General features: G+C 65.2%; 46 protein-coding genes. 23 read left to right on the top strand and 23 right to left on the bottom strand.

Translation table 11 applies throughout. The features are described 5' to 3' along the window. Window positions 1–74: 74 nt before the first annotated feature. Window positions 75–755, top strand: a complete 681-nt coding sequence (locus KBW95_RS21680; RefSeq protein WP_211523424.1) for a Fe2+-dependent dioxygenase — start codon at window positions 75–77, stop codon at window positions 753–755. Window positions 756–765: 10 nt separating this feature from the next. Here KBW95_RS21680 and KBW95_RS21675 read toward each other — a convergent pair whose 3' ends face one another. Continuing rightward, the gene (locus KBW95_RS21675) at window positions 766–1,506 is read right to left on the bottom strand and encodes an SDR family oxidoreductase (protein WP_211529315.1); all 741 of its coding nucleotides are present in this window, start codon (window positions 1,504–1,506) and stop codon (window positions 766–768) included. A gap of 110 nt (window positions 1,507–1,616) precedes the next feature. Here KBW95_RS21675 and KBW95_RS21670 point away from each other — a divergent pair, with 110 nt between their 5' ends. Then, a complete protein-coding gene (locus KBW95_RS21670; RefSeq protein ID WP_211523426.1) occupies window positions 1,617–2,561 on the top strand; it encodes a LysR family transcriptional regulator in 945 nt (314 codons plus the stop codon). On the opposite strand, the gene KBW95_RS21665 is transcribed toward KBW95_RS21670, so the two are convergent. Then, window positions 2,533–3,321 carry a carbon-nitrogen hydrolase family protein gene (locus tag KBW95_RS21665; protein WP_211523427.1) on the bottom strand — a complete coding sequence of 263 codons (789 nt, stop codon included), beginning with the start codon at window positions 3,319–3,321 and terminating at the stop codon, window positions 2,533–2,535. The two genes, KBW95_RS21670 and KBW95_RS21665, sit on opposite strands and share 29 nt — an antisense overlap. A gap of 215 nt (window positions 3,322–3,536) precedes the next feature. Between KBW95_RS21665 and KBW95_RS21660 the strand changes: the two genes are divergently transcribed. Further along, window positions 3,537–3,989, top strand: coding sequence for a hypothetical protein (locus tag KBW95_RS21660; protein ID WP_211523428.1), 453 nt, complete (start codon window positions 3,537–3,539; stop codon window positions 3,987–3,989). Window positions 3,990–4,072: 83 nt separating this feature from the next. On the opposite strand, the gene KBW95_RS21655 is transcribed toward KBW95_RS21660, so the two are convergent. From KBW95_RS21655 to KBW95_RS21630, 6 genes are all read right to left on the bottom strand, one after another. After that, window positions 4,073–4,576 carry a GNAT family N-acetyltransferase gene (locus KBW95_RS21655; protein ID WP_211523429.1) on the bottom strand — a complete coding sequence of 168 codons (504 nt, stop codon included), beginning with the start codon at window positions 4,574–4,576 and terminating at the stop codon, window positions 4,073–4,075. 46 nt (window positions 4,577–4,622) lie between these two features. Further along, window positions 4,623–5,876, bottom strand: a complete 1,254-nt coding sequence (locus KBW95_RS21650; RefSeq protein ID WP_211523430.1) for a DUF2863 family protein — start codon at window positions 5,874–5,876, stop codon at window positions 4,623–4,625. Between the two features lie 411 nt (window positions 5,877–6,287). Further along, a complete protein-coding gene (gene acnA, locus KBW95_RS21645) occupies window positions 6,288–8,996 on the bottom strand; it encodes an aconitate hydratase AcnA (protein ID WP_211523431.1) in 2,709 nt (902 codons plus the stop codon). Between the two features lie 76 nt (window positions 8,997–9,072). Beyond that, entirely contained in the window at window positions 9,073–9,633 is a 561-nt protein-coding gene (locus tag KBW95_RS21640) for a hypothetical protein (RefSeq protein WP_211523432.1), read from the bottom strand. Then, window positions 9,633–10,622: a CoA ester lyase gene (locus tag KBW95_RS21635; protein ID WP_211523433.1), complete on the bottom strand. Its 990-nt coding sequence runs from the start codon at window positions 10,620–10,622 to the stop codon at window positions 9,633–9,635. The genes KBW95_RS21640 and KBW95_RS21635 overlap by 1 nt, the downstream gene beginning before the upstream one ends. Before the next feature lie 102 nt (window positions 10,623–10,724). After that, window positions 10,725–11,714: a malate dehydrogenase gene (locus KBW95_RS21630; protein ID WP_211523434.1), complete on the bottom strand. Its 990-nt coding sequence runs from the start codon at window positions 11,712–11,714 to the stop codon at window positions 10,725–10,727. Between the two features lie 285 nt (window positions 11,715–11,999). On the opposite strand from KBW95_RS21630, the gene KBW95_RS21625 reads away from it, so the two are divergent. The 9 genes from KBW95_RS21625 (at window position 12,000) to rnk (ending at window position 19,895) form a co-directional block, all read left to right on the top strand. Beyond that, a complete protein-coding gene (locus KBW95_RS21625) occupies window positions 12,000–12,764 on the top strand; it encodes a GntR family transcriptional regulator (RefSeq protein ID WP_211523435.1) in 765 nt (254 codons plus the stop codon). A gap of 254 nt (window positions 12,765–13,018) precedes the next feature. After that, entirely contained in the window at window positions 13,019–13,444 is a 426-nt protein-coding gene (gene sdhC / locus KBW95_RS21620) for a succinate dehydrogenase, cytochrome b556 subunit (protein WP_211523436.1), read from the top strand. Window positions 13,445–13,447: 3 nt separating this feature from the next. Continuing rightward, entirely contained in the window at window positions 13,448–13,816 is a 369-nt protein-coding gene (gene sdhD, locus KBW95_RS21615; protein ID WP_211523437.1) for a succinate dehydrogenase, hydrophobic membrane anchor protein, read from the top strand. Between the two features lie 2 nt (window positions 13,817–13,818). Then, complete coding sequence (gene sdhA / locus KBW95_RS21610; protein WP_211523438.1) at window positions 13,819–15,597, top strand: succinate dehydrogenase flavoprotein subunit; 1,779 nt, start codon at window positions 13,819–13,821, stop codon at window positions 15,595–15,597. 49 nt (window positions 15,598–15,646) lie between these two features. Then, complete coding sequence (locus KBW95_RS21605; RefSeq protein ID WP_211519177.1) at window positions 15,647–16,357, top strand: succinate dehydrogenase iron-sulfur subunit; 711 nt, start codon at window positions 15,647–15,649, stop codon at window positions 16,355–16,357. Between the two features lie 243 nt (window positions 16,358–16,600). Then, window positions 16,601–16,867: a succinate dehydrogenase assembly factor 2 gene (locus KBW95_RS21600; protein WP_211523439.1), complete on the top strand. Its 267-nt coding sequence runs from the start codon at window positions 16,601–16,603 to the stop codon at window positions 16,865–16,867. Between the two features lie 71 nt (window positions 16,868–16,938). Next, a complete protein-coding gene (gene gltA, locus KBW95_RS21595) occupies window positions 16,939–18,240 on the top strand; it encodes a citrate synthase (RefSeq protein ID WP_211523440.1) in 1,302 nt (433 codons plus the stop codon). Between the two features lie 193 nt (window positions 18,241–18,433). Further along, window positions 18,434–19,015 (top strand): SRPBCC family protein, encoded by a 582-nt coding sequence (locus tag KBW95_RS21590; protein ID WP_211529314.1) that lies wholly within the window; start codon window positions 18,434–18,436, stop codon window positions 19,013–19,015. A 472-nt stretch (window positions 19,016–19,487) separates the two neighbouring features. Continuing rightward, window positions 19,488–19,895: a nucleoside diphosphate kinase regulator gene (rnk, locus tag KBW95_RS21585; RefSeq protein ID WP_211523442.1), complete on the top strand. Its 408-nt coding sequence runs from the start codon at window positions 19,488–19,490 to the stop codon at window positions 19,893–19,895. On the opposite strand, the gene KBW95_RS21580 is transcribed toward rnk, so the two are convergent. Further along, a complete protein-coding gene (locus KBW95_RS21580; protein ID WP_211523443.1) occupies window positions 19,892–20,266 on the bottom strand; it encodes a hypothetical protein in 375 nt (124 codons plus the stop codon). The two genes, rnk and KBW95_RS21580, sit on opposite strands and share 4 nt — an antisense overlap. 261 nt (window positions 20,267–20,527) lie before the next feature. Between KBW95_RS21580 and KBW95_RS21575 the strand changes: the two genes are divergently transcribed. Together KBW95_RS21575 and gluQRS are read left to right on the top strand one after the other, a co-directional pair. Next, on the top strand, window positions 20,528–21,019 hold the full coding sequence (locus KBW95_RS21575; protein ID WP_211523444.1) for a nuclear transport factor 2 family protein: 492 nt from the start codon (window positions 20,528–20,530) through the stop codon (window positions 21,017–21,019). A gap of 50 nt (window positions 21,020–21,069) precedes the next feature. Further along, entirely contained in the window at window positions 21,070–21,972 is a 903-nt protein-coding gene (gene gluQRS, locus KBW95_RS21570; protein ID WP_211529313.1) for a tRNA glutamyl-Q(34) synthetase GluQRS, read from the top strand. A 48-nt stretch (window positions 21,973–22,020) separates the two neighbouring features. Here the strand turns inward: gluQRS and KBW95_RS21565 are convergent, their stop codons facing one another. The 8 genes from KBW95_RS21565 to KBW95_RS24885 all read right to left on the bottom strand — a co-directional run bounded on the left by KBW95_RS21565 (window position 22,021) and on the right by KBW95_RS24885 (window position 27,310). Beyond that, a complete protein-coding gene (locus KBW95_RS21565) occupies window positions 22,021–22,611 on the bottom strand; it encodes a CHRD domain-containing protein (RefSeq protein WP_211529312.1) in 591 nt (196 codons plus the stop codon). 172 nt (window positions 22,612–22,783) lie between these two features. Further along, window positions 22,784–23,248: a DUF421 domain-containing protein gene (locus tag KBW95_RS21560; protein ID WP_211523446.1), complete on the bottom strand. Its 465-nt coding sequence runs from the start codon at window positions 23,246–23,248 to the stop codon at window positions 22,784–22,786. A gap of 163 nt (window positions 23,249–23,411) precedes the next feature. Beyond that, window positions 23,412–23,609 carry an oxidoreductase-like domain-containing protein gene (locus tag KBW95_RS21555; protein ID WP_211529311.1) on the bottom strand — a complete coding sequence of 66 codons (198 nt, stop codon included), beginning with the start codon at window positions 23,607–23,609 and terminating at the stop codon, window positions 23,412–23,414. Next, window positions 23,606–23,986, bottom strand: coding sequence for a BlaI/MecI/CopY family transcriptional regulator (locus KBW95_RS21550; protein WP_211523448.1), 381 nt, complete (start codon window positions 23,984–23,986; stop codon window positions 23,606–23,608). Before KBW95_RS21550 ends, KBW95_RS21555 begins: the two co-directional genes overlap by 4 nt. A 52-nt stretch (window positions 23,987–24,038) precedes the next feature. Continuing rightward, complete coding sequence (locus tag KBW95_RS21545; protein WP_211523449.1) at window positions 24,039–24,479, bottom strand: hypothetical protein; 441 nt, start codon at window positions 24,477–24,479, stop codon at window positions 24,039–24,041. Between the two features lie 149 nt (window positions 24,480–24,628). Beyond that, window positions 24,629–25,129 (bottom strand): hypothetical protein, encoded by a 501-nt coding sequence (locus KBW95_RS21540; RefSeq protein WP_211523450.1) that lies wholly within the window; start codon window positions 25,127–25,129, stop codon window positions 24,629–24,631. Further along, on the bottom strand, window positions 25,101–25,760 hold the full coding sequence (locus tag KBW95_RS21535; RefSeq protein WP_211523451.1) for a response regulator: 660 nt from the start codon (window positions 25,758–25,760) through the stop codon (window positions 25,101–25,103). Before KBW95_RS21535 ends, KBW95_RS21540 begins: the two co-directional genes overlap by 29 nt. Continuing rightward, on the bottom strand, window positions 25,757–27,310 hold the full coding sequence (locus KBW95_RS24885; protein WP_211529310.1) for an ATP-binding protein: 1,554 nt from the start codon (window positions 27,308–27,310) through the stop codon (window positions 25,757–25,759). The genes KBW95_RS21535 and KBW95_RS24885 overlap by 4 nt, the downstream gene beginning before the upstream one ends. Window positions 27,311–27,580: 270 nt before the next feature. Between KBW95_RS24885 and KBW95_RS21525 the strand changes: the two genes are divergently transcribed. Continuing rightward, window positions 27,581–27,970, top strand: a complete 390-nt coding sequence (locus KBW95_RS21525) for a KGG domain-containing protein (RefSeq protein WP_211529309.1) — start codon at window positions 27,581–27,583, stop codon at window positions 27,968–27,970. 52 nt (window positions 27,971–28,022) lie between these two features. Here the strand turns inward: KBW95_RS21525 and KBW95_RS21520 are convergent, their stop codons facing one another. Genes KBW95_RS21520 through KBW95_RS21500 form a run of 5 tightly spaced genes read right to left on the bottom strand, consistent with a single transcriptional unit; the run spans window position 28,023 to window position 32,426 of the window. Further along, complete coding sequence (locus KBW95_RS21520; RefSeq protein ID WP_211529308.1) at window positions 28,023–29,369, bottom strand: sulfite reductase subunit alpha; 1,347 nt, start codon at window positions 29,367–29,369, stop codon at window positions 28,023–28,025. Continuing rightward, window positions 29,366–30,376 carry an FAD:protein FMN transferase gene (locus tag KBW95_RS21515; RefSeq protein ID WP_211529307.1) on the bottom strand — a complete coding sequence of 337 codons (1,011 nt, stop codon included), beginning with the start codon at window positions 30,374–30,376 and terminating at the stop codon, window positions 29,366–29,368. The genes KBW95_RS21520 and KBW95_RS21515 overlap by 4 nt, the downstream gene beginning before the upstream one ends. 2 nt (window positions 30,377–30,378) lie before the next feature. After that, window positions 30,379–31,203, bottom strand: a complete 825-nt coding sequence (locus KBW95_RS21510; RefSeq protein ID WP_211523456.1) for a DUF4198 domain-containing protein — start codon at window positions 31,201–31,203, stop codon at window positions 30,379–30,381. 10 nt (window positions 31,204–31,213) lie between these two features. Beyond that, a complete protein-coding gene (locus KBW95_RS21505; protein WP_211523457.1) occupies window positions 31,214–31,726 on the bottom strand; it encodes a DUF2271 domain-containing protein in 513 nt (170 codons plus the stop codon). A gap of 31 nt (window positions 31,727–31,757) precedes the next feature. Then, entirely contained in the window at window positions 31,758–32,426 is a 669-nt protein-coding gene (locus tag KBW95_RS21500) for a PepSY-associated TM helix domain-containing protein (protein WP_211523458.1), read from the bottom strand. 305 nt (window positions 32,427–32,731) lie between these two features. Between KBW95_RS21500 and KBW95_RS21495 the strand changes: the two genes are divergently transcribed. The 6 genes from KBW95_RS21495 (at window position 32,732) to KBW95_RS21470 (ending at window position 40,763) form a co-directional block, all read left to right on the top strand. Continuing rightward, complete coding sequence (locus KBW95_RS21495; RefSeq protein WP_211523459.1) at window positions 32,732–35,587, top strand: 2-oxoglutarate dehydrogenase E1 component; 2,856 nt, start codon at window positions 32,732–32,734, stop codon at window positions 35,585–35,587. Window positions 35,588–35,653: 66 nt separating this feature from the next. Then, complete coding sequence (odhB, locus tag KBW95_RS21490) at window positions 35,654–36,898, top strand: 2-oxoglutarate dehydrogenase complex dihydrolipoyllysine-residue succinyltransferase (RefSeq protein WP_211529306.1); 1,245 nt, start codon at window positions 35,654–35,656, stop codon at window positions 36,896–36,898. Window positions 36,899–36,938: 40 nt separating this feature from the next. Continuing rightward, window positions 36,939–37,268 (top strand): PspC domain-containing protein, encoded by a 330-nt coding sequence (locus KBW95_RS21485; RefSeq protein ID WP_211523461.1) that lies wholly within the window; start codon window positions 36,939–36,941, stop codon window positions 37,266–37,268. Between the two features lie 196 nt (window positions 37,269–37,464). Beyond that, window positions 37,465–38,895 carry a dihydrolipoyl dehydrogenase gene (gene lpdA / locus KBW95_RS21480; protein WP_211523462.1) on the top strand — a complete coding sequence of 477 codons (1,431 nt, stop codon included), beginning with the start codon at window positions 37,465–37,467 and terminating at the stop codon, window positions 38,893–38,895. Window positions 38,896–38,979: 84 nt separating this feature from the next. After that, the gene (gene zapE, locus KBW95_RS21475) at window positions 38,980–40,080 is read left to right on the top strand and encodes a cell division protein ZapE (RefSeq protein ID WP_211523463.1); all 1,101 of its coding nucleotides are present in this window, start codon (window positions 38,980–38,982) and stop codon (window positions 40,078–40,080) included. Window positions 40,081–40,094: 14 nt separating this feature from the next. Next, on the top strand, window positions 40,095–40,763 hold the full coding sequence (locus KBW95_RS21470; protein ID WP_211529305.1) for a hypothetical protein: 669 nt from the start codon (window positions 40,095–40,097) through the stop codon (window positions 40,761–40,763). Window positions 40,764–40,927: 164 nt separating this feature from the next. Here the strand turns inward: KBW95_RS21470 and KBW95_RS21465 are convergent, their stop codons facing one another. Further along, window positions 40,928–41,716 carry a PP2C family serine/threonine-protein phosphatase gene (locus KBW95_RS21465; protein ID WP_211529304.1) on the bottom strand — a complete coding sequence of 263 codons (789 nt, stop codon included), beginning with the start codon at window positions 41,714–41,716 and terminating at the stop codon, window positions 40,928–40,930. Window positions 41,717–41,897: 181 nt separating this feature from the next. On the opposite strand from KBW95_RS21465, the gene KBW95_RS21460 reads away from it, so the two are divergent. Together KBW95_RS21460 and KBW95_RS21455 are read left to right on the top strand one after the other, a co-directional pair. Beyond that, window positions 41,898–42,098: a YdcH family protein gene (locus tag KBW95_RS21460; RefSeq protein WP_211523466.1), complete on the top strand. Its 201-nt coding sequence runs from the start codon at window positions 41,898–41,900 to the stop codon at window positions 42,096–42,098. 35 nt (window positions 42,099–42,133) lie between these two features. Beyond that, entirely contained in the window at window positions 42,134–44,215 is a 2,082-nt protein-coding gene (locus KBW95_RS21455; RefSeq protein ID WP_373888840.1) for an ATP-dependent DNA helicase, read from the top strand. The last annotated feature ends 64 nt before the right edge of the window (window positions 44,216–44,279 follow it).

Raw genomic sequence — 44,279 nt, 5'->3', positions numbered from 1 at the left:
TTTCCCCCGGCCCCACCCTTGGGGCCGGGGGGGGGGGGCCCCCGGCCGGCCACGCTTTTGTTGAAAGGATTCCCATGCTCCTGCATATCCCGAACGTGCTCACCCAGGACGAACTGCGCGGCATCCGCGCCAGGCTGGATCGCAGCGACTGGCAGGACGGCCGTGCCACCGTGGGTGCGCAGGGTGGCCAGGTCAAGCGCAACCGGCAGCTGCCGGAAGCCTCGCCGGAGGCGCGCGAGCTGTCCGCCATCGTGCAGGCGGCGCTGGCGCGCAACGCCATGTTCTTCGCCGCCGTCCTGCCGGTGCGTTCGATGCCGCCGCTGTTCAACCGCTATGGCGTGGGCGAGCACTATGGGAACCATGTCGACGGCGCGGTGCGCGTGGTGCCGGGCGCAAGCGGCATGCTGCGCACCGACGTCTCCGGCACCCTGTTCCTGTCGGCACCGGAAGAATACGAGGGCGGGGAACTCGTGGTGCAGGACACCTACGGCGAACACGAGGTCAAGCTCGACGCGGGCGACCTGATCGTCTATCCCTCGACCAGCGTGCACCGGGTGGAACCCGTCACGCAGGGCGAGCGCATCTGCAGCTTTTTCTGGACCCAGAGCATGATCCGCGACGACACCCGGCGCAGCATGCTGTACGAGCTGGACCGCACCATCGAATCCCTGCGCGCCCGCCTGGGCGATTGCCAGGAGACGGTGGCGCTGACGGCCCACTATCACAACCTGCTGCGCCAGTGGGCCGAGACCTGAGCTCGGCGGTTCAGGCGCCGAAACCGCCATCGACTGCCAGATCCGCGCCGGTCACGAAGGCGGATTCGGGGCCGGCCAGGTAGGCCACCATCGAGGCGATTTCTTCCGGGCGTCCGTGGCGCGGCAGGGCCATCAAACCGTGCAGCGAGGCGCCGAAATCCGTGTTCTCCGGGTTCATGTCGGTGTCCACCGGCCCCGGCAGGACGTTGTTGATAGTGATGCCGCGCGGACCCAGGTCGCGCGCCAGTCCCTTGACGAGTCCGCTCAGCGCGGACTTGCTCATCGCGTACACGGCAGCGCCGGCGAAGGGCACGCGGAATGCGTTGACGCTGCCGATGTTGACGATGCGTCCGCCTTCGCCCATGTGCCGCAGCGCGGCCTTGAGGCCGACGAACACCGCGCGCACGTTGACGGCGATCGTGTTGTCGAAGTTCTCGAGTGCGAACTCGTCCACCGGGCCCAGGTGCAGCACGCCCGCATTGTTGACCAGGATGTTGATGCGGCCGAAGCGGTCCGCCGCCTGGTCGATGGCTTCCTGGAGTGCGGCCGGGTCGCCGGCGTCGCTGCGGATGGCGAGCGCGCGGCCGCCGCCGGCTTCGATCTCGCTCACCAGGGCTTGCGCCGCGTCGGCCGAGCTCTGGTAGGTGAGGGCGACGGTGGCGCCCTCGAGCGCCAGGCGGCGCACGATGGCGGCGCCGATGCCGCGCGAACCGCCGGTGACGAAGGCGACTTTGTTCTGAAGGTTTTGCATGATGTTCTCCTGGTGGGATGGTTGGTGAACATCAGTATTGCCCTGACCGGGAGTTGAAACTAGCCGGGCGATTGTCGAAATACTTTCAACTCCAGGTATAAAATGGAGGCATGCTCGAATCGATCAGCCACTTGGTTTCCTTCATCTACAGCGCCGAGGAGCGCGGCTTTTCCGCCGCCGCCCGCCGGCTCGGCATGACGCCGGCCGCAGTCAGCAAAAACGTCGCCGCGCTCGAGCGCCAGCTTGGCGTGCGCCTGTTCCAGCGCACCACGCGCCAGCTGCGCCTGACCGAGGAGGGCGAGCAGTTCCTGCGTGAAGTGGCGGAACCGTGGCGCCAGATCGAAGGAGCGGTGCTGGCCGCGCGGGAGGCAGCGGCCCATCCTGCGGGCACGCTCAAGGTGAGCATGGCGCCGGCCGTCGGCCGCACCTATTTCGTGCCGATGCTGGAAGCTTTCCGCGAGCGCTATCCGGCGATCGTGCCCGACCTGTATCTGGAGAACCGCCAGGTCGACCTGGTGGGCGAAGGTTTCGACGTGGCCATCGGCGGCGGGATCGAGCTGAGCGAAGGCGTAATCGCGCGCGAGCTGACCCAGGTGCCGATCATCGTGACCGCAGCGCCGGCTTATCTCGCCCGGCGCGGCACGCCGCACACGCCGCACGAGCTGGCGGCCCACGACGGGATCGCGCGGCGCGCCATCCGCACCGGCAGGCTGTACAGCTGGACCCTGCGCACCGAGGCGGGCGACGAACAAGTGCCCGTAGAGTTCCGCGCGGCGGCGGTCTGCGACGATCCTGAAGCGATGGCGGCCGCCGCCGCTGCGGGCATGGGCGTGGCGCTGCTGCCGGCGCCGCACGCGCTGCCCTTCCTGCGCAGCGGCGAGTTGGTGCACCTGATGCCGGACTGGCACGCACAAGCGCGTCCATTGTGCATCTACTACTCGAGCCGGCGGCTGCTGCCCGCGAAGACGCGGGCATTCGTGGAGTTCGTGGTGGAGCGTTTCCGCGCGCAGGGCTTGGCGGAGCAGTTCAGGGCGCCAGCCCAGCCTCTTCGCTAGGGACGCCTACCTCTACGGAAACGGTCGATCCGACCCATCCCATGTTGCCGCGCGAAACAAGAAGCAATTGATCGCCTGCCCCCGACGCGGCGGCGACCAGCGCGCCGCGTTCATCCCAGAACGCGCTGCGCCCGGCCGAGGTCCAGCCTCCAGTCGGCCCGCCGTGGTTCGCCAGCAGCACCGCCATGCGATGCTGTTCCGCGTAGCCGCGCAGGATCGTGCTGTCGGTCGGATAGCCTCCCTCGCCGATCAGGACGCTCGCCGCATACACTTGCGCGCCCGCGGCGGCGGCCGCTTCCGCGTGCGACGGCTGGCCGAAGTCCGCGCAGATCGACAGGGCGGTCGGGATGCCGCTCACCTCGAGCATGGGCCCGCCGTCGCCGGGGCTGAAATACATCTCTTCGCCGGTGTGCAGGTGCTGCTTGACATGCACCGTCATGTTGCCGTCGGCATGCAGGATGAAGGCGGCGACGAGCGGCTTGTCATGGGCGGCGGAGCGCAGCGGCAGCCCGACCACGGTCGTCATCGCGGCGTCCTGCGCCAGGCTGCGCAAGGGCTCCAGGAGCGCCGTGTCCTCCTGCTGGGCGAGCGCGTCGGCCAGGGCGGGCTCGTAGCCGGTCAGCGACAGCTCGGGGAAGACGAGGAAGCGTACGCCATGCCGGCGTGCGGCGTGCATGAAGACGAGATGGCGCTGGATATTCTCGGCAAGGTCGCCGGCGCGCACACTGCATTGCGCGGCGGCGAAAACGGGCTTGGTCATCGTAGGCATGTATGGTCTGGGAAAGGCTAGATACAGGCTGTCATGCAGCCGTGCGTTCAGCAATGCATGATTTTACGCTGGAGCCCTTGTCACCGGATGAGTTGAATGCGAGGATGAGCCCGACAGGACTCGCACCAGACATCGGCATTGAGGTACGCTGCGCATCGCTATCCCCAAGTCTGGGGTGCGGGCGCAAGACAAGCGAGGAGCTGATCATGTCGAAATGGACCACTATCCGCCTGGCATTGATTGCTGCGACGCTCGTTGCATCGGCGTTTCCTTCCACCCCACCGGAGCAGACCGAAGACATGCCGGTTCTGTTCCTGATCGCGGTGTTCGTCTTCGGGATAGTGGCCCTGCTCGGCGTGGTTGGCTTTCAGCGATTCAACCCGTTGTCGGCAACAACCTGGCGCTATCCCGACTGGTCGATCAACCCGTTTCTCCTGCGGGAGCCGCTGCAATTCTTCCACTTCGGCGGCTACTTCATGCTTGCCTCAGGTCTCGGTACGGTGATCAGCCGGATGGTCTTCGGGCCGGCATTGTCCGTCAGCGACTGCTTACCGCTGGCTTTCGGTCTCGGAATCCTGTGTGGGGTGCGGGCCTGCACCATCGCCTATCACGACAAGATGGTATCGGACGTCCCTGAAGCGCGGGGGACTCGGCGCTAAGTAGCTGCGGCTTCTCCACACTGCCATGCGAAGCGTGAGCGCTTCATGGCCCGGTCCTTGGAGGAAGGTGGACTTGGTGTATCTCAGGCGAACGCGCCGTCGTAGGCGACCACGCCTTGCGGCGCCGGACCAGCGAACGGCAGGGCCATGAAGTACTCCGGCGGCGGCCCCGGGTAGCGCAAGCCCGCATCCTGCGCGAAGCCGAAGCGGCAGTAATACGCCGGCTCGCCCAGCACCACGCAGCCGCGCGCGCCCTTGCGGCGCAAGACCGACAATCCGGCCTCGACCAGGGCCGCGCCGACGCCCTGGCCTTGCGCCTGCGGCAGCACCGCGAGCGGCCCCAGCCCATACCAGTCTTCGTCGCGCCCATCGATAGTCACCTTGGAGAAGGCGACATGCCCGACCAGCCGGCCATCGGGCAGCAGGGCGGCCAGCGACACGGCCAGGCGGCCGCCGGCGCGCAGGCGCTCGACGATCTGGTGTTCGGTGTGATTGCTGTGCTGGTTGCCGGCGAAGGCGGCGTAGAGCAGGGCGGCGATCGATGCCGCATCGGCGGGCCGTTCGGGACGGATGTGCAGGTCGATCATGGCAGGAAAAATGAAGCGCCCCCGGTTCCCGGGGGCGCCTGCATTGTCAATGGAAGTGCTCGGTGCCGGTCGGCGCGTCTTCCGGCATTTCGGCGTGGACCAGCTCACCGGTCGGATCGGCGAACAGCGGCGCGCCGCAGTCGTCGCAGTACTCGGCGACATAGCGCTCGTTGATCCGCTTGATGTGGGCGATGCCCGCATCGTTCAGGTGGGCGACGATCTCGTTGATCGGGGTCAGCGGCGTCGGGCCGGCCGCGAGCGGGCCTTCCATCGGCGTGCCGTTCTCGTCTTCCTGGCCGTACAGCGGCCAGACGATGCCGTACACCACGTCCGGGCTCTGGCGCATGGTGAAGGAGACGCGGTACTCGTCGATCTGGATGTCCGAGGCTTCTTCGCCGAAGCCGGCGATCACGGCGCGCAGGTCCGAGGCTTCCACGCCCAGCGTGTTGGTCAGGTAATGCACGGCGGCGCGGATCGAGATCGGACGGATCAGCTTGTCGGCTTCGCGGCAGGCCACGTAATACGCTTCCGGCAGCAGCAGCTCGATGCCGCAGCCCGGCAGCAGGCGCGCGACATTGGCCGTGGCCTGGGCGCGCCACTGCTCAAGCGCGCGGTTGCGCTCTTCGGCGAAGTGGGTGTGGTGCTGCGGCTCCTGCCAGCGGAACAGCGGCGCGCCCTGCGGCGCGACGACGGCCACCAGCAGGTAGCGGGTGTCGGCCAGGAAGGGCGCGGTCTCGGCTTCGCGCGCGGCGGGCTTGATGGTGCCGCCCTTGTGCGCGGCCGCGGCCAGCTTGTGGGTCAGCGCATAGGTCTCGGCGTGGGTGCGCGGCAGCTGGTCGATCGAATATAGGGTGGGAGCAATGGCCAGGCGCGTGCCTTCGGCCAGCAGGTGGCCCGAGAAGTGCGCGGACAGCGTGTTCAGCAGTTCGCTCGGGATGTTCCCGGTCGCGATAGAGAAGCGGGTCCAGGCCAGGATCGGCGCTGCGACCAGCAGGGCCTGCCAGGTCACGTCGCCGCCGTCCTGCTGCTCGACCATCGAGGCCGACTCGCTGACGGCTTCGACGGTATCCATCAGGACGTCGTAGGCGCCAAGGTCGTCCTTGAACAGGACGTTCAGGGCCAGGTCGATGCTCTCCTGGTGGTTGGTCTTGAGCAGTTTCTGCAGTTGCGTGTCCAGTTGGCGTTCCCAGGCCCGTTCCTCGACGCGGCTCGCAGCCTGCATGATGGCTTGCGAGATGCTGACGAGGCGCTGGCTTTCTGCGGATAGTTTAGGAGATGAATCTTTGGATGGACGACGCATGGCGCTAAGGGGTCTCTTGTCAATGAAGTGTGGATCGAAAGTCCATGGGGGTCATCATAAACCCTTACCCCCGGTATTGTAGTTGATTCGGCCACATGTCATGAACACGCAGGCAACATCCATTGTCCGACGCGGTCGTGGAGAGGGACGCTTGCCAACCTCGCCATATTAAACGATAATGGGAATCGTTCTCATTTATTATGCGGTTTGGCTGGCGGATGCGTTCTGCTTCATGAGCAGGAAGGGCCTCGCGCCAAAGTGCCGGTCGAGTACCACCCCCGCCGGGCAACCGGATTCGCCCTGCCGGCAGGATCGGCAGGGCTTTTTTATTGGCGGCCGCAAGCGCCGTGTCCAAGACAAAAAGGCCGGAACCTTCTCAGGTTCCGGCCCTTTTCACTTCAGCAGTCCAGCTTAAGCAGCCAGCAGCTGACGCAGCACGAACGGCAGGATGCCGCCATGCTTGTAGTAGTCGACTTCGATCGGGGTATCGATACGCAGCAGCACTTTGACTTCCTGCGATTCGCCGTTCTCACGGTGGATCACCAGGGTCGCCAGCTGTTGCGGCTTGATCTCGCCTTCGAGGCCCTTCAGGTCGTAGGTTTCCTTGCCGGTGATGCCCAGGCTTTCAACGCTGTCGTTGCCGATGAACTGCAGCGGCAGCACGCCCATGCCCACCAGGTTCGAGCGGTGGATACGCTCGAACGAACGGCAGATCACGGCCTTCACGCCCAGCAGCTGGGTGCCCTTGGCCGCCCAGTCGCGCGACGAACCGGTGCCGTACTCTTCGCCGCCGAAGATCATGGTCGGGGTGCCCTCCGCCACGTACTTCATTGCCGCGTCGTAGATCGACAGCTGCTCGCCCGACGGCTGGTGGATGGTGATGCCACCCTCGACCGCCGAACCGTCCGCCTTCGGCGGGATCATCTTGTTCTTGATACGCACGTTGGCGAAGGTGCCGCGCATCATGATCTCGTGGTTGCCGCGGCGCGAGCCGTAGGAGTTGAAGTCGGCCTTCAGGACGCCGTGATCCTTCAGCCACTTGCCTGCCGGACCGTCTTCCTTGATCGAACCCGCCGGCGAGATGTGGTCGGTGGTGATCGAGTCGCCGAACACGCCCAGCGCGCGGGCGCCGGTGATGCCGCTGGCGGCTGCCTTCGGGGTCATCTCGAAGTCGCTGAAGAACGGCGGCTCGGCGATGTAGGTCGACTCAGGCCAGTTGTACACCTGGCCTTCGGTCGACGACACGCGCTCCCACAGTTCGCCCGGGTTGCCCTTGACGTCGGCGTAGTTCTTGCGATAGACCTCCGAGTTCATCGCCAGGCGCATCAGCTCGCCCACTTCCTGCGACGACGGCCAGATGTCGCCCAGGTAGACGTCGACACCGTTGGTGTCCTTGCCGACCGGCTCCGACATCAGGTCGCGGGTCATGTTGCCGGCGATCGCGTAAGCGACGACCAGCGGCGGCGAGGCCAGGAAGTTCGAACGGATGTTCGGGTGGATACGTGCTTCGAAGTTACGGTTGCCCGACAGGACGGCCGAGGCGACGATGTCGTTCTCGACGATCGCGGCGTTCAGTTCCGGGGTCAGGTCGCCGGCGTTGCCGATGCAGGTGGTGCAGCCGTAGGCGGTCACGCCGAAGCCCAGCTTTTCCAGGTAAGGCAGCAGGCCGGCGGCGGTCAGGTACTCGGTGACCACGCGCGATCCCGGGGCCAGCGAGGACTTGATGTGCGGAGCGACGGTCAGGCCGCGCTCGACCGCCTTCTTGGCCAGCAGGCCGGCAGCCAGCAGCACGCTCGGGTTCGAGGTGTTGGTGCACGAGGTGATCGCGGCGATCAGGACGTCGCCGTTCTTCACGCGCACGCCGTTGGTGGTCTCGTAGACCTTCGACAGGTCTTCCGGCGACTTGTTGAAGCCGTTCTGGGTGGTCGGCTTGCTGAACAGGTCGGTGAAGGTGTTCTTCACGTGACCCAGTTCGATACGGTCTTGCGGACGCTTCGGGCCGGCCAGCGACGGAGTCACGGTCGACAGGTCCAGTTCCAGCACGCGGGTGTAGTCGATCTCGCCTTCCTGCGGGATGCCGAACATGCCCTGGGCCTTGTAGTAGTTCTCGAAGGCAGCCAGTTCTTCTTCGGTACGGCCGGTGCCGCGGAAGTAGTCGACGGTCGCTTCGTCCACCGGGAAGAAGCCCATGGTCGCGCCGTATTCCGGGGCCATGTTGGCGATGGTGGCGCGGTCGGTGGTCGACAGCGAGCGGGTGCCTTCGCCGAAGAACTCGACGAACTTGCCCACGACTTTTTCACGGCGCAGCATTTCGGTGACGGTCAGCACCAGGTCGGTCGCGGTGCAGCCTTCGCGCAGCTTGCCCTTCAGGTTGACGCCGATCACGTCCGGGGTCAGGAAGTAGACCGGCTGGCCCAGCATGCCGGCTTCCGCCTCGATGCCGCCCACGCCCCAGCCCACGACGCCGACGCCGTTGATCATGGTGGTGTGCGAGTCGGTGCCGACCAGGGTGTCCGGGTAGAACACCTGGCCCTGCTTCATGACGCCGCGCGCCAGGTATTCCAGGTTGACCTGGTGGACGATGCCGAAGCCCGGCGGCACGACGCCGAAGGTGTCGAATGCCTGCATGCCCCACTTCATGAACTGGTAGCGCTCGTTGTTGCGCTGGAATTCCAGTTTCATGTTCAGGTCGAGCGCGCCCGGCTCGCGGAAGTGGTCGATGGTGACCGAGTGGTCGACCACCAGGTCGACCGGCACCAGCGGCTCGATCTTCTTCGGATCGGCGCCGGTCTTGGCGGCGACGTTGCGCATCGCGGCCAGGTCGGCCAGCAGCGGCACGCCGGTGAAGTCCTGCAGCACGACGCGGGCGACGACGAACGGGATCTCGTCGGTACGCTCGGCGGTCGCGCCCCAGTTGGCGAGCTGCTTCACGTGTTCTTCGGTGACCTTCTTGCCGTCGCAGTTACGCAGCACGGACTCGAGGACGATACGGATCGACACCGGCAGGCGCGACAGGTTCACACCGAGGCTTTCGGCCAGGGCCGGCAGCGAGTAGAACTGACCGGTCTGGCTTGCGCCGATCGGGAATTCCTTCAGTGTGTTCAGAGTGTTGCGAGACATAATCTCTCCTTCAGTGGGGATTTTGTTATTTCACTATCAATAACATCAGGCAATGCGCGGCGATGCTGGCCGCGAATCAGCTTTTCTTTTCCTCGGGCGACGAAGCCACGATGGGCGCCGCCTGTTGGGGGGTCTTGCACTCGTTGGCCAGCTGGCGGTTCAGGCGGGAATCCAGCAGGATGCCCTTGGCCGGAATGCCAATCCAGATCAAGCCCCAAAAGGGGTTTTCGAAGCGCTGCGCGCCGGTCGTCGTGCCCACCCGCGCCAGGCGGTGCAGGCGCTTCTTCCAGCGCAGGGCGATGTGGGCATCGTCTTTTTCGTTGGTGTAGATCGTGACCTTGTTGTTAAGTTCACAAGCGTATTCGGTGACGATCGTATCGGTGATGTCCGGCTCGGCCTGCTCCGGATTGCTCGGATCGACGGTGGGCTCGGCGGATGCCGCGGCGGCCGCGGCCGCGCCGGCGGCGCCGGCCTTGGCTTTCTTCGCTTTGGACTTGGATTTCTTGGCCTGCGCTTTCAGGACGGCTTCCGCCTTCGGGTGCTTGTCGGCGGGGGCGGCGGTGGCCGGCGCGCATACGCCGGCGGCCGCGAACGCGAAAGCGCCGGCGGCAAGGAGTTTGGACAGTTGGGTGGACATCAGGAGGCTTCCGTGTGGTTGACGATGGCCGCCGCGGCTTCGGGCAGCGCAAGGCCAGCCAGCTTAGCGCGCTGCAACACCGTCCAATAATAGCGATAGCTCGCGCGGTCGTGCAAGCGGCCATGGTGGGCGATCGGTCCCCAGCCGGCCGCCATGGCCTCGCTCAGGATGTTGGTCGCCTCGTTCACTTCCGACAGGCGCGGCGTGAAGGCCTTCAGGATCGCCTTGATCTGGTCGGGGTGGATGCTCCACATGCGGGTGAAGCCGAACTCGGCGGCCGCGCGCTGGGCGTCGTTGGCGACGATCGCGCTGTCCTTGATGTCGGTGGTCACGTTGTGCGACGGGACCTTGCCGTGCGCGTGGCAGGCGGCGACCATCTCGAGCTTGGCGCGCACCACCAGCGGGTGGGTGAACTGGCCCGGAGTGCGCATGGCGCCGGCGGGAATCGCGCCGTAGTGGGCGGACACGAAATCCATGATGCCGAAGGACAGCGATTCGACCTGGGGCAGGGCGGCGATGTCGTAGGCCTCGCGCAGGGCGCCGTGGGTCTCGATCAGCACGTGCACCGGCAGGTCGCTGCGGCCGCTCGGCGCGGCGTGCTGGTTGATCAGGTCGATGGCGCGCGCCACTTCCATGGCGCTGCTCACCTTGGGCAGCATCACGAAGGCCAGGCGCGGCGCGGCGGCGCCCACGATGGTGGCGACGTCGTGCTCGAAATGGGGGCTGCCCGGCTCGTGCACGCGCGCGCCGATGCGGTTGAAGCGGTTGTCTTCGCTATTCAGCAGGGACGCCACCAGGGCGGCATGCCCGGCTTCGCTGCCGGCGGCGGCGCCGTCCTCGCAGTCGAAGGTGATGTCGAAGACGGGCCCAAGCTCTTGTTGCAGGGCCATCGATTTGCGCATCAGCTTCTCCGAGCCGGCGTAGTGATCGCAGGCGGGGAGCAGGAGCGGCTGGCGTTTGCCCTGGAATAAAACCTCGGAAGGATGCATGTGGTGTTCAGTCGAAGCGGAAGCCGCCGTACCGCCTGGAGAGGCGGCACGGCGTATGCGGCGGACGGGCGGCTTGGCCGGTTCCATCAACCGCGTGGAAGTTTAGGCCAGCAGGTGGGCCACGCCTTCACGCTCTTCGGTCAGTTCCTTCAGCGTGAGGTTGATGCGCTCTTGCGAGAACTCGTCGATCTCCAGGCCCTGGACGATCTTGTATTCGCCGTTTTCAACGGTGACAGGGAAGCCGAACATGGTGTCCTTCGGGATGCCGTACGAACCGTCCGACGGGATGCCCATGGTGGTCCACTTGCCGTTGGTGCCGACGTGCCAGTCGTGCATGTGGTCGATGGCGGCGTTGGCTGCCGAGGCTGCCGACGACAGGCCGCGCGCTTCGATGATGGCGGCGCCGCGCTTGCCGACGGTCGGCAGGAAGGTGTCGCGGTTCCAGACGTCGTCGTTGATCATCTCCTTGACCGATTGGCCGTCGATGGTCGCGAAGCGGTAGTCGGCGTACATGGTCGGCGAGTGGTTGCCCCACACGGCCAGCTTTTCGATCGACGACACCGGCTTGCCGGTCTTGGCGGCAACTTGCGACAGGGCGCGGTTGTGGTCCAGGCGCAGCATGGCGGTGAAGTTCTTGCTAGGGAGGTTCGGGGCCGACTTCATGGCGATGTAGGCGTTGGTGTTGGCCGGGTTGCCGACCACCAGCACCTTGACGTTGCGCGAAGCGACGGCGTCCAGCGCCTTGCCCTGCACGGTGAAGATCTGGGCGTTGGCTTCCAGCAGGTCCTTGCGTTCCATGCCCGGGCCGCGCGGACGGGCGCCGACCAGCAGGGCGAAGTCGGCATCCTTGAAGGCGGTCATCGGGTCGGCGTGGGCGGTCATGCCGGCCAGCAGCGGGAATGCGCAGTCGTCGATTTCCATCATGACGCCCTTGAGCGCCTTCTGTGCCTTCTCATTGTCGATTTCCAGCAGCTGCAGGATGACCGGCTGGTCCTTGCCCAGCATGTCGCCGTTGGCGATGCGGAACAGCAGGGAATAGCCGATCTGGCCGGCCGCGCCGGTGACGGCAACGCGCATTGGGGTTTTAGCCATGATGAATCTCCAAAGTGGGAATGAAAACGGTCGGTGCCTGGGTCGATGCCGAGGATACGCCTGTTTGGGAAAACTGCAATGATACCAAAAGCGCCATCCACGATCCGGCCCGTGAGACTGGTGTCGCGCGCGTACAATAAGTGCAAGAACGGACGCCAGGTCGACCGCGAGTGTACTCCTCTGCCGTTCCATCAGTCAATTCATATCATATGTCTTATATAAGACACATGTGTGGAGGCCTTCTGCACTGGACGGTGTTGCACTTTTGTGGTGAAATCGCGGTCTATGAACCCCGTCCCGACCAACCAGGCCAGCGATCCCGCCGGCAGCGCATCGCCTTCGTTCCGGCCGCTGTACCAGCAGATCAAGGCCCTGATCACCCAAAGCCTGCAAGCGGGCGAATGGAAACCGGGCGAACTGATGCCCAGCGAAGTCGAGCTGGCGGGGCGTTTCAAGGTCAGCCAGGGCACGGTGCGCAAAGCCATCGACGAGCTGGCGGCCGAGAACCTGGTGGTGCGCCGCCAGGGCAAGGGCACCTTCGTCGCCACCCACGCCGAGGAGCGCGCCCACTTCCGCTTCCTGCGCCTGATGCCCGACGAGGGCGTTCCCCACCATCCCGAGAGCCGCTTCGTCGAAGTCAAGCGCATCCGCGCCCCGGCCGAGGTCGCGCGCCTGCTGGAACTCAAGTCGGGCGACGCGGTCGTGTATATCAAGCGGGTCCAGTCCTTCGAAGGCCAGCCGACCATTCTGGAAGAGCTGTGGCTGCCGGGCCAGCTGTTCAAGGGCCTGAGCGCGGAGCGGCTGGCGGAATACAAGGGGCCAATGTACGGCCTGTTCGAGTCCGAGTTCGGCACCCGCATGATCCGCGCGAGCGAAAAAATCCGGGCGGTATCCGCCGACGCCTCGGCCAGCGAGTTCCTGAAGGTACCGGAAGGAACGCCGCTGCTGTGCGCCGAGCGGGTCTCGTTTACCTACGGCGACAAGGCCGTGGAACTGCGGCGCGGGCTGTACTCGACCGCGCAGCATCACTACCTGAACGAGCTGTCGTGACGGTGTAAAGAATGACGCAAACCGGGTTCCGCCGTCGTGGGGAGCCCGGTTTGCAGTTGCAGCAATCCCACGCGGGCTGCTGCAACGATCGCTTGATGCGATTAAAATATGTTGGTTTTGGGTAAGCGACGGACATTGACCCGGTTCGACGCAAGGTGTCCCGCCATGCTGCACGGCAGCGTGTGGGGCCCGGTCACAAAATCGGTGAAAATGAAGGGTTCACTAAAAATTTGTCGTCATAAGGGAGGTGTTGTATGTCCGAAGCCGTGAGAGAAGCTGCAAAAAAAGGGCGGCCGGAGTTCCGCAATATTGGCATTAGCGATATTACTGGCAAATATCGCATGCCGCCGTCGGCCATCGTGTCGATCCTGCACCGCATCAGCGGCGCCGGGTTGTTCCTGATGCTGCCGTTCCTGCTGTACCTGCTGCAGGAAAGCCTGCTGTCGGAGACCTCGTTCGAGCACTTCCGCGGCATCATGAGCAACGTGTTCGTCAAGATCATCCTGCTGGGCCTGTCCTGGGCCTACCTGCACCACTTCACCGCCGGCGTTCGCCACCTGTTCATGGACAACCACCTGGCCCTGGACAAGGACGCTGCGCAAAAGACCGCACGCTGGGTGCTGGTCGTGAGCCTGGCCCTGACCGTGCTGGTCGGCCTGAAACTGTTCGGAGTGTTTTAAACCATGGCAACCAAGAATAATATCGGCCCGCGCCGCCTCGTCGTCGGCGCCCACTACGGCGTCAAGGATTGGCTGGCGCAGCGCGTCACCGCCATCGTCATGGCCGTCTACACCGTCATCCTGCTGGTCATGTTCCTGACCGGCCAGAACTTTACCTATGAAGGCTGGGCTGGCCTGTTCGCGAAGCAGTGGTTCAAGCTGTTCTCGCTGGTCGCCCTGTTCGGCCTGTTCTACCACGCTTGGGTCGGCATCCGTGACATCTGGATGGACTACATCAAGCCGGCAGGCGTGCGCCTGCTTCTGCAGTTGGCGACGATTCTCTGGCTGATTGCCTGCGCCGCCTGGACCGTGCAAATTCTCTGGAGCGTGTAATCGTGGCAGCAATCAAACCTGCAATCCCTACCCGTCGTTTTGACGCGGTCATCGTTGGCGCCGGCGGTTCCGGCATGCGCGCATCGCTGCAACTGGCCGAAGCCGGCCTGAACGTGGCGGTGCTGTCGAAAGTGTTCCCGACCCGTTCGCACACCGTGGCGGCCCAGGGCGGCATCGGCGCGTCCCTCGGCAACATGAGCGAAGACGACTGGTACTGGCACATGTTCGACACCGTCAAGGGCGGCGACTACCTCGGCGACCAGGATGCGATCGAATTCATGTGCCGCGAAGCACCGAAGGTCGTGTACGAGCTCGAACACTTCGGCATGCCTTTCGACCGTAATCCGGACGGCACCATCTACCAGCGTCCGTTCGGCGGCCACACCGCGAACTTCGGCGAAAAGCCGGTCCAGCGCGCCTGCGCGGCCGCCGACCGTACCGGCCACGCCCTGCTGCACACCCTGTACCAGCGCAACGTCCGCGCCCGTACCCACTTCTTCGTCGAGTGGATGGCCCTCGACCTGATCCGCGACGCCGAAGGCGACGTGGTCGGCGTGCTGGCCCTGGAAATGGAAACCGGCGACACGATGATCCTGGAAGCGAAGACCACCATCTTCGCCACCGGCGGCGCAGGCCGCATCTTCGCCGCATCGACCAACGCCTTCATCAACACCGGCGACGGCATGGGCATGGCGGCGCGCGCCGGCCTGCCGCTGCAGGACATGGAGTTCTGGCAGTTTCACCCGACCGGCGTGTCCGGCGCGGGCGTGCTGATCACGGAAGGTGTCCGTGGCGAAGGCGGTATCCTGATCAACTCGAACGGCGAACGCTTCATGGAGCGCTACGCGCCGACCCTGAAGGACCTGGCGCCGCGCGACTTCGTCTCGCGCTCGATGGACCAGGAGATCAAGGAAGGCCGCGGCTGCGGTCCGAACAAGGACCACGTCCTGCTGGACCTGCGTCACATCGGCGCCGACACCATCAAGAAGCGCCTGCCGTCGATTCTCGAAATCGGCCACAAGTTCGCCAACGTCGACGCCACCAAGGAGCCGATCCCGGTCGTTCCGACCATCCACTACCAGATGGGCGGCATCCCGACCAACATCCATGGCCAGGTCGTCGCTCCTGACGGCACCGGCGGCCAGAAAATCGTCAACGGCCTGTACGCGATCGGCGAATGCGCCTGCGTCTCGGTCCACGGCGCGAACCGCCTGGGCACCAACTCGCTGCTCGACCTGGTGGTCTTCGGCCGCGCGGCCGGCAACCACGTCGTCGCCTCGAACCTGAAGCAGAAGCTGAACAAGCCGCTGCCGAAGGACGCCGCCGACTTCGCGCTGGACCGCCTGAACCGCCTCGAGACCTCGACCGGCGGCGAGAAGGTCCAGCACGTGGCCAACGACATCCGCGCCACCATGCAGAAGTACTGCGGCGTGTTCCGTACCGACGCACTGCTGAACCAGGGCGTCGAGGAAATCATGAAGCTCGACGAGCGCCGCAAGCACGTGTCCTTCCAGGACAAGTCGAAGGTGTTCAACACCGCGCGCGTCGAAGCGCTGGAACTGGACAACCTGATCGAGACCGCGAAGGCGACCATCGTCTCGGCAGCAGCCCGCAAGGAATCGCGCGGCGCCCACGCCCACAGCGACTACGAGAAGCGCGACGACGAGAACTGGATGAAGCACACCCTGTGGTTCTCGGAAGGCAACCGCCTCGAGTACAAGGCTGTGGTCACCAAGCCGCTGACCGTCGAGACCTTCAAGCCGAAGGCACGTACTTTCTAATATTTGAAGAAGCCGGGGCAGGGCCCCGGCTTAGAAGACAGGTAAAAACATGGCACGCACCGTCCAACTGAAGATTTACCGCTACGATCCGGACAAGGATACGAAGCCTTACATGCAAGACGTGACCGTCGAGCTGCAAGATACCGACAAGATGCTGCTGGACGTCCTGCAGCGCATCAAGTCCGACGTCGATGACTCGCTGGCCCTGCGCCGCTCCTGCCGCGAAGGCGTGTGCGGTTCGGACGCAATGAACATCAACGGCAAGAATGGCCTGGCCTGCACCACCAACCTGAACGAACTGAGCCAGCCGATCGTGCTGCGCCCGCTGCCGGGCCTGCCGGTCATCCGCGACCTGATCGTGGACATGACCCAGTTCTTCAAGCAATACCACTCGATCAAGCCTTACCTGATCAACGATTCGATCAAGCCGGAGAAAGAGCGCCTGCAGTCGCCGGAAGAGCGCGAAGAGCTCGACGGCCTGTACGAGTGCATCCTGTGCGCCTGCTGCTCTACTTCCTGCCCGTCGTTCTGGTGGAACCCGGACAAGTTCGTCGGCCCGGCCGGCCTGCTGCAGGCCTACCGCTTCATCGCCGACTCGCGCGACGAAGCCACCAACGAGCGCCTGGACAACCTGGAAGACCCGTACCGCCTGTTCCGCTGCCACTCGATCATGAACTGCACGGACGTGTGCCCGAAGGGCCTGAATCCGAACAAGGCGATCGGCAAGATCAAGGAATTGCTGGTCCGCCGCGCGATCTAAAGCTCGGCCGCCATCCCGTCGTTCCGGCGGAGGCCGGAACCCAAGTTTGCGTGAGTACCGCTACTAGAGATCGTCGTGGTAACGCAAACGAACTTAGGTTCCGGCCAAGGGGGCCGCCGAGGCCCGGAACGACGGGTAACTTTGGCGCAAATGCAGGCAAATTTGCCGCAAATACAGTAAAAGTACCGTACTGCCAATTCCTGGCAGCCGGAGTATAGTGTTGACCCAACAACGGACTCTAGTGTGAAAACGCATCAATCCGACCCAGCCAACCGTGCCCGCCTGCGTTGGCGCGCACGCCGGGGCTTGCTCGAGAACGACCTGATCCTCACGCGCTTCCTGGACGCACACGAAGTGGACCTGAGCGACGAGGAGGTCGATGCGCTGACCCGCCTGCTGGACCTGGCGGACAACCCGCTGATGGACCTGCTGCTGGGGCGCGCCGAGCCCGAAGGCGAGGTCGACCTGCCGCACGTGCGCGCCCTCCTGGCGCGGCTGCGGCAAGCGTGAGCGGAACCGAGGTTTCGCGAGGTTTCGTTTTATATATTTTGTAGACTCCACTCCCAAAAGAAGGAAGTGCCATGAACATCTCTGATACCAAAGCCACTCTGTCGTTCTCGGACGGCAGCCCGTCGGTCGACATGCCGATCTATAAGGGCACCATCGGCCCGGACGTCATCGACATCCGCAAGCTGTACGGCCAGACCGGCAAGTTCACCTACGATCCTGGCTTCATGTCGACCGCCTCGTGCAACTCGAGCATCACCTACATCGACGGTGACAAGGGCGAGCTGCTGTACCGCGGCTACCCGATCGAGCAACTGGCCGTCAACTGCGACTTCCTCGAAACCTGCTACCTGCTGCTGAACGGCGAACTGCCGAACGCAGAGCAGAAGAAGACCTTCACCGACACCGTGACCAAGCACACCATGGTCCACGAGCAGATGCAGTTCTTCTTCCGTGGCTTCCGCCGCGACGCGCACCCGATGTCGGTCCTGGTCGGCACCGTCGGCGCGCTGGCTTCGTTCTACCACGACTCGCTGGACATCAACGACGCCAAGCAGCGTGAAATCTCGGCCATCCGCCTGATCGCCAAGCTGCCGACCCTGGTCGCCATGGCCTACAAGTACTCGATCGGCCAGCCGTTCATGTACCCGCGCAACGACCTGTCGTACAGCGCGAACTTCATGCACATGATGTTCGCCAACCCGTGCGAAGAGTACAAGGTCAACGACGTGCTGGTGCGCGCCCTGGACCGCATCCTGATCCTGCACGCGGACCACGAGCAGAACGCATCGACCTCGACCGTCCGTCTGGCCGGTTCGTCGGGCGCCAACCCGTTCGCCTGTATCGCTGCCGGTATCGCCTGCCTGTGGGGCCCGGCGCACGGCGGCGCGAACGAAGCCGCACTGACCATGCTGAAGGAAATCGGCTCGGTCGAGAACATCCCGGCCTTCATCGAGAAGGTCAAGGACAAGAACTCGGGCGTGAAGCTGATGGGCTTCGGTCACCGCGTCTACAAGAACTTCGACCCGCGCGCCAAGCTGATGCGCGAAACCTGCCACGAAGTGCTGAACGAACTGGGCCTGCAGGACGACCCGCTGTTCAAGCTGGCGATGGAACTGGAACGCATCGCGCTGGAAGACGAATACTTCGTGTCGCGCAAGCTGTACCCGAACGTCGACTTCTACTCGGGCATCGTGCAGTCGGCACTGGGCATCCCGGTCTCGCTGTTCACCGGTATCTTCGCGATGGCCCGTACCATCGGCTGGATCGCCCAGTGGAACGAAATGATCGCCGATCCGGAACAGAAGATCGGCCGTCCGCGCCAGCTGTTCGTTGGTTCGCCGGTGCGCGACGTGCCGACGATCGACAAGCGTTAATCGGACCGCCCCGTGCAGGGGCTGTGTCTTCAGGAAGCGGGCTTCGGCCCGCTTTTTTTATTTCAACCTGTCTGCACAGGGCATCGATTCGTTCCTGGCGCGAAGAAGTTAAGCTTGGCGCCATGGTTGAGGCCTGCGCACCGGTGCGGCGCGGGCTTGCCACCCAAGCGCATCCGCATGCTACGCTCGGCGAATGCTACGTCGCCTCTCAACCATGCTGTTGCTCGGGTGCACTTTATCGGGCTCGATCGCTGCCCAAGTGGCAGCGCAGCCGGGCGAGCCCAGGTTCGCACTCGAGGTGGAGCGCGTTGCCGGCGCCGATGGAGGCAAGGTCTACCAGATCAAGTCGAGCGCCAAGGTGGCGGCAATGCCAGGCGTTGTCTGGGGTATTCTCACCGATTACGAGCATTTTGCCGATTACCTGCCGAACCTGCATAGTGTTCGCGTCCTGTCCCGCAACGACAACACGGTCGTCGTCGAACAATTGAGTGAAGCCCGCTTCCTGTTTTTCAGCCAGGCGATCCGCCTGGTGGTGCAGGTGCACGAGCGGGCGCCGGATCGCATCGACATCTCGCTGGTCGAGGGCGACATGAAAGTCTACCGGGCGCGCTGGGAGCTGACGCCATTGGCAGGCGCCAGCGGCACCAGGGTAGAGTACAACGCCACCATCGAGCCGAAGTTCAGTGTGCCGGAAGCTGTGGAGACAAGCGTTGTAAGGAAAGATGTCGCCGCGATGATGGCGGCAATGTTGTCGCGACTGGACCGGCGGGAGTAGCAGTTTTCCGATTGACAGGGCGAGTATGATGATGTGCGGCGTCGTATGAATCGCACATCCGGCCGGCAGGGTCGAATGCCCGGTTTGGTCGAAAGCGACCGCCGCACCCAAATTATCCCTGGTGTAACATCTGGTTGTAAATAAGACGCGACAAATTGTCTCAATGTGTCTCGACCGTTGACGATCTCGTCACAAAGGCTATACTCCTCACATGACTCACGCACGCCGCCCCATGACCCGCCACGCCTTCTGTCTTATTGGCAGCGGCGCCGCAGCGCCTGTCATTCGCGCCGTGCATTCCTCCCGTAATCTCGCCTGGCTTTCCTGGGCTCGGTGAGGAAACAAGGCAGGTAAAGCCTGTCATTCGCCTTCCTCCCGAGCGACCTCCATCACATCGTCTCCGGCGCCTAGCGCGCCGGTGGATCCCTTTTGTCGATGGCCGCCAGAGAGCGGCCTCTATTTGGAGAACAACATGAAACCGTCCATCACTATCTCGTGGCTCGACCTGGAACGCCTGGAGCGCGTGCTCGACCGCCTGCCGGCCGCCCAGGCCAACGCGCGCGATGCGCTGCTCAATGAACTCGGCCGTGCCGACATGGTCGAACCCTGGGACATGCCGCCCGACGTCGTCACCATGAATTCGCGCGTGCGCTTCAGCTTCGATAACAGCGAGGAAGAGGTCACGCTGACCCTGACCTATCCGAAGGACATGACCGACAGCGGAGAACAACTGTCCGTGCTGACGCCGGTCGGTACCGCCTTGCTGGGCCTGAAGGTTGGCGACAGCATCGCCTGGAACCGCCCCGACGGCGGCCGCTTCCACATTACCGTGCGCGGCGTCGAGTACCAGCCGGAGCGCGCCGGCGAACTGCACCGCTAGAACAGGCACTTGCCCCGTGCCCGCGCCACGAACACGAAGGGCAGGGCGATGTAGCCGCTGAGGAAGAAAGTCGACTGCCGCTTCAGGCCGTCGCCGTGCAGGCAGTACGGCACCTTGGCTTCTTCAAACTGGCGCTCGAAGCTTGTCCGCGCGTCACTGCCGAACGTCGCTTTCTGCTTGTCGCGCTCCGGTTCGGACGTCTCCGCAAGGGCCGCTCGCAACGCCTCTTCGAGCGCCGGCGGACGTACTGCGGCGCGGATGTCGGCTGCGGTCGCCGTCGTCACAGGCGTAGGCGGATTCGGCGGCGCGTCGGCAAGCGCGCCCGCAACAGGCAGCATGCCCAAGGCCAGCAAGGTGATGGCATGCTTCATCAACATTTCCCTATCTGATATACGCGCCCTGGTGAGGGAAGAGCGTCGCGGCCCGGCTTTTGCCGGGTTTGCCCGGATGCGAAAGCATGCTTGGCCTCCATGCCTGGGATCGTGACCGCCGGTCGCTTCATTGCATTAATGAATGTGTCGATGTTGGCAAATGTACACCGCCGATCTCGGCAGCAGGGCCTTTGCACAATTTGTTACATTTCAATGTGTACAATGTCCGCGGTTCTTATCCCAACTGTATAAAGGACGTCCATGAAGCGCTTCCTCACTGCCTGTTTTTTGTTTCTGAGCCTGGTCGGCGCTGCCCGTGCGGAGACCAATGCCGAGCTGACCCGCCAGGTCAACGCCTTCGTCGACGAGTGGCACGACGACGCGGCCCATGCGCGCCTGGCCTATTTCGACAAGATGGCGAAGGACGGCGTGTACATCGGCACCGATCGCACGGAACTGTGGAAGCGCGACGAGTTCAAGGCCTGGGCCAAGAAGTACTTCGACCGAAAGTCCGCCTGGAGCTTCAAGGCCACGCGCCGCAACGTGTACGCATCGGCGGACGGTTCGATCATCTGGTTCGACGAGCTGCTGGACACCCCGAACATGGGCCCCTGCATGGCCAGCGGCGTGATCCGCAAGACGAACAAGGGCTTTGAAATCCTGCATTACCAGCTGTCGATGGCGGTGCCGAACGAGGTCAACGGCCAGGTCAAAAAGCTGATCGACGAAAACGCGAAGAAGACGAAGTCCTGAACCGGCGCCTGTGCTAAGGTGACCGCCTTCCGGATTTCGTTAGTCAGCAAGTGAGCAAACCCTACATCGGACGCTTCGCGCCGTCGCCCACCGGCCCGCTGCATGCGGGCTCGCTGGTGGCGGCGGTGGCCAGCTATCTCGACGCGCGCTTTCACGAGGGCGCCTGGCTGGTGCGCATCGAGGACATCGACGAGGGCCGCAGCGTGCCCGGCGCCGCCGAAGGCATCCTGGCCCTGCTCGATGCGCTGGGCATGCATGCCGACGGCGAGATCGTCTGGCAGAGCCGGCGCAAGCACCTGTATGCGGCGGCGGCTGAGCGCATTGCGCTTCACACCTATCCCTGCGGCTGCAACCGGCGCGAGATCGCCGATTCGCGCCTGGGCTTCGCGCCCGATGGGGCAGCGATCTATCCCGGCACCTGCCGCTACGGCCTGGCCGAGGGGCGCGGCATGCGCAGCCTGCGCCTGCGTGTGCCGGACGCCGGCATGGACGAGGTGAGCTTCACCGATCGCTTCGCCGGCCGCGTGACCCAGCACCTCGCACGCGACTCGGGCGACTTCGTGCTCAAGCGTGCCGACGGCTACTGGGCCTACCAATTGGCGGTGGTGGTCGACGATGCCGAGCAAGGCGTTACCGACATTGTGCGCGGCGCGGACCTGCTCGACTCCACCCCGCGCCAGATCTTCCTGCAGCGCGTGCTGGGTGTGCCGACGCCGCGCTACCTGCACGTGCCGGTGGTGCGCAACGCCAACGGCGAAAAATTATCCAAGCAGACGGGGGCCCTGGCAGTGATGGCCGGCGACGAGGCGAGTGCGGTCGCCGCGCTGCTGGAGACAGCGCGTTTCCTGGAACTCGGCATCGAGCAGGCAGAGTCGCTCGATACTTTCTGGCGCGCGGCAATCCCGGCGTGGGGGCGCTTGCTCAGGCGCCATCCGGGCGCCGAGTTCAGCTAACCGCGTCAGCTAACCGCGTCAGCTAACCGCGTCAGCTGATCGCTCCAGTCAGCCTGTGACGCCGATGCGCCGGCGCGCCATCACGCCCACGCCCAGCAGTCCGACCCCCAGCATTGCCCAGGAGCCCGGTTCGGGAACCGGCGCCGCCACGATGAAGCCGCGGATCTCGCCGCCCGGATACTGGGTGGTGTGGATGTTCAGGTAGGCCGTGTTGTCGCCCATTGCGTCGAGCAGGGCAGCGCTCGCCCCTGCCGCCGTGCCGCCGAAGGCGGTCAGGAAGGCCGGGTCATACACCGCGGGATCGGCCAGGTCGAAGGTCTGGCTGTAGTTGCCGGAGCTTGCGCCAGAGGGGAAGCCGAACAGCGGAATCGCCACGCCGGCGGTGCCCATCAGGCTGTCTGCGGTGCAGCAGTGGATGTGGGCCGCCACCGTGCCGGTCGTCAGGTCGGAGAAGGGGATATCGGCGCGCAGGATCATGCCGTCGAGCTGGAGGCTGGCGATGCTGTAGCCGGGAGAGGCGTTGGGCGGCGCCTCGCCTGGTCCGCTCGCCACGGCGCGGAAATAATCGACTGCCAGTGCGGAGGGTGCAAGTGCGAGCGTCGACGCGGCCAGCGTCAACGCGGACAAGACTTTCTTCATGGTATACCTCCTGATTAGGAAAGAAACCAACCCGCGCTCACACGGAGCGCTGGTGAAAAAAGTAGCACAGGCATACGTTCCAGGCCACACGGTACTGAAGGGCAAAGGAGAACAGGCACCCAAATCGCTGACGGAAATGGTGCCTGGAAATCGAAGCGGAAATGGGGCGTCGTTATTGGGGATTACGCATGATGGTGATTTCGCCGTCCGCTTCGAGGAAAGCACATTTCATCTCCGAACGCGGGCAGTCGTGCTCGCGCAACGCTTCCTCGATATCGCTGTCCGACAGCCGGCAATTGCGCATGACTTTTTCGAAGAAGACGCCGTCGCGACCGATCAGGACAGCATCGCCGTCGACCAGCGTAGAGATCTTCTCACTGCGCGACGTAGCGACACCGACCAGGGCATTGATGGCGACCAGGGTCGCGGCGCAGATCAGGCCGCCGACCAGCGAATTGTCGCCGCCCGACAGCGAGTTCGACACCGCTTCGGACAGCAGCATCACGACCAGCAGATCGAAAGGCGTGAACTGACCCACCGTCCGGCGTCCCGAGAGACGCACCATGATCAGCAGGAGCAGGTAGACCGCCAAACCCCGAACTATGAATTCCCACCAAGGAAGATCCATATCGAACATACGACCTCCAATGCATGAACCGTTGAGTCGATTGTAATGAATTTGCCAACAAGACGAGTTCAAGCGTGCGGGCTGAGGGAGGATCGGTCGGGAGTTTGCGTGGATGAGGGCGGGGTGCTTGCCTACGTTGAGCTGCAGTCCACATCCGGGGCGCAGGGTGGGATCAGTGCCGTGGCGCTGGTCCGGAGACTGCGTTGACGGCTTGCTCCGCGAGCGCCGCTTCGTAGGCCGCCAGTTCCTTTTCGTAACGCGCCAGCGCATCTTCGTAGAGATCGAATACGCAGGGAACGCAACCGCTGCGGCAGCAGTCTTCCAGGTCCGGCTGCACCGGCGGGACCGGAGGCTTGAGCACCGTATTCATTTCTCTCGCTTCAGCAATTCCTGGATTTCCTCGCGGTCCTTCTTGCTGACGTGGCCGCGCAGTGCGGCCAGCACCAGCTCCTTGCCGGAACCGGCAAAGGCTTTGTGGATCAGCTCCTTGATCAGGCTGGTCTGAAGGCTGTCCTGCGGCTGGGCAGGCGCATAGATATGGGCGCGGGCGCTTTCGTCGCGCTGAAGCAGGCCTTTGGCGTGCATGACTTGCAGCAGGCGCAGCACGTTGGCATAGCCCATGTCGGGCCGTGTCTCGACCGCGGCTTCATGGACCTGGCGCGCGGTGGCCGGGCCGAGCTGCCACAGCAGGCGCAGCATTTCGAGCTCGGACGGAGTCGGCTTCGGTGGGGCATCAATGGTACTCATGGATCTAGATTAAATGATCTAGACTCCAAAGTCCATGGCCCCACTCCGCCGCTCAACGCGACTTGTACAGGCTTTCCAACACAAACTGCATCCGCCCCGCCTTGCGTTCGCAAGTGCCGGTCATGGTGCCTTCCTCACCCAGAGCCCAGGTCATCTTGGTGCCCGAGGACTTGTCGGCACAAGCGGCATGGGCCTGGTCGGGAACCTTCGGCATCGGCGGCGGCTCGGGCGGCTCCGGCGGAGCGGGAATCGTCGGCATCGCCGGCGGTGGAGGCGGGGGCGGAGCAAAGCCGTCGTGATGGCCGGGCAGTGCAGGCGGCGCCGGTGGCGCGGGCGGGGCTGGCGGATCCGGTGGAGTCGGCGGCGGCGGGCACTTGATCTTGGTGCCCGGGCCGCACTTGATCCATACGTGGCCGTTGCGGGTTTCCGCCTGCTGGGCGCTGGCGCTGCCGCACAGCAGGGCGAGCAGGATCAGGGGGATGGTCGTCTTCATTATCGTTCTCCTTTCGGCTGCGGCCCGCACAGGATGCGCCAACAGCGCGGCGGGCCATGACTGCATCCTGCACGCCAAATGTGGAGAAAAAATGGAGTCGTCTTGCGTTACGCTAAGTTTTTTCAGCCTCCCCGACCTCAGGCTCCGATTCAGGGTCCCGGGGCTCCTTTCGTTCGATGTACGACGCAATGTCGCTTGCGCAAAAGGAAGCGATTTGTTCGCATGCGCAGTGCACTCAATGAAAACGAGCGAAAGCCTTCCTCATCCACGCGAAGCCGCCACCTGTCATTGGTGCCGATATAGCCAAATGAAATCTCGTGTTGGGATAGCACCTGGACGTTCTCGATGTCGCCTACTTGATCGCGCATGCAGAGTTTATCCATCGGTCTGCCGTCCGGTCCAAGCAAATAGATCCAGTGGTGGCAGCCATCGAAATAGTCGTAACTCGTCGCGAGTACCGTGCAGTTGCCCACGGCAATTTGCATGTCGAGGGCGTCTCCACTCACGAACACGGGTAATGGCCGGCCAGCCCGCACCAGCCGCCTGCGGCATGCCATTCGAATCAGAACGTTGCGTGTCTCTTGCAAGGTGTATTTGACAGAGGCTTTCAACGGCATTCCTTTATAGATCGCAGCGGTAACCCAGCCCATAGATGGAGCGGATCGCCTCCAGGCCCGGCGCAGCGGCATCGATCTTGCGCCGCAGGTTCTTGATGTGGCTGTCGATGGCGCGGTCGGTCGCGTCCAGGCTGTCGGCGCGCGCGGCGTCCAGCAGCTGGGCGCGCGACAGCACCTGCCCCGGGCGGCGCGCCAGCGCGGCCAGGATCGCGTATTCACTCGGCGTCAGGTCGAGCGCCTTGCCGTGCACCCTGACGCGGCGCGCGGCTTCGTTCACCTCCAGCACGCGCGGCGGCGGCGCGTTGCCGGCACGGCGCAGGATGGCCTTCACCCGCGCCATCAGTTCGCGCGGGCTGAAGGGCTTGCACAGGTAGTCGTCGGCGCCGCTTTCCAGGCCAAGCAGACGGTCGATCTCCTCGACGCGCGCCGTCACCATCACGATCGGCACCTCCGAGAAGGCGCGCACGGCGCGGCACAGCGCCAGGCCATCCAGGCCGGGCAGCATCAGGTCGAGCACGACCAGGGCAGGCGGAGTGGCGCGGATCGCTTCCAGCGCCAGCGCGCCGTCGCCGACAACGCGCGGCTCGTAGCCGGCCGCGCGAGCATAGTCAGCGACCAGGGCCGCCAGCTCCGGCTCGTCCTCGACGATCATCAGGGTCGTCATGCGGTCTCCTTCGATGCGAGAGGAAGGCTGAGCGTCACGCGCAGGCCGCCCAGCGGCGAGTGGGCGAAAGCGAGGCCGGCGCCTTGCGCCTCGAGCAGGCGGCGGCACAGGGCCAGGCCGAGTCCGGCGCCTCCGTGCGCGCGGCTGCGCGAAGCGTCGACGCGGTAGAAGCGCTCGGACAGGCGCGCCAGGGCCTCGTCCGGCACGCCCGGCGCGCTGTCGTCGAGCGTCAGGTGCAGGCTGCCCTGATCGGCATGGGCGTGCAGGCGGATGCTGCCGCCGGCGGCGGTGTAGCGCAGGCTGTTTTCGAACAGGTTGTCGAGCACCTGGCGCATGCGGTCGGGGTCGGCCAGTACATCGGCGCGCACTGGCGCCGGGCCGATGTCGAGCCTCAAGCCGGCGCCGGCGATGCGCTCGGCGAAGGCCTGCGCTTCATCGCCCGCCAGGCGCCACAGGTCGACGGCTTCGCGCCGGCATGCGAGTTCGCCGACGTCGGCGCGCGCCAGCGCATACAGCTCGTCGATCAGCTTGTTCAGGGACAGCACCTGGCGCAGCATCGCGTCCACGGTGTCGGGCGTGGCGCTGCGTACGCCATCCTGGATCGCCTCCAGCTGGGCGCGCAGTACGGCCAGCGGCGTGCGCAGTTCGTGCGAGGTGTCCGCCACCCACTGGCGGCGCGCCGTCTCGGCCTGCGACAGGCGCTCGGCCAGGGCGTTGAAGTGGCGCGCCAGGTCGCCCAGTTCGTCGCTGCGTTCATGCGGCAGGCGGATGCCGTAATTGCCCGCCGCAAGCTCACCGGCGCCGCGCGCCAGGCGGTCGATGGGACGACGGAAGTGGCGCGCCAGCAGCACGGCGGCCAGGGCGCTCAGCGCCACCGCCGCCGCGCCGATCATCCACAGGCTGGCGCGCAGCTCGGCCAGGAAGGCATAGGCCATGGCATCGCTGGGCTGGTGGCTGCGCGCCACGCCCAGGTAGCCGACCGTCTTGTTGTCGACCGTGATCGCGCGCCGCGCCAGCGGCAGCGTGCCCGGTACGCGTCCGGCCAGGTAGCGGCCTTGGGCGTCGAGCAGGGTCACGCGCTCGTGCAGGTCGGAGGCGAGTCCCGGCATGCCGGGCTCAGGAATGTCCGGCGGCGGAAGGGGTGGCGGAGGAGGCGCAGGCGGCGCGGGGGCCACGGGAGCGACGGGAGCCACGGGCGGCGCCGGCATGGCCACCATGTTTGCGGGCTCAGCCGGTGCGGCCGGCGCGGGCGGCGGGGGCAGGGGACGCGGTGCGCCTTGTTCGCGCGCCTCCTGGAGGCGGGCCAGCTCGTGCGCGATCCAGCGGCGGCGTCCGTCGTCTCCAGGCAGGAATCGCCAGCCGCCACGGTTGCGGTATTGCTGGGCGAGCGAGGCCGATAATTCGTCCAACCGGTCCAGTTCGATGGCCACGGCATAGTCGCCGAAACTGGCCAGGACGTTTTGCCGCAGCAAGACAACGCTGCTGGCCGCCACTGCCAGGATGGCCAGCAAGACCGACACGAACAGACGGGCGCCGATGGAAATTTTCACGTTGTCCAGGATAAATATCGTTCTGAATTGTAGTACGAGCTGACTATAACTCTGAGGTAATGATAATTGCTATGCTAAAAAGTGCGCCCGTGCGTGAAATTTGGACACATTCATTCCCAAGATGCCGACAGAGAAACCGGCGGGAGGACCGGGATGCAGTCCTACAAAAGCACCCTCCATTTTTGGTGTTCAGGCTGGGTCGGGATGACTACGATGGGTGTCCGACTTCAGCCACAGCGGCTGATCTGTTCACAATGATAGGAGGCAATCATGGCATCGAACAACCAAGGCGGCAACAACAAGCAGGGTAACCAGGGCAACCAGGGTAGCCAGCAGAGCGGCGATACCAGCAACCGCGGTTTCGCATCGATGGACCCGCAGCGCCAGCGTGAAATCGCCAGCGAAGGCGGCCGCGCCGCACACGCATCGGGCAATGCCCATGAGTTCACGTCGGAAGAGGCACGTCGTGCCGGCTCGATGAGCCACAAGAACGACAACCAGCAGTCTGGCGGCCGCGGCAGCCAGCAGAGCGGTAACCAGGGTGGCAATCAAGGCAGCAACCAGGGTGGCAACCAGGGCGGCAGGGGCACCCAGGGCGGTACCCCGGAGCAGCATGCCGAGGCTGGACGCCAAAGCCACAAGAACGACAACAAGCGCTAAGCGCGTTTGAGGTCGAAGACCGCCGGCGGGTGCCGGCGGTCTTGTTGCGTCGTTAGTAGACGTCGCGCCGGTAGCGTCCTTGCGCCACCAGTGTATCGACGTGTTCCTTGCCGAGCAGCTCGGCGAGCGCATCGTGGACGCCGCCGGCCATCCCTTGCAGGCTGCCGCAGACATAGATGGCGGCGTTGTCCGCCACCCAGGCGCGCAGCACGTCGGCCTGTTCGCGCAGCAAGTGCTGCACGTAGCGCGGGCTCTGCTGGTCGCGCGAGAAGGCAAGGTCCAGGCGCGTCAGCGCACCCTTGGCAAGCCACTGCTCCAGCTCTTCGCGGCACAAGTAGTCGTGCGCCGCATTGCGCTCGCCGAACAGCAGCCAGTTGTCGTGCACGCCCGCATCGATGCGTTCCTTGAGCAGGGCGCGCAAACCGGCCAGGCCGCTGCCGTTGCCGATCGCGATCAGCGGACGGCGCGCATTCGCGCCCAGGCGGAAGCGCTCGTGCGCGCGCATGCGCAGCCGCACGACGTCCCCGCCCGCCGCCTGTTCGCACAGCCAGCCGGAAGCCGCGCCGGCCGTGCCGTCCTCGCGCCGCTGCAGGCGCACCATCAGTTCCAGCTTTCCTTCGCCCGGGATCGAGGCCACCGAGTACTCGCGCGGATGATCGGGGTCGCCCGGCGGGCTGACCTGGGCCAGGTCGCCGGCGCGCCATTCGGGCAGTTCGCCGTCCAGCGGCATCAGGGCGAGGCGGTAGAGCGGGGCGCCTGCGCTGCCGGGATTCATCAGGCTGCGTTCGGCGATGCGCCACTCGCCATAGCCCGGCGCTTCCCAATCGGGCACGTCGCTGGTGCCGCCCAGGCGGCTGAGCTGGTGCTGCCATTCGCTCAGCGCCGCCGGCGCGCCGCGGTCGACCTCGATCCGCTCGAACAGGGGCGTGGCGCCGCGCGCCCTGAGCCAGCCGTCCAGCTGGCGGCCGAAGCCGCAGTAGTTCGCATACGTGTTGTCGCCCAGCGCCAGGACGGCATAGTGGAGCTGGGACAGGTCCCACGCCGTGCCCATGGCGTGGCTGGCGAAGCGGGCGGCGCTGTCGGGCGCATCGCCTTCGCCGTAGGTGCTGGCGATGAACAGGATGCGCTTTGCCTGGTCCAAGGCCTGCGCGTCGAGCGCGGACATGCACACGGCGCGTGCGTCCAGGCCGGAAGTCACCAGGGTCTCGGCGGTGCGGCGCGCCAGGTATTCGGCGCTGCCGGTCTGGCTCGCGTAGGCGACCAGCCAGTCGGCGGGCGCCGCGTCAGGCTGGACACGGACGGCAGCGCGGGCACGCCAGATGGCCAGGCACATGGCCAGGTAGGTGCCGGACAGCACGAGCGCGCTGCCCCAGCGCACGGGATCGATCGTCAACATCATTGGAGCAGGGACCGCCAGGCGGCGGTCGTGGTTTCAATCAGGGCGCCGCGGCCGCGCACCAGGAAGCGGGCCGCGATGGCGCGTTCGTCCGCGAAGGCGCGGCCTTCATCGGGGCCCATCACGGTCAGGGCGGTGGACAGCGCGTCCGCCGCCATGCAGCTATCGGCCACCACCGTCACCGATGCGAGCTCGTTGGCGACCGGCTGGCCGCTGCGCGGGTCGAGCGTGTGCGAAGCGCGCGTCAAGCCATGGTGGAACCAGCGCCGGTAGTCGCCCGAGGTGGCCACCGCCAGCCCATGCAGGGCGAGCACCGGCTGCTCGCCGGCCTTGCCGGCGCCGGGTACGCCTTCGATCTCGACCCACCACGGTTCGCCGTTCGGCTTCATGCCGGCGCCGCGCAGCTCGCCGCCGACTTCGGCGACGTAGTGGCGCACGCCGTGCCGTTCGAGAGAGCAGGCCAGGCGGTCGACGCCATAGCCCTTGGCCACGGACGAGAAGTCGAGGACCGCGCCACCCGGCTGCAGCAGGCGGCGTCCCTCAGCGTCGAGGACGGGGCGGCTGGCCGCGCGCCTTGCCATCAGGGCCTCGATGGCGTCCGGCGCGGGCGCATAGAAGCCTGCCTGGTCATAGCGTCCCGTCGGGCCGAAACCCCACAGGTTGACCAGGGCGCCGCCGGCCGGATCGTAGGCCCAGCCGGTGTCCTCGGCCACCTGGAGGGCGTACTTGGCCACATCGTAGAACTGCGGCGGCAGCGCATGCCAGCTGCCGGCCTCGGCGCGGTTGTAGCGCGACAGCAGGGAATCCGGTTCCCAATGGCTCATCTGGGCCACGATCTCGTCCAGCTCGCGCTGCAGGGCCTGGGCCAGTGCGGCGCCGTCGACGCCTTCCGGCAGCATCAGGCGCACCGACCAGTCGGTCCCCATCGAGGCGCCGGCCGCGCGCCGCAGCACGCTGCCGGGTGGCGGCAGCGCCATGTCGATGTCGAGCGGGACGAGGACGTCGCGCATGCTTACTGGGGGAGCACTTCCAGGGTGGCCGAGTAGCTGTAGCGGCGCGAGTCGCCTGCCGCGTCGGACGGGCCCTTCGGCTGCTCGACCGGGAACTTGGCGGTCAGCCAGTACATGTTCGGCGCCGGCAGGGTGAAGCTGGCTTCGCCCCTGGCGTCGGTCGTGAAGCGCAGTTCGCCCAGGGTGCCGCGGTACTTGACGCCGCCCGGCACCAGGCTGAACGGGAAGTTCGCCAGCGGCTTGCCGTCGAGCTGGAAGCGGAAGCGCGCGGTCTCGCCGGCATGCAGTTCGTTCGGGTGGGTCACCGGCACCAGTTCCAGCCCCTGGCCGGTCGGCTTGAGGGCGCCGGCCGAGGTCTTGTTGGCCGAGACGAAGGTTTCCAGGCGGGTGGCGGTGATGGTGGTCTTGACCTCCTGCGCACCCTGCGGGATGTCCTTGGACAGGTTGGCCTCCATGGTGCGGAAGCGCTTCACTTCGCCGTTCAGCTTGTAGCTGCCCATCGCGTTGTTGCTGACCAGGGCCAGCCGATAGGTGCCGTCCTTCGGCATGCGCAGGTCGAGGGTGCTGCGCAGCTTGCCGAGCACCGCGCCTTGCGCCGGCGCGGTGGCGCCGTCCGGATCGGTGACGGTGAGGCCGTCCATGCGCAGCGGGACGTGGTCGAAGTCGAACAGGCCTTCCGACACGGCGCCGTCGATGGTGACCCAGGCTTCTTCCTTCTCGACCAGGGTGGCGCTGGGCTTGATCCAGCCGCGGTGGGCGCTGGCCGACAGGGACAGGCCGGCCAATGCCAGGGCCAGGACGGTGTGCTTCAGGATACGGGTTTGCATGGAGGCTCCCTTATTGGACTTGGATGGACACTGCGCCGAGTTCTTCCTTGCCGGCCGCATTCGCCGCCAGCTTGCCCTTGGCCGGCCAGGCGAAGGGCACCTTGACCAGTTCGCGGCCGCCCGCTTCGCGCGCCGCTTCGATCACCAGCTTGTAGTCGCCGGCCGGGAGCTTGTCCAGGCCGTTGACGGCCGGGCCGAAGGAGAGGGTATGGGTGCCCGCCGCCTTGGTCGCGCCGCTCACGCCGTCGATCGGCAGCTTGGCGTCGCGGCCGGCCTTGCGCCACCAGGTGCGCAGGTCCTTGACCCACTTCTCGCCCGCGTTGTCCTTCTTCTTGACGTCGTACAGGACGGCCAGGTTGGACGCGACCGTCTGGTCCGCGCGCTCGATCCACACCGCCACGTAGGGCTTGTGGTACTCGGCCACGTTCAGCTGCGGCAGTTCGAACTTCACGGACAGGTCGGCGGCCATGGCCCAGCCGGAGGCCAGCGGCAGGGTCAAGACGAGCGAGTGGGACAGTTTCATCAGGGTGCCTTATATATGAAGGTGGATATATTTAATGAACGAATAGAAGAGCGAGCACGGCGGGCAGCAGGATGCCGAAGCCGATCACCGGCCAGGTCGAAGGCCGGTTGGCGGCGTGGTATTTCAGGATCAGGAAACCGGTGATGCAGAACACCAGGCAGGCGATCGCGAAGATGTCGATGAACCAGCTCCACACGGCGCCGGTGTTGCGGCCCTTGTGCATGTCGTTGAGCCAGCTGATCCAGCCGCGGTCGGTGCGTTCGTATTCCGCGCTGCCGTCGGCCGCGATGCGCAGCCAGGCGTCGCCGCCCGGACGGGGCAGGGCGACATAGGCATCTTCTTCGCTCCATTCGGCGCGCTTGCCGCGCACGTCGACCGGGAAGGCACCGTTGGCCCAGTCCGCCAGTTCGGCGGGCAGGGGCACCTCGGCGTCGGCGTGTTCCTCGGCGTAGGCGGCCAGCTGGGCGCGCAGCGGCTCGGGCAGGCTGGCCTTCAGGCGGGTGACTTGGGGCTTGGCCTCGATCTGGGCCGCGTGGTTGAGGGTGAAGCCGGTGATGCTAAAAAGCAACATCGCCATCAGGCAGAGGGCGGAGCTGATCCAGTGCCATTGATGCAATTGTTTTAACCACATGGCGCGCCGCGCCCCGGGAAGGGCGGAAGCGGGCGCTGGGGCGGAGGAAGAGGTAAGGGTCGGCTGCATTTGCAAATGATAACGATTATCATTTACGTGGTCAACGGGGCAGTATCGATTTCTCTTCCCTCATAAATAATTTCTCTCGACCTTGTCAGCCTTGCGAGAGCTGATGCGTTACAATGTCGCGGGCCACGCTGGCTGCGCTAATTGGCAACTGAGTACGCAAAAGCGTGCGCATTAGCGCCAAGAATTAAGTCCTTCCCCCACAACTTGATGTAGTAAGTGCGATCCGCTAACCGGTCAGGCCGTGTCGCGGAAGGTTAGACCAACCCGCCCCATACTCGCGAAGCGCGAAGAAAGGTGAGCAACAAATGATGCAGCAATATAACGCCAACTCATACCTGTTCGGCGGTAATGCGCCGTACGTGGAAGAGTTGTACGAGGCCTACCTGAACAACCCGGGTTCGGTGCCGGACAACTGGCGCGCCTACTTCGACCAGATGCAGCACGTGCCTGCGGTCGACGGCTCCAGCCGCCCCGACGTGGTTCACTCGTCGGTCGTCGCCTCGTTCGCGGAACGCGCCAAGCAGGGCCCGATCCGTACCGTGACCGCCACCCCCGACGTCGAAATGGGCCGCAAGCGCGTCGCCGTCACCCAGCTGATCGCCGCCTACCGCTACCTCGGCTCGCGCTGGGCCAACCTGGACCCGCTGCAGCGCCAGGAACGTCCGCCCCTGCCGGAACTCGATCCGAGCTTCTACGGCTTCAGCGATGCGGACCAGGACACCGTCTTCAACATCAGCAATACCTACTTTGGCCAGGAAACCGCCTCGCTGCGCGACATCCTGAACATGCTGCGCGACACCTACTGCCGTTCGATCGGCGCTGAGTTCATGTACATCAGCGATCCGACCGAAAAGCGCTGGCTGCAGGAGCGCCTGGAGTCGATCCGCTCGACCCCGACCTTCAGCGCCGAAAAGAAAAAGCACATCCTCGAGCGCCTGACCGCGGCCGAAGGCCTGGAACGCTACCTCCACACCAAGTACGTCGGCGCCAAGCGCTTCTCGCTGGAAGGCGGCGAATCCTTCATCGCCTCGATGGACGAACTGATCCAGCGCGCCGGTGAAAAGGGCGTCCAGGAAATCGTGATCGGCATGGCCCACCGCGGCCGCCTGAACGTCCTGGTCAACACCCTGGGCAAGAGCCCGGCCGACCTGTTCGAAGAATTCGAAGGCAAGCACGCCGACGACCTGCCGGCCGGCGACGTCAAATACCACCAGGGCTTCTCGAGCGACATCTCGACCCCGGGCGGCCCGGTCCACCTGTCGCTGGCGTTCAACCCGTCGCACCTGGAAATCGTCAACCCGGTGGTCGAAGGTTCGGTCAAGGCGCGCATGGAACGCCGCGGCGACCGCAAGGGCAAGGAAGTGCTGCCGATCCTGGTGCACGGCGACGCGGCCTTCGCCGGCCAGGGCGTGGTCATGGAAACCCTGAACCTGGCCCAGACCCGCGGCTACGGCACCGGCGGTACCGTCCACATCGTCATCAACAACCAGATCGGCTTCACCACCTCCGACCCGCGCGACGCGCGCTCGACCCTGTACTGCTCGGACGTCGTCAAGATGATCGAAGCGCCGGTGCTGCACGTCAATGCGGACGATCCGGAAGCAGTTGTTCTTGCTACTCAAATTGCCCTCGACTACCGCGTCGAGTTCGGCAAGGATGTCGTGGTCGACATCATCTGCTACCGCAAGCTGGGCCACAACGAGCAGGACACCCCGGCCCTGACCCAGCCGCTGATGTACAAGAAGATCGCCAAGCACCCGGGCACCCGCAAGCTGTACGCGGAGAAGCTGGCTGCGCAGAACACCATCGCGGCCGACGGCGGCGACCAGCTGGTGGCCGAATACCGCGCCGCCATGGACGCCGGCAAGCACACCGTGGATCCGGTGCTGACCAACTTCAAGAACAAGTACGCCGTCGACTGGGCGCCGTTCCTGAACAAGAAGTGGACCGACGCCGCCGACACCGCCGTGCCGCTGACCGAACTGAAGCGCCTGGCCGAACGCATCACCAAGGTGCCGGAAAACTTCAAGCCGCACTCGCTGGTCGAGAAGGTCCTGAACGACCGCGCCACCATGGGCAAGGGCGAGATGAACCTCGACTGGGGCATGGGTGAACACCTGGCCTACGCTTCGTTGCTGTCCTCGGGCTACGCCGTCCGCCTGTCGGGCCAGGACGCCGGCCGCGGCACCTTCGTGCACCGCCACGCCGTGCTGCACGACCAGAACCGCGAGCGCTGGGACCAGGGCATCTACCTGCCGCTGGCCAACGTCTCGGACAACCAGGCGCACTTCACCGTGATCGACTCGGTGCTGTCGGAAGAAGCGGTGCTCGGCTTCGAGTACGGCTACTCGACCGCCGAACCGAACACCCTGACCATCTGGGAAGCCCAGTTCGGCGACTTCGTCAACGGCGCCCAGGTCGTCATCGACCAGTTCATCGCCTCGGGCGAAGTGAAGTGGGGCCGCGCATCCGGCCTGACCATGATGCTCCCGCACGGCTACGAAGGCCAGGGCCCGGAACACTCGTCGGCCCGTATCGAGCGCTTCCTGCAGCTGTGCGCCGACAACAATATGCAAGTGGTGCAGCCGACCACGGCCGCCCAGATCTTCCACCTGCTGCGCCGCCAGATGGTGCGCCAGTTCCGCAAGCCGCTGGTGATCTTCACGCCGAAGTCGCTGCTGCGTAACAAGGACGCCGGCTCGCCGCTGACCGACCTGGCCAAGGGCGGTTTCCAGACCGTGATCGGCGAAGTGGACGAGAAGATCGAAGCGTCGAAGGTCAAGCGCGTGATCGTTTGCTCGGGCAAGGTCTACTACGACCTGGTCAACACCCGCAAGGCGCGCAACGCCGGCGACGTGGCGATCGTCCGTATCGAGCAGATGTATCCGTTCCCGCACAAGTCGTTCGCCGCCGAACTGAAGAAGTTCAGCAACGCGACCGAAGTGGTGTGGGCGCAGGATGAACCGCAGAACCAGGGTCCGTGGTTCCAGATCCAGCACAACATCTTCGAAAGCATGGAAGAAGGCCAGCGCCTGGCGTATGCCGGCCGCGCAGCCTCGGCGTCTCCTGCGGTCGGCTATGCCGACAAGCACGTGGCGCAGCAGAAGGAACTGCTGGAAACCGCGTTCGCGAAGTTGAAGGGCTTCATCCTGACGAAGTAAAAACACCACTGCCCCGGGTTCGCGCCCGGGGTCTTTGCACAGAATACATAACGGAGTTAAAACAACATGGCACAAATCGAAGTCAAGGTCCCCCAACTGTCGGAATCGGTTGCAGAAGCGACCCTGCTGTCCTGGCACAAGAAAGTCGGCGAATCCGTTTCGCGCGACGAGAACATGATCGACATCGAGACCGACAAGGTGGTCCTGGAACTGCCGGCCCCGAGCGCCGGCGTGATCACGCAGCTGATCAAGGCCGACGGCGCGACCGTCGTGTCGGGTGAAGTCATCGCGATCATCGATACCGAAGCCTCGGCCCAGGTGAGCCCGCTGCAGGTGAGCGCCGTCCCGTCGGCCGCCCCGAACGCGCCGATCCAGGCTGCAGCGCCTGCTGCCGACCAGTCGAAGGCAGGCGTGGCCATGCCGGCCGCCGCCAAGATCCTGGCTGACAACAACATGAGCGCCGCCGGCGTCGAAGGTTCGGGCCGCGACGGCCGCGTGACCAAGGGCGACGCCCTGGCCGCAGTCGCCAACAAGCCTGCTGCTGCTCCTGCTCCGGCCGCCAAGCCGGCCCTGGCGCAAGTCGCCGCACCGGCCCCGGCCAACCTGAGCGACCGTCCGGAAGAGCGCGTGCCGATGAGCCGCCTGCGCGCCCGCATCGCCGAGCGCCTGCTGCAGTCGCAACAGACCAACGCCATCCTGACCACCTTCAACGAAGTGAACATGGCTCCGGTCATGGAACTGCGTAACAAGTACAAGGACAAGTTCGAGAAAGAGCACGGCGTCAAGCTGGGCTTCATGTCCTTCTTCGTCAAGGCCGCTGTGGCCGCGCTGAAGAAGTACCCGATCCTGAACGCGTCGGTCGACGGCAACGACATCATCTACCACGGCTACTTCGACATCGGTATCGCTGTCGGTTCGCCGCGTGGCCTGGTGGTGCCGATCCTGCGCAACGCCGACCAGATGTCGATCGCCGAAATCGAGAAGAAGATCGGTGAATTCGGCCAGAAGGCCAAGGACGGCAAGCTGACCCTGGACGACCTGTCGGGCGGTACCTTCTCGATCTCGAACGGCGGTGTGTTCGGCTCGATGCTGTCGACCCCGATCATCAACCCGCCGCAGTCGGCGATCCTGGGCGTGCACGCGACCAAGGACCGCGCTGTCGTGGAGAACGGCCAGATCGTGGTCCGTCCGATGAACTACCTGGCGATGTCCTACGACCACCGCATCATCGACGGCCGCGAAGCCGTGCTGGGCCTGGTGGCCATGAAGGACGCGCTGGAAGATCCGGCCCGCCTGCTGCTGGACCTGTAATCGGCAAGCGCGCCGCCTGAAACGCTGTTTGGAGAACGACATGAACCTGTCCGACGAAATCAAACGGCTGCACGAGCTGCACCAGGCCGGCGCGCTGACCGACGCCGAATTCGAACAAGCCAAGGCCAGGGTGCTCTCGAGCACCCCGTCCGTGAACCTGAACAAGGGGAACGGCTCGCTGTCCGACGAACTGAGCGGCCTGCGCCGCTCGCGCGTGGACCGCTGGCTGGGCGGGGTGTGCGGAGGGCTGGGCGTTGCCTCGGGAGTGGACTCCTGGGTGTGGCGGCTGGTGTTCGTGCTGTTCACCGTCACGTTCGGATTCGGCGCGGTGGTCTACCTGCTGTTGTGGATTTTTGTTCCCGAAGAATAATCAGTTCGATCCAGGACGTCACCGACGTCGTTAGCTTTCGAACGTCATTCCCGCGAAGGCGGGAACCTAAGTTCGTCGCGCTGCTACTGGCGTGACGCGTCGGCATTGAGCACGCAAACTTGGGTCCCCGCCTTCGCGGGGATGACGGTTGAGGCCGCGGGTGACTGGACGCGGATCGAACCAACAAGGATAAATAATGAGCGATAAACAATTTGACGTCGTCGTGATCGGCGGCGGTCCTGGCGGCTACGTGGCTGCCATCCGTGCAGCGCAACTGGGCTTCAAAGTGGCCTGCATCGACGAATGGAGCAACGCCGCCGGCAAGCCTGCCCCGGGCGGCACCTGCACCAACGTCGGCTGCATCCCGTCGAAGGCCCTGCTGCAATCGTCGGAAAACTTCGAGCACGCCGGCCACGCCTTCGCCGACCACGGCATCAAGGTCTCGGGCCTGGAAATCGACCTGGCCCAGATGCTCAAGCGCAAAGACGGCATCGTCAAGCAGAACAACGACGGCATCATCTACCTGTTCAAGAAGAACAAGGTCACCTTCTTCCACGGCCGCGGCGCCTTCGCCGGCAAGGCTGAAGGCGGCTACACCATCAACGTCAGCGGCCCGACCACCGACGTCTTGAGCGCCAAGAACGTGATCGTCGCCACCGGCTCGAACGCACGTGAACTGCCGGGCGCAGCCTTCGACGAGAAGCTGATCCTGTCGAACACCGGCGCACTGGCGATCGACGCCGTCCCGGGCAAGCTGGGCGTGATCGGCGCCGGCGTGATCGGCCTGGAAATGGGCAGCGTGTGGCGCCGCCTGGGCGCGGACGTGACCGTGCTCGAAGGCCTGCCGACCTTCCTGGGCGCCGTGGACGAGCAGATCGCCAAGGAAGCGCACAAGCTGTTCACCAAGCAGGGCCTGAAGATCAGCCTGGGCTGCAAGATCGGCGCGATCACCAAGGGCGACAACAAGGTCACCGTGGAATACGCCGACAACACCGGCGCCGCGCAGACCGCCGAGTTCGACCGCCTGATCATCTCGATCGGCCGCGTGCCGAACACCATCGGCCTGGGTATCGAGACCGTCGGCCTGCAGCTCGACGAGCGCGGTTTCGTGGTCGTGGACGACGAGTGCCGCACCAGCCTGCCGGGCGTGTGGGCGGTCGGCGACGTGGTGCGCGGCCCGATGCTGGCGCACAAGGCCGAGGAAGAGGGCGTCGCGGTTGCCGAGCGCATCGCCGGCCAGCACGGCCACGTCAACTTCAACACCATTCCGTGGGTGATCTACACCTCGCCGGAAATCGCGTGGGTGGGCCGTACCGAGCAGCAGCTGAAAGCGGACGGCGTGGCCTACAAGGCCGGCAGCTTCCCGTTCATGGCCAACGGCCGTGCGCGCGCGCTGGGCGACACCTCGGGCATGGTCAAGTTCCTGGCCGACGCCACCACCGACGAGATCCTGGGCGTCCACATGGTCGGCCCGATGGTCTCGGAGCTGATCTCGGAAGCCGTGGTCGCAATGGAGTTCAAGGCCTCGTCGGAAGACATCGCCCGTATCTGCCACGCACACCCGTCGCTGTCGGAGTCGACCAAGGAAGCCGCGCTGGCGGTGGACAAGCGTTCGCTCAACTTCTAAGCAGTCCCGTGGCGGCGCTCGCGCCGCCGCACACACATGGGGTGGGCGGTGTACCGTCCACCCCATGTTTTTACAGCACCGTCTATGAACGTCCAAGAGTATTACCAGCACGCCCTCAACGAGCGCGGCTTCAAGTCCGATCCGGCCCAGCAGGCCGCGGTCGACCGCCTGCAGCAGGCGTACGACGACTGGGTCCATTACAAGGCCCAGCGGTCGTCCGCTTTCAAGCGCCTCATCAACCGCCCCGACGTGCCGCGCGGCGTGTACATGTGGGGCGGGGTGGGGCGCGGCAAGTCCTTCCTGATGGACTCCTTCTACTCGGTGGTGCCGGTGGTGCGCAAGACGCGCCTGCACTTCCACGAGTTCATGCGCTCGGTGCACCACCAGCTCGACCAGCTCAAGGGCGTGGCCGACCCGCTCGACGAAGTCGCCAAGCGCGTGGCCAAGAAATACCGTTTGATCTGCTTCGACGAATTCCACGTCTCGGACATCGCCGACGCGATGATCCTGTATAACCTGCTCAAGGCCTTGTTCGACAACGGCGTGAGCTTCGTGATGACCTCGAACTACGAGCCGTCGACCTTGTATCCGGACGGCCTGCACCGCGACCGCATGCTGCCGACCATCGCGCTGCTGAAAGACAAACTCGATGTCCTCAACGTCGACGCCGGCAACGACTACCGCAAGCGCGCGCTGGAGCAGGTCGAGGCCTATTACACGCCGCTGAACGCCGCCTCCGACCACGCGCTGCGCGAAGCCTTCGCCAAGATCGCCGACACCGCCGAGGACCCGCACCCAGTGGTGCGTATCGAGAACCGCGAGATCCGCGCGCTGCGCCGCGCCGGCGGCGTGATCTGGTTCGACTTCGCCACCCTGTGCGGCGGCCCGCGCTCGCAGAACGACTACCTGGAGCTGGCCAGCCAGTTCCACACCGTGATCCTGTCGGGCATTCCCGCGATGTCGGCGGGCCAGGCCTCGGAAGCGCGCCGCTTCACCTGGCTGATCGACGTGTTCTACGACCACAAGGTCAAGCTGATCATGTCGGCCGCCGTCGAGCCGGAAGAGCTCTACACCCAGGGCCAGCTGGCGAACGAGTTCCACCGCACGGTATCGCGTATCATCGAGATGCAGTCGCGCGAGTACATGCTGGCCGAGCGCCGCGGCGCGGCCGACGCCATCGCCTGACCGAAAGGAGATCCATGACGAATCCATTTGCAGTACGCATCACCGCGGCGCTGCTGGCCGGCCTGCTGGCGGCCTGCGCCACGACCGACCCGGCGCCGATGACCCTGGCGACCGAGCCGACCACGTCCGTGGCCCAGGCCGACGAACGCCTGGCGGCGGTGGCGAAGGAGCGCGCGGCCATCGAGGCGCGCTATGCCGAGCGCGAGGCGGTCTGCTATGAAAAATTCTTCGTCAACAAATGCCTGGACGAGGCGCAGGAGCGGCGCCGCAATGCGCTGTCGGCGCAGCGCGCGATCGAGATCGAGGCCGAGCGTTACAAGCGCCGGCTGAAGGTCGAGGAACGCGACCGCGCCATGGCGAAGGCCGAGGCCGAGTACCAGGCCCAGGAAGCCGCCCTGGCCGCCCAGCCGCCGGCGCCGCCGCGCGAACCGGCCGCCTTGCCGCCGCCGCGTCCGCGTGCCGCGGGCGAGCGCCAGAAGCAGCGCGAACGCGACGATGCCGAGAGCCTGACCGCGGCCGAGCGTGCGGAGAATGTGAAGGATTTCGCGGAGCGCAAGCGCAAGTCGGAAGAGCGCCAGAAGGAAGTGGCGCGCCGCATGGCGGAGCGTGAGGCGAAGGCCGCGAAGAGGGCGGCGGAAGAGGCGAAGGCGAAGGCGGATGCTGCTGCGGCGGCTGGGAAGTGATCGTTTTGCGTTAGTGGTGTGCTACGGACTTGGGTCCCCGCCTTCGCGGGGATGACGTTGTTTGGCGGCGCGCGAAGGCTGCAGCGGGTGACTTCGGCTACGTACGTTTGAACGTCATCCCCGCGAAGGCGGGGACCCAAGTTTGGACGCGCTCCGTTAGCCCCTCAAACCACCCGCTTCACCACCCCAGCCCCATCCTGCGCCGGCTTGACCAGCTTGATGATCGCCATCGTGCAATTCCCACCCTTGCCCTGCGAGCGCTCCATCGCCTTCTCGATCAGCATCTCCGACGCCTGACGCGGCGTCGCCTTGGCCGTCACCGCCGCCAGCTCGGCATCGGTAAAGAAGTGCCACAGCCCATCCGAGCACAGCAGGAACGAATCCCCGGCCGCCAGCCCGGTATGGCTGCCGAAGGTCAGGAACGGTTCCTTGCGCTCGTTCCCCAGCACATTGAGCAGCAATTTCGACTTGCGGTGGTTGCGCGCCGCATCCTCCGGCAAGCCGTCGGCCTGCAGGTGCTCAATATAGGCCGCATCGTTGGTACGCGCCAGGCACTTGCCGTTTTCAAAGCGGTACAGGCGCGAATCGCCCACGTGGGCCCAGACGGCCTCGCCGTGCGGCGTCAGGACGAGGCCCACGAAACTCGCATGGATCTCGGTCCTGGTGGTCACCGCATTCATCTTGATGACCAGGTGCGATTCGCTGATGATGTCCTGAAGCACCTGCCCGAGCCGCTCCAGGCTGGGGTGGTCGCCCGGCTTGAATTCGTCGAACACCTGGCGCGCCGTATGCAGCACCTGGTCGGCCCCGGCCGAAGTGGCGATCCCGTCCGACAGCACGGCCAGTACGTAGCCGGGCGCACGTGCGCCGGTCATGAGGGCAGTGCGGTCGTTTTGCTGCGGGCGGTTCCCGATGTGTTGCGCGGTCCCCGCTTCGATCTTGTATGAAGTCATAAACTCGTGTTTTCCGTAGCGCTTACACCAATCTTTGTTGGCGGCAACCTCAGCGTAGATTAAACTATGCACTGAGAAGACCGAATGTTGCAAGCCGTAAAGGCCAAGCGACACACTGCACCGCCTTCAGCGGACCGAATTCCCGTAACGCATAACACCAGAACTGTTTGGAACAGACATCATGATCGACGTCCAGGACATCCAGCGCCGCATTATTGAACTCGACGTGGAACACCGCGACCTCGACGCTGTCATATCCATGCTGACGGCCGACGGCCACACCGACCAATTACAGCTGCGACGCCTGAAAAAGCGCAAACTGCAGCTCAAAGACCATATTACGCTGCTGAAGATGCAGCTGGTGCCCGATATCCCGGCCTGAGGCGCTTCCCGCCCGGCCACACCGAACACGACATTTTGACCGATCATCTCCCAGTTCCCGGCGCAGCCGAAGAACCGGTCGCGACGCCATTGCATGACGCGGGCGCCGACGCCGCTTCGCAAGCCAGCGCCCCGGCCGGAAAGTACGACGCCGACATCGACCGCCTGTTCGGAGCGGGCGGCCCGCTCGCGCCTGCCGTCGGCACCTTCAAGCCACGCCAGTCCCAGACCGAGATGGCCAAGGCCATCGCCCAGGCGATCGCCGACCAGCAAGTCCTGATGGCCGAGGCCGGCACCGGCACGGGCAAGACCTTCGCCTACCTGGTGCCGGCGCTGCTGTGGGGCGGCAAGACCATCATCTCGACCGGCACCAAGAACCTGCAAGACCAGTTGTTCCTGCGCGACATCCCGACCGTGCGCTCCGCACTGCGCGCGCCGGTATCGGTGGCCCTGCTCAAGGGCCGCGCCAACTATGTCTGCCATTACAACCTGGAGCGTACGCTGCAGAACGGCCGCCTGACCTCGCGCGACGACGTCGGCCACCTGCGCGAGATCTCGCGCTTCATCAAGATGACCAATTCGGGCGACAAGGCCGAGCTGGCCAAGGTGCCGGAAAACGCCACCATCTGGAACCTGGTCACCTCGACCCGCGACAACTGCGTGGGCGCGGAGTGCCAGTACTACCAGGACTGCTTCGTGATGAAGGCGCGCAGGGAAGCCCAGCAAGCGGATGTGGTCGTGGTCAACCACCACCTGTTCTTCGCCGACGTGGCCCTGAAGGACACCGGCGTGGCCGAGCTGCTGCCGTCCGCGAATACCGTGATCTTCGACGAGGCGCACCAGCTGCCGGACACCGCGACCCTGTTCTTCGGCCAGTCGGTGTCGACCTCGCAAGTGCTGGAACTGTGCCGCGACGTGCTGGCCGAAGGCCTGGCGCATGCGCGCGGCGGCCCGGACTGGGCCAAGGTCGTCACCGTCGTCGAAAAAGCCGCGCGCGATCTGCGCCTGGCGTTCGGCGGCGACAACAACATGCGCCTGTCGCTGCCGCAGATCCTGCCGGCTTCGCAATTCTTCCCGGCCCTCGAGACGCTCAAGGAAGAGTTGTCCGGCATGATCACGGTGCTGGAAGAGAACGCCGCGCGCGCCGAGACCATCGAAGCCTGCCGCGTGCGCGCGCTGGAGCTGAGCGCCGCCTATGACGCCTGGAAGCCGGACCTGAAAGCGGCCGCGGCCGAGCAGTGCGTGCTGTGGGTCGAGGCCTTCTCGTCCTCGCTGCAGCTGCACAAGACGCCGCTGTCGATCGCGCCGATCTTCTCCAGCCAGCGCGAAGGCACGCCGCGCAGCTGGATCTTCACCTCCGCGACCCTGGCGGTGAAGAACGACTTCCGCCATTTCTCCGACCAGCTGGGGTTGACCGGGGAACCGGCCAAGACCTGGCCGAGCCCGTTCAACTACGGCGACCAGGGCATCCTGTACGTGCCGACCGGGCTGCCGGAGCCGAATTCGATGGGCTATACCGATGCAGTGGTCGACTGCGCGCTGCCGGTGATCGAGGCGGCGGGCGGGCGCACCTTCTTCCTGTGCACGACGATCCGCGCAGTCAACCGCGTGGCCGAGCGCCTGCGCGCCGAGTTCGCCGAGCGCGGGCTGGACTTCCCGCTCTTCGTGCAGGGCGAGCGCGGGCGTACCGAACTGCTGGATTCCTTCCGCAATGCGGGCAACGCCGTGCTGGTGGGCAGCCAGAGTTTCTGGGAAGGCGTGGACGTGCGCGGCGATGCGCTGTCGCTGGTGATCATCGACAAGCTGCCGTTCGCACCGCCGGATGATCCGGTGCTGGCTGCGCGCATCGAGGTGATGGAAAAGCAGGGGATGAATGGCTTTGTTCATCACCAGTTGCCGGAGGCGATCATCACGCTCAAGCAGGGCGCCGGGCGATTGATTCGCGACGTGGAGGACCGGGGCGTGCTGATGATTTGCGATCCGCGCCTGATCACCAAGCCGTATGGCCGGCGCATCTGGCAGAGTTTGCCGCCGTTCCGCCGTACGCGGGTGCAGGCGGATGTGATTGGGTTCTTCGAGGGGACGTCGGAGCCGGCTGAGGGCGGCGGAGCCGCCTGAACCACATACGCTAGCCCGTCGTTGCCGGGCGCCCCGGGCCCGGGCGGCCGGGTTTAGGGGGGGG

The sequence above is a fragment of the Massilia sp. ZL223 genome, assembly GCF_018119395.1.
GTDB lineage: Bacteria > Pseudomonadota > Gammaproteobacteria > Burkholderiales > Burkholderiaceae_D > Telluria.
The sequence above is the reverse complement of the archived record's forward strand: the minus strand, read 5'-3'. Positions and strand labels throughout refer to the sequence as shown.

Bases quoted from the DNA above. Each gene is read 5' to 3' on its own strand.
- KBW95_RS21470 (WP_211529305.1), top strand. From the start codon at position 40,095: ATGACGAATCCATTTGCAGTACGCATCACCGCGGCGCTGCTGGCCGGC.
- KBW95_RS21515 (WP_211529307.1), bottom strand. From the start codon at position 30,376: ATGCGCGACGTCCTCGTCCCGCTCGACATCGACATGGCGCTGCCGCCA.
- KBW95_RS21670 (WP_211523426.1), top strand. From the start codon at position 1,617: ATGCTCGAATCGATCAGCCACTTGGTTTCCTTCATCTACAGCGCCGAG.
- zapE (WP_211523463.1), top strand. From the start codon at position 38,980: ATGAACGTCCAAGAGTATTACCAGCACGCCCTCAACGAGCGCGGCTTC.
- KBW95_RS21605 (WP_211519177.1), top strand. From the start codon at position 15,647: ATGGCACGCACCGTCCAACTGAAGATTTACCGCTACGATCCGGACAAG.
- KBW95_RS21550 (WP_211523448.1), bottom strand. From the start codon at position 23,986: ATGAGTACCATTGATGCCCCACCGAAGCCGACTCCGTCCGAGCTCGAA.
- gltA (WP_211523440.1), top strand. From the start codon at position 16,939: ATGAACATCTCTGATACCAAAGCCACTCTGTCGTTCTCGGACGGCAGC.
- KBW95_RS21565 (WP_211529312.1), bottom strand. From the start codon at position 22,611: ATGAAGAAAGTCTTGTCCGCGTTGACGCTGGCCGCGTCGACGCTCGCA.
- KBW95_RS21675 (WP_211529315.1), bottom strand. From the start codon at position 1,506: ATGCAAAACCTTCAGAACAAAGTCGCCTTCGTCACCGGCGGTTCGCGC.
- KBW95_RS21625 (WP_211523435.1), top strand. From the start codon at position 12,000: ATGAACCCCGTCCCGACCAACCAGGCCAGCGATCCCGCCGGCAGCGCA.
- KBW95_RS21500 (WP_211523458.1), bottom strand. From the start codon at position 32,426: ATGCAGCCGACCCTTACCTCTTCCTCCGCCCCAGCGCCCGCTTCCGCC.
- KBW95_RS21545 (WP_211523449.1), bottom strand. From the start codon at position 24,479: ATGAAGACGACCATCCCCCTGATCCTGCTCGCCCTGCTGTGCGGCAGC.
- KBW95_RS21555 (WP_211529311.1), bottom strand. From the start codon at position 23,609: ATGAATACGGTGCTCAAGCCTCCGGTCCCGCCGGTGCAGCCGGACCTG.
- KBW95_RS21650 (WP_211523430.1), bottom strand. From the start codon at position 5,876: ATGCGTCGTCCATCCAAAGATTCATCTCCTAAACTATCCGCAGAAAGC.
- KBW95_RS21635 (WP_211523433.1), bottom strand. From the start codon at position 10,622: ATGCATCCTTCCGAGGTTTTATTCCAGGGCAAACGCCAGCCGCTCCTG.
- KBW95_RS21590 (WP_211529314.1), top strand. From the start codon at position 18,434: ATGCTACGTCGCCTCTCAACCATGCTGTTGCTCGGGTGCACTTTATCG.
- sdhC (WP_211523436.1), top strand. From the start codon at position 13,019: ATGTCCGAAGCCGTGAGAGAAGCTGCAAAAAAAGGGCGGCCGGAGTTC.
- KBW95_RS21465 (WP_211529304.1), bottom strand. From the start codon at position 41,716: ATGACTTCATACAAGATCGAAGCGGGGACCGCGCAACACATCGGGAAC.
- KBW95_RS21535 (WP_211523451.1), bottom strand. From the start codon at position 25,760: ATGACGACCCTGATGATCGTCGAGGACGAGCCGGAGCTGGCGGCCCTG.
- KBW95_RS21505 (WP_211523457.1), bottom strand. From the start codon at position 31,726: ATGAAACTGTCCCACTCGCTCGTCTTGACCCTGCCGCTGGCCTCCGGC.
- KBW95_RS21460 (WP_211523466.1), top strand. From the start codon at position 41,898: ATGATCGACGTCCAGGACATCCAGCGCCGCATTATTGAACTCGACGTG.
- KBW95_RS21665 (WP_211523427.1), bottom strand. From the start codon at position 3,321: ATGACCAAGCCCGTTTTCGCCGCCGCGCAATGCAGTGTGCGCGCCGGC.
- KBW95_RS21560 (WP_211523446.1), bottom strand. From the start codon at position 23,248: ATGTTCGATATGGATCTTCCTTGGTGGGAATTCATAGTTCGGGGTTTG.
- KBW95_RS21575 (WP_211523444.1), top strand. From the start codon at position 20,528: ATGAAGCGCTTCCTCACTGCCTGTTTTTTGTTTCTGAGCCTGGTCGGC.
- KBW95_RS21540 (WP_211523450.1), bottom strand. From the start codon at position 25,129: ATGGGCTGGGTTACCGCTGCGATCTATAAAGGAATGCCGTTGAAAGCC.
- KBW95_RS21680 (WP_211523424.1), top strand. From the start codon at position 75: ATGCTCCTGCATATCCCGAACGTGCTCACCCAGGACGAACTGCGCGGC.
- lpdA (WP_211523462.1), top strand. From the start codon at position 37,465: ATGAGCGATAAACAATTTGACGTCGTCGTGATCGGCGGCGGTCCTGGC.
- odhB (WP_211529306.1), top strand. From the start codon at position 35,654: ATGGCACAAATCGAAGTCAAGGTCCCCCAACTGTCGGAATCGGTTGCA.
- acnA (WP_211523431.1), bottom strand. From the start codon at position 8,996: ATGTCTCGCAACACTCTGAACACACTGAAGGAATTCCCGATCGGCGCA.
- KBW95_RS21630 (WP_211523434.1), bottom strand. From the start codon at position 11,714: ATGGCTAAAACCCCAATGCGCGTTGCCGTCACCGGCGCGGCCGGCCAG.
- KBW95_RS21510 (WP_211523456.1), bottom strand. From the start codon at position 31,203: ATGCAAACCCGTATCCTGAAGCACACCGTCCTGGCCCTGGCATTGGCC.
- KBW95_RS21660 (WP_211523428.1), top strand. From the start codon at position 3,537: ATGTCGAAATGGACCACTATCCGCCTGGCATTGATTGCTGCGACGCTC.
- KBW95_RS21580 (WP_211523443.1), bottom strand. From the start codon at position 20,266: ATGAAGCATGCCATCACCTTGCTGGCCTTGGGCATGCTGCCTGTTGCG.
- KBW95_RS21495 (WP_211523459.1), top strand. From the start codon at position 32,732: ATGATGCAGCAATATAACGCCAACTCATACCTGTTCGGCGGTAATGCG.
- rnk (WP_211523442.1), top strand. From the start codon at position 19,488: ATGAAACCGTCCATCACTATCTCGTGGCTCGACCTGGAACGCCTGGAG.
- KBW95_RS21485 (WP_211523461.1), top strand. From the start codon at position 36,939: ATGAACCTGTCCGACGAAATCAAACGGCTGCACGAGCTGCACCAGGCC.
- sdhD (WP_211523437.1), top strand. From the start codon at position 13,448: ATGGCAACCAAGAATAATATCGGCCCGCGCCGCCTCGTCGTCGGCGCC.
- KBW95_RS21640 (WP_211523432.1), bottom strand. From the start codon at position 9,633: ATGTCCACCCAACTGTCCAAACTCCTTGCCGCCGGCGCTTTCGCGTTC.
- KBW95_RS21520 (WP_211529308.1), bottom strand. From the start codon at position 29,369: ATGATGTTGACGATCGATCCCGTGCGCTGGGGCAGCGCGCTCGTGCTG.
- KBW95_RS21655 (WP_211523429.1), bottom strand. From the start codon at position 4,576: ATGATCGACCTGCACATCCGTCCCGAACGGCCCGCCGATGCGGCATCG.
- KBW95_RS21525 (WP_211529309.1), top strand. From the start codon at position 27,581: ATGGCATCGAACAACCAAGGCGGCAACAACAAGCAGGGTAACCAGGGC.